Source organism: Leifsonia sp. PARNA 1/14 (assembly GCF_055720965.1).
This window is the reverse complement of record NZ_JBVQSP010000006.1, coordinates 137,956-193,656: the sequence shown is the minus strand read 5'-3', so window position 1 is coordinate 193,656 and position 55,701 is coordinate 137,956. Positions and strand designations below refer to the sequence as shown.

Annotated in this window: 56 protein-coding genes and 4 tRNA genes (1 of these 60 only partly in view); 45 read left to right on the top strand and 15 right to left on the bottom strand. The window is 68.9% G+C overall.

Translation table 11 applies throughout. The annotated features are described in order from the left end of the window. The 4 genes from AC0HS0_RS16575 to AC0HS0_RS16560 form a co-directional block, all read right to left on the bottom strand. A protein-coding gene (locus AC0HS0_RS16575) for a low affinity iron permease family protein (RefSeq protein ID WP_472965231.1) crosses the window boundary here: on the bottom strand, positions 1-243 show its 5' portion. The gene continues 129 nt to the left of window position 1, outside the view; only the first 243 of its 372 coding nucleotides appear in the window; its start codon is at positions 241-243; the stop codon falls past the left edge of the window. 62 nt (positions 244-305) lie between these two features. Next, a tRNA-Phe gene (locus AC0HS0_RS16570) sits at positions 306-381 on the bottom strand. Positions 382-443: 62 nt separating this feature from the next. Continuing rightward, a tRNA-Asp gene (locus AC0HS0_RS16565) sits at positions 444-520 on the bottom strand. Positions 521-557: 37 nt separating this feature from the next. Further along, positions 558-630, bottom strand: a tRNA-Glu gene (locus AC0HS0_RS16560). Between the two features lie 346 nt (positions 631-976). Here AC0HS0_RS16560 and AC0HS0_RS16555 point away from each other — a divergent pair. Both AC0HS0_RS16555 and AC0HS0_RS16550 read left to right on the top strand, forming a co-directional pair. Then, a complete protein-coding gene (locus AC0HS0_RS16555) occupies positions 977-2,236 on the top strand; it encodes a peptidoglycan DD-metalloendopeptidase family protein (RefSeq protein WP_472965230.1) in 1,260 nt (419 codons plus the stop codon). Next, positions 2,229-3,566 (top strand): C40 family peptidase, encoded by a 1,338-nt coding sequence (locus AC0HS0_RS16550; RefSeq protein ID WP_472965229.1) that lies wholly within the window; start codon positions 2,229-2,231, stop codon positions 3,564-3,566. The genes AC0HS0_RS16555 and AC0HS0_RS16550 overlap by 8 nt, the downstream gene beginning before the upstream one ends. 97 nt (positions 3,567-3,663) lie before the next feature. Here AC0HS0_RS16550 and ppa read toward each other — a convergent pair whose 3' ends face one another. Continuing rightward, entirely contained in the window at positions 3,664-4,155 is a 492-nt protein-coding gene (gene ppa / locus AC0HS0_RS16545) for an inorganic diphosphatase (RefSeq protein WP_472965228.1), read from the bottom strand. Between the two features lie 83 nt (positions 4,156-4,238). On the opposite strand from ppa, the gene tilS reads away from it, so the two are divergent. The 3 genes from tilS to AC0HS0_RS16530 are packed head-to-tail and all read left to right on the top strand — an operon-like array spanning position 4,239 to position 6,324. Continuing rightward, positions 4,239-5,315: a tRNA lysidine(34) synthetase TilS gene (gene tilS / locus AC0HS0_RS16540; protein ID WP_472965374.1), complete on the top strand. Its 1,077-nt coding sequence runs from the start codon at positions 4,239-4,241 to the stop codon at positions 5,313-5,315. Between the two features lie 17 nt (positions 5,316-5,332). Continuing rightward, positions 5,333-5,884, top strand: coding sequence for a hypoxanthine phosphoribosyltransferase (gene hpt / locus AC0HS0_RS16535; RefSeq protein WP_472965227.1), 552 nt, complete (start codon positions 5,333-5,335; stop codon positions 5,882-5,884). 17 nt (positions 5,885-5,901) lie between these two features. Next, the gene (locus AC0HS0_RS16530) at positions 5,902-6,324 is read left to right on the top strand and encodes a DUF1801 domain-containing protein (protein ID WP_472965226.1); all 423 of its coding nucleotides are present in this window, start codon (positions 5,902-5,904) and stop codon (positions 6,322-6,324) included. Positions 6,325-6,334: 10 nt separating this feature from the next. Here AC0HS0_RS16530 and AC0HS0_RS16525 read toward each other — a convergent pair whose 3' ends face one another. Both AC0HS0_RS16525 and AC0HS0_RS16520 read right to left on the bottom strand, forming a co-directional pair. Beyond that, on the bottom strand, positions 6,335-6,601 hold the full coding sequence (locus AC0HS0_RS16525) for a type II toxin-antitoxin system RelE family toxin (protein WP_472965225.1): 267 nt from the start codon (positions 6,599-6,601) through the stop codon (positions 6,335-6,337). Further along, the gene (locus tag AC0HS0_RS16520) at positions 6,598-6,867 is read right to left on the bottom strand and encodes a type II toxin-antitoxin system Phd/YefM family antitoxin (RefSeq protein WP_472965224.1); all 270 of its coding nucleotides are present in this window, start codon (positions 6,865-6,867) and stop codon (positions 6,598-6,600) included. The genes AC0HS0_RS16525 and AC0HS0_RS16520 overlap by 4 nt, the downstream gene beginning before the upstream one ends. Positions 6,868-6,973: 106 nt before the next feature. On the opposite strand from AC0HS0_RS16520, the gene AC0HS0_RS16515 reads away from it, so the two are divergent. The 12 genes from AC0HS0_RS16515 (at position 6,974) to lysS (ending at position 17,895) form a co-directional block, all read left to right on the top strand. Then, positions 6,974-7,324: a nuclear transport factor 2 family protein gene (locus AC0HS0_RS16515; RefSeq protein WP_472965223.1), complete on the top strand. Its 351-nt coding sequence runs from the start codon at positions 6,974-6,976 to the stop codon at positions 7,322-7,324. A gap of 82 nt (positions 7,325-7,406) precedes the next feature. Continuing rightward, a complete protein-coding gene (gene ftsH / locus AC0HS0_RS16510) occupies positions 7,407-9,410 on the top strand; it encodes an ATP-dependent zinc metalloprotease FtsH (RefSeq protein WP_472965222.1) in 2,004 nt (667 codons plus the stop codon). 12 nt (positions 9,411-9,422) lie between these two features. Continuing rightward, positions 9,423-9,998 (top strand): GTP cyclohydrolase I FolE, encoded by a 576-nt coding sequence (gene folE, locus AC0HS0_RS16505; protein WP_472965221.1) that lies wholly within the window; start codon positions 9,423-9,425, stop codon positions 9,996-9,998. 91 nt (positions 9,999-10,089) lie between these two features. Next, on the top strand, positions 10,090-10,893 hold the full coding sequence (gene folP / locus AC0HS0_RS16500) for a dihydropteroate synthase (protein WP_472965220.1): 804 nt from the start codon (positions 10,090-10,092) through the stop codon (positions 10,891-10,893). Beyond that, positions 10,886-11,284 carry a dihydroneopterin aldolase gene (gene folB, locus AC0HS0_RS16495; protein ID WP_472965219.1) on the top strand — a complete coding sequence of 133 codons (399 nt, stop codon included), beginning with the start codon at positions 10,886-10,888 and terminating at the stop codon, positions 11,282-11,284. Before folP ends, folB begins: the two co-directional genes overlap by 8 nt. Further along, entirely contained in the window at positions 11,281-11,853 is a 573-nt protein-coding gene (folK, locus tag AC0HS0_RS16490; RefSeq protein ID WP_472965218.1) for a 2-amino-4-hydroxy-6-hydroxymethyldihydropteridine diphosphokinase, read from the top strand. The genes folB and folK overlap by 4 nt, the downstream gene beginning before the upstream one ends. Further along, entirely contained in the window at positions 11,850-12,326 is a 477-nt protein-coding gene (locus AC0HS0_RS16485) for a DUF3180 domain-containing protein (protein ID WP_472965217.1), read from the top strand. The genes folK and AC0HS0_RS16485 overlap by 4 nt, the downstream gene beginning before the upstream one ends. After that, a complete protein-coding gene (locus AC0HS0_RS16480; protein ID WP_472965216.1) occupies positions 12,310-12,795 on the top strand; it encodes a PH domain-containing protein in 486 nt (161 codons plus the stop codon). The genes AC0HS0_RS16485 and AC0HS0_RS16480 overlap by 17 nt, the downstream gene beginning before the upstream one ends. Continuing rightward, a complete protein-coding gene (locus AC0HS0_RS16475; protein ID WP_472965215.1) occupies positions 12,792-14,492 on the top strand; it encodes a PH domain-containing protein in 1,701 nt (566 codons plus the stop codon). Before AC0HS0_RS16480 ends, AC0HS0_RS16475 begins: the two co-directional genes overlap by 4 nt. Beyond that, positions 14,489-15,304, top strand: a complete 816-nt coding sequence (locus AC0HS0_RS16470; RefSeq protein ID WP_472965214.1) for a Rossmann-like and DUF2520 domain-containing protein — start codon at positions 14,489-14,491, stop codon at positions 15,302-15,304. Before AC0HS0_RS16475 ends, AC0HS0_RS16470 begins: the two co-directional genes overlap by 4 nt. Positions 15,305-15,383: 79 nt before the next feature. Further along, the gene (gene panC, locus AC0HS0_RS16465) at positions 15,384-16,259 is read left to right on the top strand and encodes a pantoate--beta-alanine ligase (RefSeq protein ID WP_472965213.1); all 876 of its coding nucleotides are present in this window, start codon (positions 15,384-15,386) and stop codon (positions 16,257-16,259) included. Positions 16,260-16,353: 94 nt separating this feature from the next. After that, positions 16,354-17,895 (top strand): lysine--tRNA ligase, encoded by a 1,542-nt coding sequence (gene lysS, locus AC0HS0_RS16460; protein ID WP_472965212.1) that lies wholly within the window; start codon positions 16,354-16,356, stop codon positions 17,893-17,895. An 18-nt stretch (positions 17,896-17,913) separates the two neighbouring features. On the opposite strand, the gene AC0HS0_RS16455 is transcribed toward lysS, so the two are convergent. After that, positions 17,914-18,858: a cytochrome c oxidase assembly protein gene (locus AC0HS0_RS16455; protein WP_472965211.1), complete on the bottom strand. Its 945-nt coding sequence runs from the start codon at positions 18,856-18,858 to the stop codon at positions 17,914-17,916. A 9-nt stretch (positions 18,859-18,867) separates the two neighbouring features. Here AC0HS0_RS16455 and AC0HS0_RS16450 point away from each other — a divergent pair, with 9 nt between their 5' ends. Then, positions 18,868-19,041 (top strand): hypothetical protein, encoded by a 174-nt coding sequence (locus AC0HS0_RS16450; RefSeq protein WP_200935216.1) that lies wholly within the window; start codon positions 18,868-18,870, stop codon positions 19,039-19,041. Between the two features lie 70 nt (positions 19,042-19,111). After that, positions 19,112-20,590 (top strand): cardiolipin synthase, encoded by a 1,479-nt coding sequence (cls, locus tag AC0HS0_RS16445; protein ID WP_472965210.1) that lies wholly within the window; start codon positions 19,112-19,114, stop codon positions 20,588-20,590. A gap of 100 nt (positions 20,591-20,690) precedes the next feature. Here cls and AC0HS0_RS16440 read toward each other — a convergent pair whose 3' ends face one another. Next, the gene (locus tag AC0HS0_RS16440; protein ID WP_472965209.1) at positions 20,691-21,674 is read right to left on the bottom strand and encodes a pirin family protein; all 984 of its coding nucleotides are present in this window, start codon (positions 21,672-21,674) and stop codon (positions 20,691-20,693) included. Positions 21,675-21,747: 73 nt separating this feature from the next. Between AC0HS0_RS16440 and AC0HS0_RS16435 the strand changes: the two genes are divergently transcribed. The 6 genes from AC0HS0_RS16435 (at position 21,748) to AC0HS0_RS16410 (ending at position 28,713) form a co-directional block, all read left to right on the top strand. After that, on the top strand, positions 21,748-22,170 hold the full coding sequence (locus AC0HS0_RS16435; RefSeq protein ID WP_472965208.1) for a hypothetical protein: 423 nt from the start codon (positions 21,748-21,750) through the stop codon (positions 22,168-22,170). 127 nt (positions 22,171-22,297) lie between these two features. Next, complete coding sequence (locus AC0HS0_RS16430; protein WP_472965207.1) at positions 22,298-24,820, top strand: ATP-dependent Clp protease ATP-binding subunit; 2,523 nt, start codon at positions 22,298-22,300, stop codon at positions 24,818-24,820. A 76-nt stretch (positions 24,821-24,896) separates the two neighbouring features. Next, complete coding sequence (locus AC0HS0_RS16425; RefSeq protein ID WP_472965206.1) at positions 24,897-25,412, top strand: amino-acid N-acetyltransferase; 516 nt, start codon at positions 24,897-24,899, stop codon at positions 25,410-25,412. Positions 25,413-25,457: 45 nt separating this feature from the next. Continuing rightward, positions 25,458-26,093, top strand: coding sequence for a hypothetical protein (locus tag AC0HS0_RS16420; RefSeq protein WP_472965205.1), 636 nt, complete (start codon positions 25,458-25,460; stop codon positions 26,091-26,093). 159 nt (positions 26,094-26,252) lie between these two features. Further along, positions 26,253-27,614, top strand: a complete 1,362-nt coding sequence (radA, locus tag AC0HS0_RS16415) for a DNA repair protein RadA (protein ID WP_472965204.1) — start codon at positions 26,253-26,255, stop codon at positions 27,612-27,614. A gap of 175 nt (positions 27,615-27,789) precedes the next feature. After that, a complete protein-coding gene (locus tag AC0HS0_RS16410) occupies positions 27,790-28,713 on the top strand; it encodes an alpha/beta fold hydrolase (protein WP_472965203.1) in 924 nt (307 codons plus the stop codon). Positions 28,714-28,722: 9 nt separating this feature from the next. On the opposite strand, the gene AC0HS0_RS16405 is transcribed toward AC0HS0_RS16410, so the two are convergent. Beyond that, positions 28,723-29,496: an SGNH/GDSL hydrolase family protein gene (locus AC0HS0_RS16405; RefSeq protein ID WP_472965202.1), complete on the bottom strand. Its 774-nt coding sequence runs from the start codon at positions 29,494-29,496 to the stop codon at positions 28,723-28,725. 102 nt (positions 29,497-29,598) lie between these two features. Between AC0HS0_RS16405 and AC0HS0_RS16400 the strand changes: the two genes are divergently transcribed. Next, positions 29,599-29,688: transfer RNA gene (locus AC0HS0_RS16400), tRNA-Ser, on the top strand. Positions 29,689-30,144: 456 nt separating this feature from the next. Here AC0HS0_RS16400 and AC0HS0_RS16395 read toward each other — a convergent pair. Further along, positions 30,145-31,515, bottom strand: coding sequence for an amidohydrolase family protein (locus tag AC0HS0_RS16395; protein WP_472965201.1), 1,371 nt, complete (start codon positions 31,513-31,515; stop codon positions 30,145-30,147). A gap of 110 nt (positions 31,516-31,625) precedes the next feature. Beyond that, positions 31,626-32,672, bottom strand: a complete 1,047-nt coding sequence (locus AC0HS0_RS16390; RefSeq protein WP_472965199.1) for a LacI family DNA-binding transcriptional regulator — start codon at positions 32,670-32,672, stop codon at positions 31,626-31,628. A 187-nt stretch (positions 32,673-32,859) separates the two neighbouring features. Between AC0HS0_RS16390 and AC0HS0_RS16385 the strand changes: the two genes are divergently transcribed. The 9 genes from AC0HS0_RS16385 (at position 32,860) to AC0HS0_RS16345 (ending at position 40,884) form a co-directional block, all read left to right on the top strand. Next, positions 32,860-34,341, top strand: coding sequence for an alpha-L-arabinofuranosidase C-terminal domain-containing protein (locus AC0HS0_RS16385; RefSeq protein ID WP_472965197.1), 1,482 nt, complete (start codon positions 32,860-32,862; stop codon positions 34,339-34,341). Positions 34,342-34,394: 53 nt separating this feature from the next. Beyond that, positions 34,395-35,054, top strand: a complete 660-nt coding sequence (locus tag AC0HS0_RS16380) for a hypothetical protein (RefSeq protein WP_472965196.1) — start codon at positions 34,395-34,397, stop codon at positions 35,052-35,054. Further along, on the top strand, positions 35,051-35,899 hold the full coding sequence (locus tag AC0HS0_RS16375) for an energy-coupling factor transporter transmembrane component T (RefSeq protein WP_472965195.1): 849 nt from the start codon (positions 35,051-35,053) through the stop codon (positions 35,897-35,899). Before AC0HS0_RS16380 ends, AC0HS0_RS16375 begins: the two co-directional genes overlap by 4 nt. Beyond that, positions 35,890-36,741, top strand: a complete 852-nt coding sequence (locus AC0HS0_RS16370) for an energy-coupling factor ABC transporter ATP-binding protein (RefSeq protein ID WP_472965194.1) — start codon at positions 35,890-35,892, stop codon at positions 36,739-36,741. The genes AC0HS0_RS16375 and AC0HS0_RS16370 overlap by 10 nt, the downstream gene beginning before the upstream one ends. A 2-nt stretch (positions 36,742-36,743) precedes the next feature. Beyond that, the gene (locus tag AC0HS0_RS16365; RefSeq protein ID WP_472965192.1) at positions 36,744-37,538 is read left to right on the top strand and encodes an energy-coupling factor ABC transporter ATP-binding protein; all 795 of its coding nucleotides are present in this window, start codon (positions 36,744-36,746) and stop codon (positions 37,536-37,538) included. Between the two features lie 113 nt (positions 37,539-37,651). Then, on the top strand, positions 37,652-38,080 hold the full coding sequence (locus tag AC0HS0_RS16360) for a hypothetical protein (RefSeq protein WP_472965191.1): 429 nt from the start codon (positions 37,652-37,654) through the stop codon (positions 38,078-38,080). A gap of 121 nt (positions 38,081-38,201) precedes the next feature. Then, positions 38,202-38,450 carry a hypothetical protein gene (locus AC0HS0_RS16355; RefSeq protein ID WP_472965190.1) on the top strand — a complete coding sequence of 83 codons (249 nt, stop codon included), beginning with the start codon at positions 38,202-38,204 and terminating at the stop codon, positions 38,448-38,450. 138 nt (positions 38,451-38,588) lie between these two features. Further along, positions 38,589-39,008, top strand: coding sequence for a hypothetical protein (locus AC0HS0_RS16350; protein ID WP_472965188.1), 420 nt, complete (start codon positions 38,589-38,591; stop codon positions 39,006-39,008). A 55-nt stretch (positions 39,009-39,063) separates the two neighbouring features. Next, positions 39,064-40,884: a hypothetical protein gene (locus AC0HS0_RS16345; protein ID WP_472965186.1), complete on the top strand. Its 1,821-nt coding sequence runs from the start codon at positions 39,064-39,066 to the stop codon at positions 40,882-40,884. Here AC0HS0_RS16345 and AC0HS0_RS16340 read toward each other — a convergent pair. Then, positions 40,872-42,542: a PucR family transcriptional regulator gene (locus tag AC0HS0_RS16340; protein ID WP_472965185.1), complete on the bottom strand. Its 1,671-nt coding sequence runs from the start codon at positions 42,540-42,542 to the stop codon at positions 40,872-40,874. The genes AC0HS0_RS16345 and AC0HS0_RS16340 overlap by 13 nt on opposite strands. A gap of 166 nt (positions 42,543-42,708) precedes the next feature. On the opposite strand from AC0HS0_RS16340, the gene AC0HS0_RS16335 reads away from it, so the two are divergent. The 10 genes from AC0HS0_RS16335 (at position 42,709) to AC0HS0_RS16290 (ending at position 53,968) form a co-directional block, all read left to right on the top strand. Next, a complete protein-coding gene (locus AC0HS0_RS16335) occupies positions 42,709-43,164 on the top strand; it encodes an Hsp20/alpha crystallin family protein (RefSeq protein ID WP_472965184.1) in 456 nt (151 codons plus the stop codon). Beyond that, complete coding sequence (gene dnaK, locus AC0HS0_RS16330) at positions 43,157-45,040, top strand: molecular chaperone DnaK (protein ID WP_472965183.1); 1,884 nt, start codon at positions 43,157-43,159, stop codon at positions 45,038-45,040. The genes AC0HS0_RS16335 and dnaK overlap by 8 nt, the downstream gene beginning before the upstream one ends. Before the next feature lie 13 nt (positions 45,041-45,053). After that, the gene (locus AC0HS0_RS16325; protein WP_472965181.1) at positions 45,054-45,578 is read left to right on the top strand and encodes a nucleotide exchange factor GrpE; all 525 of its coding nucleotides are present in this window, start codon (positions 45,054-45,056) and stop codon (positions 45,576-45,578) included. A 3-nt stretch (positions 45,579-45,581) separates the two neighbouring features. Further along, a complete protein-coding gene (locus AC0HS0_RS16320) occupies positions 45,582-46,520 on the top strand; it encodes a DnaJ C-terminal domain-containing protein (protein WP_472965180.1) in 939 nt (312 codons plus the stop codon). Beyond that, complete coding sequence (locus tag AC0HS0_RS16315; RefSeq protein ID WP_472965178.1) at positions 46,517-46,834, top strand: chaperone modulator CbpM; 318 nt, start codon at positions 46,517-46,519, stop codon at positions 46,832-46,834. The genes AC0HS0_RS16320 and AC0HS0_RS16315 overlap by 4 nt, the downstream gene beginning before the upstream one ends. After that, positions 46,825-49,476 carry an ATP-dependent chaperone ClpB gene (gene clpB / locus AC0HS0_RS16310; RefSeq protein ID WP_472965176.1) on the top strand — a complete coding sequence of 884 codons (2,652 nt, stop codon included), beginning with the start codon at positions 46,825-46,827 and terminating at the stop codon, positions 49,474-49,476. Before AC0HS0_RS16315 ends, clpB begins: the two co-directional genes overlap by 10 nt. Then, positions 49,473-49,976, top strand: a complete 504-nt coding sequence (trxA, locus tag AC0HS0_RS16305; RefSeq protein WP_472965174.1) for a thioredoxin — start codon at positions 49,473-49,475, stop codon at positions 49,974-49,976. Before clpB ends, trxA begins: the two co-directional genes overlap by 4 nt. Beyond that, positions 49,963-50,226 (top strand): UBP-type zinc finger domain-containing protein, encoded by a 264-nt coding sequence (locus AC0HS0_RS16300; protein ID WP_472965173.1) that lies wholly within the window; start codon positions 49,963-49,965, stop codon positions 50,224-50,226. The genes trxA and AC0HS0_RS16300 overlap by 14 nt, the downstream gene beginning before the upstream one ends. Further along, positions 50,226-51,890 (top strand): FAD-dependent oxidoreductase, encoded by a 1,665-nt coding sequence (locus AC0HS0_RS16295; RefSeq protein WP_472965172.1) that lies wholly within the window; start codon positions 50,226-50,228, stop codon positions 51,888-51,890. The genes AC0HS0_RS16300 and AC0HS0_RS16295 overlap by 1 nt, the downstream gene beginning before the upstream one ends. 491 nt (positions 51,891-52,381) lie before the next feature. Beyond that, on the top strand, positions 52,382-53,968 hold the full coding sequence (locus AC0HS0_RS16290) for a Na+/H+ antiporter (RefSeq protein WP_472965170.1): 1,587 nt from the start codon (positions 52,382-52,384) through the stop codon (positions 53,966-53,968). Between the two features lie 57 nt (positions 53,969-54,025). Here AC0HS0_RS16290 and AC0HS0_RS16285 read toward each other — a convergent pair whose 3' ends face one another. Next, a complete protein-coding gene (locus AC0HS0_RS16285) occupies positions 54,026-54,247 on the bottom strand; it encodes a CsbD family protein (RefSeq protein ID WP_472965169.1) in 222 nt (73 codons plus the stop codon). 106 nt (positions 54,248-54,353) lie between these two features. Continuing rightward, a complete protein-coding gene (locus tag AC0HS0_RS16280) occupies positions 54,354-55,337 on the bottom strand; it encodes an AraC family transcriptional regulator (RefSeq protein WP_472965167.1) in 984 nt (327 codons plus the stop codon). Positions 55,338-55,701 lie beyond the last annotated feature (364 nt).

Below are 55,701 nucleotides of genomic sequence, written 5' to 3'. Positions count from 1 at the left end.
GATCGCCTGATCGGAGCGTTCTTGACTGTTCTGCAGCAGCGCTACCAAGAGGAACGTCACGATGGTCGTCGCCGTGTTGATGATCAACTGCCAGGTGTCGACGCTCTTCAGGATGAAGATGGACGGCGCCCAGACCACCACCAGCAGTACGCAGAAGGCGAAGAACCATGCCTTGCTGGCGAGCTTCGACGCCTTGTCAGCGAAACGATCGAACCAGCCGGACCCGTTGTGGTCGAAGACCACTTCGGCGACTTCACCCCGTCAACGAAAACCCCCGGATTCCGCTGGAATCCGGGGGTTTTCTTTGGTGGCTCCGACCGGCATCGATCCGGTGACCTTTCGATTTTCAGTCGAACGCTCTACCAACTGAGCTACAGAGCCGGAAGGCAATTGATTCTGCCCACCTAGACGGAAGCCCTTCCAATTGGAAGGGCTTGTCGCCTTGGCGACCCTGACGGGACTTGAACCCGCGACCTCCGCCGTGACAGGGCGGCACGCTAACCAACTGCGCTACAGGGCCTAACTGTGTTGCTGTTCAATTGTAGAGGATGCCATCGTGACCCCAACGGGATTCGAACCCGTGCTACCGCCGTGAAAGGGCGGCGTCCTAGGCCACTAAACGATGGGGCCGGACCGTCTCGGAAGACTTTCTTTTTCCGATGACCACCGACGCATAAGCATACGGAAGTCCCTGACAGAAAGCGAATCGGGGCTGCAGCCCGGGCGGGTCGACGTCGCCGGGTTCCCGCCACGCCCCGGCGAAATGCCCGGGAGCCCCGTCTTTCCACGGGTAGATTGCGAGCGACGGCCCCCCTGTCGTCCGTGCGACCCGCACGTGGTCCGATCGTGCACCGACGCCCTCCCGACCCGGGCGACGGCACCCCGATGTTGCTAAAGTTGCATCTGGTGATGACGAGACCCGTGTGATTCGTGTGACTGATGATGCTGACTGCGACGGGTACGAGGTGACGGACGTATGAGACGCGAGACGAGTGACGAGCTGCCCAGGCGGGGACGCTCCCGGCGAGCCCTGATCCGTCTGCTCTCCGTCGGCGCGATCGTCGCCACCGGAGTGGTCGGCTCCATCGCCGCGCCGGCCTACGCCGACTATCCCAGCTGGCAGGACGTCCAGAACGCCAAGGCGAACGAGGGTGCGGCCGCAGCGCAGGTCACGCGCATCACGACCCTCATCGCGCAGCTGAACCAAGAGGTCTCCGACACGCAGGCGGCCGCGCAGAAGCGGGGCGAGGAGCTGCAGGCGGCGGAGGCCGCCTATGACGAAGCGGACATGAGGGCGAGAGAGCTCGAGTCCCAGGCCGCGGCGAGCCAGCAGAAGGCCGACGCCGCGGGCGCACAGGCGGGCAAGCTCGCCGCCCAGCTCTACCGCACAGGCGGCCGCAACCTCACGGCCAACCTCTTCCTGAGCGGCAACGGCGCGACCGGGTCCACCCCTGAGCAGCTGCTCTCCGACCTCGGCAGCATGTCCAAGCTGACCGAGCAGTCCGACAAGATCTACACCGACGCGAAGGTCGCCCAGAACACCGCCAAGTCGCTCTCCGCGCAGGCGGAGGTCGCCAAGGCGGCACGCGAGAAGCTGCGGATCGCGGCCGAGAGCGCCCTCCAGGCCGCCGTCGCCGCCGCGAAGGCCGCGCAGGACAAGCTCGCGGAGCAGCAGAAGCAGATCGTGATCATGCAGGCGCAGCTCGCCGCACTGCGGGACGCCACGGCCAAGACGGTCTCGGGTTACGAGGCGGGCGTGGCCGCCGCCGCGGCTGCGGCCGCCGCGCGCGGGTCGGGAGGCCTCCCCGGCGGATACGTCGGCCCGCAGGGCTGGGCGGTCCCGGCGGCCGGTCCGATCACCGACGGGTTCGGCGCCCGGCCGTCGCCCGGCGGCGTGGGCAGCACCTACCACATGGGCATCGACATCGGCGCCTCGTGCAACGCCCCGATCTACGCGGCCCACAGCGGCACGGTCATCTACGCGGGGCCCGACGGCAGTTACGGCAACTTCGTCCTCATCGACAACGGCGGCGGCATCAAGACCGGCTACGCCCACATCCGCAACGGCGGCATCCTCGTCGGAATCGGCCAGGGCGTCGGCGCCGGCCAGCCGATCGCTCGCGTCGGCACCACCGGCGCGTCGACCGGCTGCCACTTGCACTTCGAAGTCCGGGTGAACGATCAGAAGATCGACGGGATCCCCTTCATGAGAGATAGGCAGGCACCCCTTGGCTAGCGACTCCTCCAAGAACTCGCGCATCCGCCCCGGGCTGGCGATCGGCGCCGGCGTCATGGGTGCGGTCACTGCCTCCATCGGCATCGTCACGCCGGCGCAGGCCGTCGACTACCCGTCGTGGAACGACGTGCAGCAGGCGAAGGCCAACGTCGCGAACCAGCAGGCGATGGTCGCCAACATCACCGCGTTGATCGGTAACCTCCAGTCCACCGTCGACGCCGCGCGGATCGCGTCCGAGAAGGCGGCGGAAGCCTACTTCCAGGCCAAGGACGCGCTGGACAAGGCGACGGCCAAGGAGAACGACCTCCAGGGCCAGGCGTCGTCGGCCGCGGCGAAGGCCAAGACGTCGCAGATGCGTGCCGGCCTCCTGGCCTCGCATCTCGCCAAGGCGGGCGGCGGCGGCGACGTCAGCACCGAGCTCCTGCTCAAGGGCGGAGGCTCGGGCGAGAGCGCCGACAAGCTGCTCTTCCAGCTCGGCACCATGAGCAAGCTGACCGAGCAGTCGAAGGCCGTCTACGAACAGGCCACCAAAGACAAGAACACTGCGGAGGCCCTGACCGCACAGGCGAAGGTCGCCACGACCGAGCGCCAGTCGCTGAAGGCCGAGGCCGACAAGGCGCTCGCCGCCGCCCAGAGCGCGCAGGCCGCAGCGCAGAGCGCGCTCGCCGAGCAGCAGACCAAGTCCACCGAGCTGGTCGCCCAGCTCGCGACGCTCAAGAACACCTCCACCCAGGTCGAGGCCGCGTATTTGCAGGGCGAGGCCGTCAAGGCCGCTCAAGAGGCCGCGCGAAAGGCGCAGGAGGAGGAGGCGCGCCGGCAGCAGGCATTGCAACAGCAACAGCAGCAGCAACAACAGCAGCAACAACAGCAGCAGCAGCAGGGCGGCGGGTCCTCCGGTGGAGGCTCGTCGAGCGGCGGCTCGTCCGGCGGCGGCTCGGTCGCACCGCCGAACGGCAACGTGGTCCAGACCGCCATCGCCTACGCCCGCGCACAGCTCGGCAAGCCGTACATCTTCGGCGGCGAGGGGCCGACCGGCTACGACTGCTCCGGTCTCACGATGAAGGCCTACGCCTACGCCGGCCTCTATATCGGCTCGCACTCCGTCAACGACCAGTACTTCACTGCGCGCGGCCGGGGGCAGATCGTCCCCTACAGCCAGCGCCAGGCCGGCGATCTGATCTTCTGGGGCTCCGGTCCCGGCAACTTCTACCACGTGGGCATCTACATCGGCGGCGGCATGATGATCGCGGCCCCGACCGAGGGCGACGTCGTCAAGATCCAGTCCGTCTGGGGCTCGCCCTGGTCGCAGGTCGCGCGGCCCTCCGCCTGACCCCGTTCGCGCCGCCGAAACGGCGCGAACTACGCGAAAAACCGCCGAGGCGGCAGATTATCTGCCGCCTCGGCGGTTCTGTTCGAGCGCGAAAAGGTCAGTGGCCCTCGGCGGCGAGCTTGGCGAAGCCCTTCTCGATGATGGCCTCGGCCTCGGCGGCGTCGCCCCAGCCCTCGATGTTGACGAACTTGCCCGGTTCGAGGTCCTTGTAGCGGGCGAAGAAGTGCTCGATCTCCTTGCGGGTCTGCTCCGGCACGTCGGTGATGTCCTGGATGTGCTGCCAGCGCGGGTCCTTGTAGGGCACCGCGATGATCTTCGCGTCGCCGCCGGCCTCGTCGGACATGTTCAGCACTCCGACCGGACGGACCTTGACGCCCACACCCGGGAAGACCGGGTACTCGAGCAGCACCAGGACGTCCAGCGGGTCGCCGTCGTCGCCCAGGGTGTTCTCGAAGAAGCCGTAGTCGGTCGGGTAGACGAAGCTGGTGAACAGCACGCGGTCGAGGTACACGCGGCCGGTCTCGTGGTCCACCTCGTATTTGTTGCGGCTCCCCTTGGGGATCTCGATGACGACGTCGTATTCGGCCATGCCGTTGCTCCTTAGCTGTCGGAAATCTGCACTAACGTTACTGGATGCACCTCAACGGCTCCTCGGGTGATGCGTCGGATGGGATGAACGGCGGGACCGACGGCGATGCTCCCCGGCGCCCCCGGTTGACCCCGCCGATCGCCGACGCCCGCCGGGCCGTGCGTGCGTCACTGGCCGCCGCGGCCGGCCTCCCCGCGACCGACCCGCATGATGACCACGGCCCCGTCCGGCCGGCTCCGCTCGCACCGGGCGCACTCGTGCTCGTCGGGCTGAGCGGGGGAGCCGATTCGCTGGCGCTCGCCGCCGCGACCGCGTTCGAGGCGCCGCGGCGGGGTTACCGCGCGGGCGCGGTCGTCGTCGACCACGGCCTCCAGGCCGGGTCGGCGGACGTCGCGGAGACCGCCGCCGAGCGGGCGCGCTCTCTCGGCCTCGATCCGGTGCTCGTCGAACGGGTGGAGGTCGGCGCGGGGGAGCGCGGACCGGAGGGCGAGGCGCGCGCGGCGAGGCACGCGGCGTTCGACCGCGCCAGGCGCGCGACGGGCGCGGAGCGCATCCTGCTCGCGCACACACTCGATGACCAGGCGGAGACGGTGTTGCTCGGGCTCGCCCGCGGTTCCGGGCCGTCGAGCCTGCAGGGCATGCGGCCCGACACCGGTGGGCTGCTGCGCCCGTTCCTCGGGCTGCGCCGAAGCGTGACGCGCGCGTTCTGCGCCGACAGCGGCCTGACCGCGTGGGACGACCCGCACAACGACGACCCCTCTTATACGCGCGTCCGGGTGCGCAACCGCCTCCTGCCCGCCCTGGAGGACGAGCTCGGTCCCGGCGTCGCCGAGGCGCTCGCCCGCACCGCCGAGCAGCTGCGGGAGGACGACGAGGCGCTCGACGGCCTCGCCCTCGAGTGGGCGCAGGAACTGGTGAGTCAGACCGACGACGGCGCCGTCGCCCTCGACGTGCGGGGCCTCGCCGCAGACCCGGCGGCGCTGCGCCAGCGCATCATCCGACTGGTCGTCTCGGCCGAGTTCGGAGTGTCCCTCAGCCGGGCGCACACGCTGGCCGTCGCGGAGCTGATCACGGCCTGGCACGGCCAGGGTCCGCTCAGCCTGCCAGGCGTTAGAGTTGTCAGGCAGAACGGCCTGCTCACGTTTCACCCCGACAGCTAAAGGACAGCGCCTCCCCCATGGAACTCACGGACGTTCACGACGACCTGACCGAGATTCTCATCACCGAGGAGCAGATCCGCTCCCGCATCGCCGAGCTCTCCCGGCAGGTGGAGGCCGACTACGCCGGCAAGGACGTCCTCCTGGTCGGCGTGCTCAAGGGCGCGGTCATGGTCATGGCCGACCTGTCCCGTGAGCTGCGCATCCCCGTGACGATGGACTGGATGGCCGTCAGCTCGTACGGCAGCGGCACGGCCTCGAGCGGCGTCGTACGCATCCTGAAAGACCTGGACACCGACCTCAGCGGCAAGACCGTGCTGATCGTCGAGGACATCATCGACTCCGGGCTCACGCTCTCGTGGCTGCTCGCGAACCTGCACAGCCGCGGCCCGGAGTCGATCGAGATCTTCACCCTGCTCCGCAAGCCGGACGCCGCCCGGGTCGAGATCGACGTCAAGTACGTCGGCTTCGAGATCCCGAACCAGTTCGTCGTCGGCTACGGCCTCGACTACGCCGAGCGCTACCGCAACCTCCGCGGCGTCGGCATCCTCGCGCCGGCCGTCTACAGCTGACGCGCGTCGCACCGCTGATGGCCGAGCAGAAGACGAAACCGACGGACGTGGACGTCCGCGGGTTCCTGGAGGCCGCCAGTCCGGCTCGCCGCAGAGAGGACGGCCTCGCGCTCGCCGAGCTCTTCCGCGAGGTGACCGGCGTGGACCCCGTGATGTGGGGGCCGTCGATCGTGGGCTACGGGAGCTACCGCTACGTCTCGCCGTCCGACCCGCGCCGTCAGGGCGACTGGCCCAAGACGGGCTTCTCGCCGCGCAAGGCGCAACTGTCGCTCTACGGGATCAAGGACCTCCCGGCCGGTGCGGCCCTGCTCCCGTCTCTCGGAACCTACACGGAGGGCGCCGGCTGCGTGTATGTGCGCACCCTCGCCGACATCGACCTCACGGTACTGCGACAGCTGATCGCGATCGCCTGGGGACGCGGGGACGACGTCGCGGGCTGAGGCTTCGCGCTCAGCCCGGCGTGCGGTAGACCTCGCGCCGGTGCGCGACCCTCAGTACCAGGACGACGAGCCGGTCGTCCTCGATGTCGTAGACGATCCGGTAGTCGCCGACCCGAACGCGCAAGGCGCCGCCGCTGTCGACGAGCGGTCTCGCCGCGGGAGGCCGCGGCACATCGGCGAGAAGTTCGATGGCCGCCTGGATGCGTCGACGCGCGGCCGGGTCGAGTTTGCGCAGCTCTCGCACGGCGGAGGGAGCGATGTCGATCCGGTAGGTCATGCCAGGCCGAGCTCCGACTTCACCTCGTCCCACGGGATCGGTTCAGCGGCGGTCTCCTGCAGTTCGCGCCGGGCGGCGATCGCAGCCTGGGCATCGTCGAGTTCTTCGAGGCGTTCGACCATGCGGTCGAAGTCGTCGGCGTCCACCAGCACGGCGACTCGGCGACCCCGCTTGCTCAGCGAGATGAGCTCATGTTGGAGGTGCGCACGGTCGACGAGTGCTCCGAGGTGCTGCTTGGCCTCGGACACGGGCATGGCGGTAGTCATGCGCACGAGTCTACCGCCGATCAAGCCAATTGGGTCTTTTGGGGCGTTTAGACCTATTCGTCCCGTTCCACTTGCGTCTGTGCCGCAGGAGTGGTCCGATGTCCGCATGCCTGACGAACCCACCGAGCTCTACCGGCGCTGGCTGGCCGCGTGGAGCGACCGGCACGCCGCGCTCGAGCCGATCATCGCGGCGGACGCCGTCGGGCACTGGCCGGAGGGCGACGTCGTCGGGCCGCGCGGGTTCGCCCGCGCGATCGCCGAGACCGTGGACCAGTTCGACAGCGTCGAGTTCGACGTCCAGGCAGGGCCGCTCGTCGGGGACGGCGTGGTTGCGGCCCGCTGGATCGCGCGCTGCCGACTCGGCGACGAGACGATGGCCTTCGCCGGGCACGACTTCGTGCGCGTGGACGACGGCATGATCGTCGAGTACTGGCCCGCCATCCTGCCCACCGGCTGAACGGCACCGCCCGGATCGTCAAGGCCGCCCAGAGCGAACACGCAGCCGACCCACAGCGGTCAGGCGGTACTGTGGTCGCACCATGAACGTCAAGAAGATCTTCCGCGGCCCGATCCTGTACGTCGTGCTCGCGATCATCGCGGTGTGGATCGGCTCCAGCCTGATCACGATGTCGGGCTTCAAGAGCGTCACGACGCAGGCGGGCCTCGACCTCCTCTCGCAGGACAAGGTGTCGAGCGCGAAGATCGTCGACGGTGAGAACCGCGTCGACCTGACGCTCAAGCAGGCGGACGGCTCGCTCGGCACGCAGGTGCAGTTCTACTACGTCACCCCGCGCGGCCAGGACGTCGTCAAGGCGATCGACGACGCCAACCTGCCCAAGGGCTACGACGACGAGGTGCCCCAGCCGAACTGGCTGGTCAACATCCTGGGCTTCCTCATCCCCGCGCTGCTCATCGGCGTGTTCTTCTGGATCATGATCTCGGGCATGCAGGGCGGCGGCAACAAGGTCATGCAGTTCGGCAAGTCGCGGGCGAAGCTCGTCACCAAGGAGACGCCGAAGGTCACCTTCGACGACGTCGCCGGGTCCGACGAGGCCATCGAGGAGCTGCAGGAGATCAAGGACTTCCTCAAGGAGCCCGCCAAGTTCCAGGCGGTCGGCGCGCGCATCCCCAAGGGCGTGCTGCTGTACGGCCCTCCCGGCACCGGCAAGACGCTGCTGGCCCGCGCCGTCGCGGGAGAGGCGGGCGTGCCCTTCTATTCGATCTCGGGTTCCGACTTCGTCGAGATGTTCGTCGGCGTCGGCGCGAGCCGCGTGCGCGACCTGTTCCAGCAGGCCAAGGAGAACTCGCCCGCGATCATCTTCATCGACGAGATCGACGCCGTCGGCCGTCACCGTGGCGCCGGCCTCGGCGGCGGGCACGACGAGCGCGAGCAGACGCTCAACCAGTTGCTCGTCGAGATGGACGGCTTCGACCCGAAGACGAACGTCATCCTGATCGCGGCGACCAACCGTCCCGACATCCTCGATCCCGCGCTGCTGCGCCCCGGCCGCTTCGACCGCCAGATCGGTGTCGACGCCCCCGACCTGCTCGGCCGCAAGAAGATCCTGGAGGTGCACGGGCGCGGCAAGCCGCTCGCGGCCTCCGTCGACCTCGAGGTGCTCGCCCGCAAGACGCCGGGCTTCACCGGAGCCGACCTCGCGAACGTCCTCAACGAGGCCGCTCTGCTCACGGCGCGGTCCAACGCGCAGCTGATCGACAACCGGGCGCTCGATGAGGCGGTCGACCGCGTCATCGCGGGTCCGCAGAAGCGCACCCGGGTCATGAAAGACCAGGAGAAGCTGATCACGGCGTACCACGAGGGCGGCCACGCCCTCGCCGCCGCGGCGATGCGCCACACCGACCCGGTGACCAAGATCACGATCCTCCCGCGCGGTCGCGCCCTCGGTTACACGATGGTGATGCCGCTGGAGGACAAGTACTCGGTCACCCGCAACGAGTTGCTCGACCAGCTCGCCTACGCCATGGGCGGCCGCGTCGCAGAGGAGATCGTGTTCCACGACCCGACCACCGGCGCCTCCAACGACATCGAGAAGGCGACCTCCATCGCCCGCAAGATGGTCACGGAATACGGCATGAGCGCCGACATCGGCTCGGTCAAGCTGGGGCAGGCGAACGGCGAGATGTTCCTCGGTCGCGACATGGGCCATCAGCGCGACTACTCGGAGCGCATCGCCGAGCGCGTCGACTCCGAGGTGCGCGCGCTCATCGAGAAGGCGCACGACGAGGCGTGGGAGGTCATCAACGACAACCGCGCAGTGCTCGACCGGCTGGCGGCGTCGCTGCTGGAGCACGAGACGCTCGATCACAACCAGATCGCCGAGATCTTCGCCGATGTCAAGAAGCTGCCGGAGCGCCCGCAGTGGCTCTCCAGCGACAAGCGGCCGATCTCTGACCTGCCGCCCATCGAGTTCCCGAAGGCGCCGATCGACGCCGGTGCGGTCGACGGTGGAGTGGACTCCGAGCCGCCGTCGTCGAAGCCCAAGCGCTCTCCCGCCATCAAGCCGCGGCCGGCGACGGCCTAGGCCGCGCGCCGCATGACCGGTTTCGATCGCGCACGCATCGAGGCGGCCGTCGCCGAGATCCTCGCCGCAATCGGCGAGGATCCGTCGCGTCCGGGGCTGGGTGAGACACCCTCCCGGGTCGCCGACGCCTACGAGGAGTTCTTCGCGGGAGTCGGCGTCGACGCGCGTTCGCAGCTCGGCGAGCCCGTGCCGCTGGAGGGCGCGAACGCCGAGACGGTGATCCTGCGCGACATCCGGTTCCGCTCGGTGTGCGAGCACCACCTGCTGCCGTTCCTCGGTGTCGCCCACGTGGCGTACCTGCCGGGGGAGACCGTTATCGGCCTGGGCCGCATCCCGCGCGTGATCGAGACCCTGTCGGCGCGACCGCAGCTGCAGGAGCGGCTCACCGAGCAGATCGCCGACACCATCGAGAGCGGCGCCGCGGCGCGCGGTGTGCTCGTCGTCCTCGATGCCTCCCACGAGTGCGTGACGACTCGCGGCGCCCGGCAGACGGCCGCCACCACCGTGACGATCGCCGCGCGCGGGGCGTTCACCGAGCCGGCCGCCCGCGCCGAGCTCATCGCCCTCATCGGCCGGGGCGTCGCATGACCACGGGATTCGTCACGAATCTCGACATTCGTGGCACGAATCGTGACATTCGTGACGAATGTGTCGCGGCGTCCGCGAGGGGTGCGCGGGCGTGACCCTCGTCATGGGTGTGCTCAATGTGACGCCCGACTCCTTCAGCGACGGAGGCCGCTGGCTCGAGCCGGACGCCGCCGTCGCGCACGCGCTCGACCTGGTCGCACAGGGCGCCGACCTGATCGACGTCGGCGGCGAGTCCACGCGCCCGGGTGCCGTGCGGGTCGACCCGGCGGAGGAGCAGGCGCGCGTCGTTCCGGTCATCCGTACCCTCGCCGGCCTCGGGGTGAACGTCAGCGTCGACACGCTCAACGCCTCCACTGCCCGGGCGGCCGCCGACGCCGGCGCCGCGATCATCAACGACGTCTCGGGAGGCCTCGGCGACCCGGGGATGCCCGACGCGGTGCTCGACACCGGCCTCCAGTACGTGGTCATGCACTGGCGCGGGCGGCTCGACGCCGCGGACTCCCGCGCGGTCTACACCGACACGGTGGCGGAGGTGCGCCACGAGCTGTCGGCCCGGGTCACCGACCTCCTCGACCGCGGCGTCGACCCGGCCAAGCTGGTGCTCGACCCCGGTCTCGGCTTCTCCAAGAACGCGTCCCACAACTGGCAGGTGCTGGCGGGCCTCCACGAGTTCGAGACCCTCGGCTACCCGGTGCTCATCGGCGCATCCCGCAAGCGGTTCCTCGGCGCGCTGCTGCCGGACGACGCTGCCGTGGAGGATCGCGACGCGCCCACTGCGGTCATCTCGGCCCTCGCCGCGCAGGCGGGCGTCTGGGCCGTTCGCGTTCACGACGTGGCGTCGACGCGGATCGCCCTGGATGTGGTTCGGGCGTGGCAAGCTGGACGCGATGACTGATTCCGATGCCATCTCGGCCCGCGTCAGGCCCCAGGACGCGATCCTCCTGAAGGGGCTCCGCGTGCGTGCGCACCACGGCGTCTACGACTTCGAGCGCGAGAACGGCCAGGACTTCGTCGTGGACGTGCAGGCCCACCTCGATCTGTCGCCGTCGGCCGCCGCCGACGACCTGGGACGCACGGTCCACTACGGCGAGCTCGCCACCGAGATCGCCGACGCTGTTCGGCGCGACCCGGTCGACCTGATCGAGACCGTCGCCGAGCGGGTCGCCGAGGTGGTGCTCGCCCACGAGCAGGTGCACTCGGTCTGGGTCACCGTCCACAAGCCCGACGCGCCCATCGAGGTCCCCTTCGACGACGTCGCCGTGCGCATCCTCCGGGGCCGGTCGTGAACGCCCCGCGCCCGGAGCGCCTCCGGGTCGGGTCGCCGGCCGTGCTGGCGTTCGGCAGCAACCTGGGCGACCGCGCCGCGACGATCCGGGAGGCCCTGCGGATGCTCGGCGAAGACGCCGGCCTCCGCATCGAGGCGGTGTCGCACCTGTACGAGACCCCCGCGCTGAAGCCCGAAGGCATCTCGGCGGAGGCGCCCGCCTACCTCAACGCGGTCGCCCGCGTACACACGATCCTCGACCCGCTGGCCCTGCTCGCCGTAGTCAACCAGGTGGAGGACGCCCTCGGCCGCGTGCGCGAGGAGCGTTGGGGCGACCGCACCATCGACATCGACATCGTGGACTACGGCGGGATCGTCGCCGACGACGACCCGCGCATCGTCCTCCCGCACCCGCGGGCGCACGAGCGGGCGTTCGTGCTGGTGCCGTGGCTCGAGGTCGATCCCGACGCGGTGCTCGCCGGGTACGGGCCGGTGGCGGCGCTCGCTGGGGCAGCGACCGATCCGGTGGTGCTCTACGACGAGGCGCCCGGCGACGACGACAGCGACGACGGCGGGAGGCCCCGCTCGTGAAGCGCACGCGTCCGACCTCCCTCATCGGGCTCGGCGTGGCCGGGGTGGTCGTCGGCTTCTTGGTCGAGCTCGCGGCCTCCGGCATCGGCATCGCCGTGTTCGTTCCGCCGCTGACGCTCCCGATCACGCTCGTGGCCATCGCGGTCATCATCGTGGCTTTCGCCATCCCGATCCGCCGGGCGGTGCGGGGGCGCAGCTCCCGCCGCATCGACCCGTTCCAGGCGATGCGCATCGTCGTGTTCGCCAAGGCGTGCAGCCTGAGCGGGGCGCTGCTGACCGGCGTGGGCATCGGCCTCCTGCTGTACCTGCTGACCAGAGACGTGCTCCCGGCCTCCAACGCGGTGCTGCTGACGGCTCTGGGGACGGCGGGCGCGATCATCCTGCTGGTCGCGGGCCTGGTCGCCGAGTTCTTCTGCACCTTGCCTCCTGATGACGACGACGACCCGGAGACCGCCCGTGCCCGCTCGCATTGACCTCTCCGTCGGGGAGTGGAACCGCGTCTCTCCGAAGTACGTCGTGGTGGTGGTCGTCAGCACCCTGCTCAGCGGGCTGGTGCTGAGCGCTGCGTCGGTGGTCCTCTGGCTCGTGGCGGGTTGGTCGTGGGCGTGGATCGCGCTGATCGTGGTCGGGGTCGTCACGCTGATCTCGTTGTTCGTCGCCAACCGCCGCACCCGGTCGATCGGCTACCTCCTGCGCGACGACGACCTGCTGTTCCGCCGCGGCATCATGTACCAGCGCTTCGTATCGGTGCCGTACGGGCGCATGCAGCTCATCGACATCACGCGCGGGCCGGTGGGGCGGATCCTGGGCCTGGCCGACCTGAAGTTCGTGACGGCGGCCGCGTCGACCAACGTCGTCGTTCCCGGCCTGCCCGAGGCCGAAGCGGCCGAGTTGCGCGACCGCCTCGTGGACCTGGCGGAGAGCCGCCGGGCGGGACTGTGAGCCTGCAGGGGCCGCCGACGGGTGGTCCGGTTCCCAGCGCCCCGCAGCCGGAGGCTCCCCTGCCCGGCGGCCCGCTGAACGCGGCCGAACGCGCCGCCGAGCACCTCACCGACGGCGAGTGGCACCGCCTCCACCCGGCCACGCCGCTGCTGCGCGGCGGCATCGTGTTCATCGCCGTGCTCGGCTTCGTGCTGTCGAACCTGCGCGAGCGGCTCGTGAGCTTCTTCGTCGGCGCCCCCGATGTCGGCGGCGACCCGATCGACGCGATCGTCAACCACGGCTGGGAGGGCTGGGCGCTGCTGGGCATCGCCGTCGTGCTGCTCGGCTGCCTCGCGGCGTTCTACGTGTCGTGGCGCATGCACAGCTTCCGGATCACCGACGACGCCGTGGAGGTGCGCAGCGGGATCCTGTTCCGCACGCAGCGCAAGGCACGGCTCGACCGCATCCAGGGCATCAACATCGTGCGACCGGTGCTGGCGCGGATCTTCGGCGCGGCGAAGCTCGACATCACGGTGGCGGGACACGACGCGAACGTGCAGCTGGCGTACCTCGGCTCGGTGCTGGCCGATGGTCTGCGGTCGGACGTGCTGCGGCTCGCCTCCGGTGTGCGGGCCGCGGAGGCGGCAGAGGCGGCGGGCACGGCCTCCCCCGCCCAGGCGCCCACGCCCTCCCGCACCGCTCAGGTCGGCGACTTCATCGGCCAGCGCGTCAACGACTTCCTCGCCCCCGAGCTCGACCCGAACGCGGCCCCGCCCGAGTCGGTCGTCAAGATCCCGCCGTTGCGGCTCGCGGGCTCGCTGGTGCTGAGCGGCTTCTCGATCTTCGTGGTCGTCGTGATCGTGCTGCTGGTGATCGGCTCGGCGGGAGGGGCGCCGTGGCTGCTCATCGTCGTGCTCCCCGGCTTGATCGGCTCCGCCAGCTTCTACATCAACCGCTTCACCAAGTCGCTGCGCTACTCGATCGCCGGCACACCTGACGGCGTCCGCGTCGGCTTCGGCCTCCTGAGCACGAGCAACGAGACCCTCCCTCCCGGCCGTGTGCACGCAGTGGAGGTGCAGCAGCCGCTGCTGTGGCGGCCGTTCGGCTGGTGGCAGATCCGCATCGACACCGCAGGGCACTCGCGCGAGAAGGGCGCGGCCGGGCAGCCGAACACGACTATGCTGCCGGTCGGCGACCAGGCCGACGTGGCGCGCGTGCTCGCGCTCGTGCTGCCGACGTTCACCGCCGAGCACAGCGACGCGATCCTGCAGGGGATGACCTCCCGCGGTCACGACGCCTTCACCGGCAGCCCGCGCCGTGCCGTGTGGCTGCGGCCGCTGTCGTGGCAGCGCACCGGGTTCCGGATGGTCGACGGTGTCGTGCTGCTGCGGCGAGGGTTCGTCTGGCGCAGCCTGGCGATCGTGCCGCTGGCCCGGCTGCAGAGCCTCGAGCTGCAGCAGGGGCCGATCGACCGCGTGCTGGGGCTGGCCGAGACGCGGTTCCACACCGTCTCGGGGCCGGTGCGCCCGCGGCTCGGCGCAATGGACTCCGTCACCGGCGTCGAGCTGTTCGAGACCGTCGCCGCACGGGCGGTGGAGGCCGCGGCCGGCGACCGCAGCCACCGCTGGGGGGTGCACCGGCCGGTCGCACCCGCGCCGGCCGCCGACCAGCGCACGCGGCCCGCTCCGCGAGACGACACCCCTGAGGAGGACGCATGAACGCCGCAGCACGCTCGGGGCGCCTGGGCCTCGGCATCGTCGGAGCCGGGAGGGTCGGGCCCGTGCTCGGCGCCGCCCTGGCCGGCGCGGGCCACGCGATCGTCGGGATCTCGGCGGTGTCGGCCGAGAGCCGCGAGCGCGCGCAGGCCATGCTGCCGCAGGCGCCGATCCTGGAGGTGCCGACGCTGGTCGAGCGCAGCGAGCTGGTGATCCTCGCCGTGCCCGACCGCGAGCTCCCCGGGCTGGTCGCCGGGCTCGCCGCGACCGGCACCTGGCAGCCCGGCCAGCTCGTCCTCCACACCGCCCCCGGTCACGGCGTCGGCGTGCTGCGCCCGGCGGCGGAGGCCGGTGCCATCCCGCTGGCCGTACATCCCGCCCTCGAGTTCACGGGCACGAGCCTCGACCTGTCCCGCCTGGGGGAGAGCTGGTTCGCCGTCACCGCTCCGGCTCCGGTGCTGCCGATCGCGCAGGCCCTCGTGGTCGAGATGGGCGGCGAGCCCGTGGTGATCGCCGAGCAGGACCGGCCCGCGTACGCGGAGGCCATCGCGACCGCGACGGCCTTCTCGCGCTCGATCGTGGAGCAGTCCACCGGCATCCTCGCCGGGATCGGCGTGGAGAACCCCGGCTCGTTCCTCAGCTCGCTGCTGCGCTCCGCCGTCGACAACGCGTTGACGCGGGCGGGTGCGCCGAGCTCGCTCGAGGCGCGACTGCTCGACGAGCTCGGCGGCAGTGCAGGCGGCGTCGGCGGCGCGCGGCCCGGCGACGGCCCGGCCGAAGACGACGGGCGCGGCTGGTTCCTGCGCGGCGAGTAGCCTGGATGCGGCCTCCCGATACCGAGGCCCCGCGAACGCACCACCCAGGATCTGCGACACACCCAGAGGAGACCCGTTCATGCCGGACGTCGTGACCACCATCGCCGAACTGCGCGAGCGCGTCGCGAGCGCCCGGCGGGAGGCCGCCCTCGACGGACCTGCCGACGCGCCGGTCGGCCGTGTGGTCCTCGTACCCACGATGGGTGCTCTGCACCGCGGCCACCTGCGGCTCGTGAGCCGCGCGCGCGACCTCGGCGGCCTGGTCGTCGTCTCGATCTTCGTCAACCCGCTGCAGTTCGGGCCGGGTGAGGACCTCGACCGCTACCCGCGGACGCTCGACGCCGACGTGGAGGCCCTCGACGGCCTCGCCGACCTGGTGTTCGCACCGACCGCCGCCGAGATGTACCCGCAGGGGCCGACCTCCACCCGGGTGACCGCCGGCGACGTCGGGACGATGTTCGAGGGCGCTTCGCGGCCAGGGCATTTCGACGGCATGCTCACGGTGGTCGCCAAGCTGCTCAACATCGTGCAGCCCGACGTCGCCGTGTTCGGACAGAAGGACGCCCAGCAGGTGCACCTGGTGGGCCGCATGGTCGACGAGCTCGACCTCCCCGTCACGATCGCCGTGGTCGACACCGTGCGCGAAGACGACGGGCTCGCCCTCTCGAGCCGCAACCGTTACCTCGACGACGACCAGCGCCGCGCGGCCGTCGCGCTGTCCCAGGCGCTCGCCGCGGGCGCCGAGGCAGCGCCGGGCGGAGTGGAGGCCGCGCTCGCCGCTGCGACCGCGCGCGTGGAGGCCGAGCCGGTCGTTAAACTGGACTATCTCGCGATCGTCGATCAGGATACGTTCCTCGAGGCGGGCGCCGGCCTCCACGGCCCGGCGCTGCTGCTGATCGCCGCGCGCGTCGGCTCCACCCGCCTGATCGACAACGCCAGGATCACGCTCGGCTGAGCCCGGCCTCCCGAACCAGACCGCACGACACCGCACGCTCCACCCGCCACAGCAGACCACAGCCAGCACCGAACCGCCGGAACGGAAAGACACGATGACCGAAGCGCCCGCAACCGCCAGCACCCCCGACGGCGAACTCAGCGACGGCGAACTCACCGCCGATGAGATCTCGGAGCAGAAGTCGGTCCGGCTGGCGAAGCGCGAGCGCCTGATCGCCGAGGCCGGCGACGCGGGCGGCGGCGCGTACCCGGTGCAGGTGCCGGTGACGACCACCATCCCCGAAGTGCGTGCCGCGTGGGGGCACCTGGAGGCCGACCAGGCCTCCGGCGAGACCGTCGGCCTCGCGGGCCGCGTCGTGCATCAGCGCAACACCGGCAAGCTGTGCTTCGCCGTGCTGCAGTCGGGCGACGGCTCCCGCATCCAGGCGATGATCTCGCTCGCCGAGGTGGGCGACGAGTCGCTCGCACGCTGGAAGGAGCTCGTCGACCTGGGCGACCACGTCTTCGTCTCGGGCGAGGTGATCTCCAGCCGCCGTGGCGAGCTGTCGATCATGGTCCGCGGCTGGGAGATCGCGTCGAAGGCGATCCTGCCCCTGCCGAACCTCCACAACGAGCTCAGCGAGGAGACGCGCGTGCGCTCGCGCTACCTCGACCTGATCGCCCGCGACCAGGCGCGCCGCAACGTGCTCGACCGTGCGGCGGCCGTCGCGAGCCTGCGCAGCACCTTCGCCGGGCAGGGCTTCGTGGAGGTCGAGACGCCGATGCTCCAGGTGATGCACGGCGGCGCCTCCGCCCGCCCGTTCGTCACGCACTCCAACGCGTTCGACACCGACCTCTTCCTGCGCATCGCCCCCGAGCTGTACCTGAAGCGCGCCGTCGTCGGCGGCATCGACCGGGTCTTCGAGATCAACCGCAACTTCCGCAACGAGGGCGCCGACTCGACGCACTCGCCCGAGTTCGCGATGCTGGAGGCCTACCAGGCCTACGGCGACTACAACTCCATCGCCGACCTCACGCAGCAGCTCATCCAAGACGCCGCCGTCGCGATCTCCGGCTCGCACGTCGTCACCTGGGCCGACGGCACCGAGTACGACCTCGGCGGCCAGTGGGACCGCATCCGCATGTACGACAGCCTCTCGGAGGCCATCGGTGAAGAGATCACGCCCGAGACGCCGATGTCGCGCCTCCGCGAGCTCGCCGCTGACGCCGAGATCGAGGTGCCGCACCCGCTGCCCGGCAAGTACGTCGAGGAACTGTGGGAGCACCACGTGAAGTCCGGGCTCGTACGCCCGACGTTCGTGATGGACTTCCCGGTCGACACCAGCCCGCTGGTGCGCGCGCATCGGTCGCGCGACGGCGTCGTCGAGAAGTGGGACCTCTACACCCGCGGCTTCGAGCTGGCGACCGGCTACTCCGAGCTGGTCGACCCCGTCGTGCAGCGCGAGCGCTTCATCGAGCAGGCCCGCTTGGCGGCGGCCGGTGACGACGAGGCGATGCGTCTCGACGAGGAGTTCCTGCGCGCCCTCGAATTCGGCATGCCCCCGACGGGCGGAATGGGCATGGGCATCGACCGCCTCCTGATGGCCCTGACCGGACTCGGCATCCGCGAGACCATCCTCTTCCCGCTCGTGAAGTAACTCTTCGGGCGACTCCGCTCAGCCGTGCTGGCGGAGGTGAGCCTGGGTGAGCGCCTCCATCTCGTCGTCGCTCAGCTCGTCGAGCTTCTTGCCCTCGCGGCGGTCGAGCCGCATCCAGCGCACGAACAGCAGCACCAGCACCGGCACGTCCGCGACTTCCGCGATGAACCACAGGAAGTCGCCGGACAGGTGCTGGTCGTGCAGCGCGTTCGGGAACCAGAACGGCACGTTTCCCGCGACCGCGGGCGCGTGATCGAGCACGGCGTCGTTCAGCCGAAGCAGGAGGCCGGGGATCGCGTCGAGGATCATCGCGACGAACGCGAGCAGGAACTCCACCGTGATGAAGAAGCTCGTGCGCAGCACGGAGTGTGCCGCGATCGGCAGCACCATCAGCAGTCCGGCGAGCGGGACGAGCACCGAGATCGTCCACTCCGACCAGGGGTTGTCGCGCAGCACGGCCGCGATCGGCGTCAGGAAGATCATGAACGCCACGCAGGCGAACACCGTCGCGAAGATCGCGTTGCCGAACAGGCGCACCGGGCGCGACCGGAGGAAGCGGTCGGTGCGGCCCTGCCCCTGCGCGCCGAGGGCGGCGCGGGCGAGCGCGATCGGCCTCCCGAGGCTGACGAGCCCCGGGACGACGAAGAGCAGCAGAGCGATCCGGGTCGTGAACGCCCAGCGCAGCTCGTGACTCTCGGCCCCGAGGAACCCGAACGAGATCACGGTGTACGAACCGAGGCCGAGCAGGAAGTACATCGCCGTCAGGCGGGCGGGCCAGTGGTGGCCGCGGCGGCGCAGCGACCTCACTCCGCCGAGATAGAGCACGGCCGCCGCGACGAGCACGAGAGCGGCCGCCGGGTCGAACGACCAGGTGGTGAAGAAGACGAGGAGGGGAGGCGTGATGCAACTCCGGGGAGGGTCGGCCAGGGGCGGGGCAGAACGTACATGTACGCGAGTTACCATTATCCCGCTATGGGAGACATCATCGGTGGAATCGTCTGGGCGCTCGCCCCGACCGTGCTCGTCGGCCTGCTGTTCTGGCTGATCATGCGCGCGATCGTGCGCGCCGACCGCACCGAGCGCAAGGTCTACTCCCGCATGGAGGCCGAAGAGCGCGCCCGGCGCGGTCTCGCTCCGAAGAGCTAGCGCCCGCTACGGTAGGCGAGAGAGGGCACTCATCCCGGTCCTCGACGCGCGAACGCCGGAGGGGGCCTGAATGGACGCGGGTTTCCTGACCACGACGATCGTGGTGCTGCTGCTGCTGGTCGACTTCGTCATCCGCGTCATCGCGATCATCGTCGTCCCGCGCAACCGCAAGCCGACGTCGGCGACCGCCTGGCTGCTCGCGATCTTCCTCATTCCGTACATCGGCGTGCTGTTCTTCCTGCTGATCGGCAGCTACAAACTTCCGAAGAGGCGGCGCGAGAAGCAGGACGAGATCAACCGCTTCATCATCGACAGCACCGAGGGCATCGAGCGGGTGCGCCGCGACCACCCGTGGCCTCCGTGGCTGGAGTCGGTGGTCGAGCTCAACCGCAACCTGGGCGCCATGCCGCTGGTCGGCGGCAACCGGGCCCGGCTCAACGGCCACTACGAGGAGTCGCTCGCGGCGATGACGGCTGCCATCGACAACGCGAAGCGCTACGTGCATGTCGAGTTCTACATCCTCACGCTCGACAAGACCACCACCCCGTTCTTCGAGGCGATGGAGGCCGCGGTGAAGCGCGGCGTCGTCGTGCGCGTGCTGCTCGACCACATCGCGTCGCGGCGCACGCCCGACTACAAGGCCACCATCGAACGGCTCACGGCCATGGGCGCCAAGTGGCACCTGATGCTGCCGGTGCAGCCGTTCAAGGGGCGCTATCAGCGCCCCGACCTGCGCAACCACCGCAAGCTGCTCATCGTGGACGGCCGGGTGGGGTTCATGGGGTCGCAGAACGTCATCGACCGCAGCTACAACAAGAAGTCGAACATCAAGCGCGGCCTCAAGTGGAAAGAGCTGATTGTGCGGCTCGAGGGCCCGATCGTCGCCGGTCTCAACGCGATCTTCATCACCGACTGGTACAGCGAGACCGACGAGCTGCTCCGCCGCGAGACCGAGCCGATCACCGAGGAAGACGTGCGGAACGCCGAGGAGCGGGACGAGCTGGACGCCCAGGTGGTGCCCTCCGGTCCCGGGTTCGCAGGCGAGAACAACCTCCGGCTGTTCCTCGCGCTGCTGTACTACGCGCAGGAGCGCATCGTCATCACGTCGCCCTACTTCGTGCCGGACGAGGCGATGCTCACGGCCATCACGACAGCGACGCAGCGCGGCATCGCGGTCGAGCTGTTCGTCTCCGAGATCGGCGACCAGGCGCTCGTCTACCACGCGCAGCGCTCCTACTACGAGGCGCTGCTGCGTGCCGGCGTGCGCATCTGGATGTACAAGGCCCCGTACATCCTCCACGCCAAGCACTTCACGATCGACGACGACGTCGCGGTGATCGGGTCGAGCAACATGGACATGCGCTCGTTCCTGCTCAACATGGAGGTCTCGTTGATGGTGCGCGGCCGCTCGTTCGTCGACGAGATGCGCAAAGTCGAGGACGGTTACCGCCGCGACAGCCGCGAGCTCACCCTCGAGGAGTGGATGCGGCAACCGCTGCGCTCGACCGTGCTCGACAACCTGGCCCGGCTGACGTCGGCGCTGCAGTAGGGGACGGCAACGGAGGAGATGCGCGCCGCGGCGGACCCGAAATCCTCCGATGGCTGCGGCTGGGTGGCGTGTCGGAACGGATCTCCTCCGTTGGCGGCAGTCAGCCGCGCGGCTTCAGCCGCACCGTCGGGAGCGCCGGCGCCGGCAGGGCGCCGCCGTCGAAGCCCCGCACGGTGCCGAAGCGGCCGTCCGGGTCCTCTCCGTCGATCACGTCGCGCTGCCATTCGGCGCGCGCCGCGACGACGTCCTCGTGGCTGCGGCCGATGAAGTTCCACCACATCACGATCTCCTCGCCCAGCGGCTCGCCGCCGAGAAGCAGGAGGCGCGCCGCGCCGTCCGGGCCGGCCGACACCTCCACTGCTGTGCGGCCGGGGCACAGGTAGGCGAGGTGCGCGAGCGGCACCGGCGAACCGTCGACCGTCACGTCCCCGGCGTCGACGAGCACGCCGTGCTCGAACGACGGGTCGAGCGGCACCATGACACGCGCCCCAGCCGGCACGACCAGCTCGGCGCCCACCAGCGGCGAGAACACGGTCGCGGCCGTGCCGCTGCCGGCGAGCGCCCCCACGAAAGTCCGCACCGACGCCTCGCCGAGCGTCGACGGCACCGGCACATGGTGCTCGAAGAAGGGCTCCACGTCGCGGGAGGCGCTCGGCAGCGCCACCCAGAGCTGCACGCCGTGCAGGCGCCGCGTCTCGGGCGTCGACACCTCGGAGTGGCTGATCCCGCGCCCGGCCGTCATCAGGTTGAGCTCGCCCGGCCGCACGAGCGCGTGGCTGCCGACGCTGTCACGGTGGTCGATCTCGCCCTCGAACAGCCAGCTCACGGTCTGGAGGCCGGTGTGCGGGTGCGGCGGCACCTGCATCCCACCGGTCGCCGCCACGTCGTCGGGCCCGTAATGGTCGACGAAGCACCAGCCGCCGATCAGCGAGCGGCGGCGTTGGGGGAGGGTGCGCCGAACGGTCATCGCGCGCGGGCCGCCGAGGGGCACCTCCCTCGGCTCGAGGATCTCGACCCGGGCGTCGTCGACCACCGCGTCGTCGCCGACCAGGACCTCCACCGGGTCGCGTTCGAGGTTGCTCATAGCGGCATCCTAGGCTCCCGCGCGCCCGGGCTCGCCCCCGAGAAACACAGCCGGCCGCCCCTAGAATGAGCGCGTGAACCGAGCAGCACGCCCTCTGACCTCTTTCGTCGCCGTCGCCGCTGCAGCGCTGTTGCTCGCGGGCTGCTCGACCACGCAGGTGAAGCCGGTCAGTGACTACGCGGGTGAACCGAAGGGCGTCGAAGCGCCGGCCAGCAGCGCGGGAGGCGCCTCCTGGGCGGCCTGGATGCAGAGCGGCAAACAGTTCGGGATCGTGCTCTACGGCAGCTCCACGTGCCCGCCTACCGTGCAGTCCGTCAAGGTGGTCGCCTCCAATCAATTGGAGGCCACGCTCTCGCCCGCGTCGGGCGGCGTCTGCACGCACGACCTGGTGCCGCACACCACCGTGTTCACGACGCCGAGCGGCGTCACCACGACCTCCGACGTGACGGTCAAGCTGCCCGACACCACCCTCACCATTCCGGCGCTGCGCGGCTGACAGGGAGGCCCGCATTCTGCACGGCGCGGACGTGCGCCTCCAGCGAACATGCCTCCGCAGCCCGGTGACCCGCGGCTACTCTCGATGTATCGACACCGACCCTGCAACGGTGGCGAGAGGAGTAGAGATGTTCGAGAGATTCACCGACCGCGCTCGTCGCGTCGTCGTCCTGGCCCAAGAAGAGGCCAAGATGCTCAACCACAACTACATCGGGACGGAGCACATCCTGCTCGGCCTGATCCACGAGGGTGAGGGCGTTGCCGCCAAGGCGCTGGAGTCGCTCGGGATCTCGCTGGACGCGGTCCGCGAGCAGGTCCAGGACATCATCGGTCAGGGCCAGCAGCAGCCGACCGGCCACATCCCGTTCACGCCGCGCGCCAAGAAGGTCCTCGAGCTCAGCCTGCGCGAGGCCCTGCAGCTCGGCCACAACTACATCGGCACCGAGCACATCCTCCTCGGCCTGATCCGCGAGGGCGAGGGCGTCGCCGCCCAGGTGCTCGTCAAGCTGGGCGCCGACCTCAACCGCGTGCGCCAGCAGGTCATCCAGCTCCTCTCCGGCTACCAGGGCAAGGAGCAGGTCCAGGTCGGAGGCAACGATCAGACCACCGCGCAGGCCGGTAGCCAGATCCTCGACCAGTTCGGCCGCAACCTGACGCAGGCCGCGCGCGACAACAAGCTCGACCCGGTCATCGGGCGCGAGAAGGAGATCGAGCGCGTCATGCAGATCCTGTCGCGCCGCTCCAAGAACAACCCCGTGCTGATCGGCGAGCCCGGCGTCGGCAAGACCGCCGTCGTGGAGGGCCTCGCCCAGGCGATCGTGCGCGGCGACGTCCCGGAGACACTGAAGGACAAGCAGCTCTACACGCTCGACCTCGGCTCCCTGATCGCGGGCTCCCGCTATCGCGGTGACTTCGAGGAGCGCCTCAAGAAGGTCACCAAGGAGATCCGCACCCGCGGCGACATCATCACCTTCATCGACGAGATCCACACCCTCGTCGGCGCGGGCGCCGCAGAGGGCGCGATCGACGCCGCCAGCATCCTGAAGCCGTTGCTCGCCCGCGGCGAACTGCAGACCATCGGCGCCACGACGCTCGACGAGTACCGCAAGCACTTCGAGAAGGACGCCGCGCTCGAGCGCCGGTTCCAGCCGATCCAGGTCGCCGAGCCGTCGTTGCCCCACGCGATCAACATCCTGAAGGGCCTGCGCGACCGCTACGAGGCGCACCACAAGGTGTCCATCACCGACGGTGCGATCGTGGCGGCGGCCAACCTGGCTGACCGCTACATCCAAGACCGCTTCCTCCCCGACAAGGCCATCGACCTGATCGACGAGGCCGGCGCCCGTCTGCGCCTGTCGATCCTGTCGGCGCCGCCGGAGCTGCGCGAGTTCGACGACAAGATCGCCGCCGTGCGCTCCCAGAAGGAGGCCGCGATCGAAGACCAGGACTTCGAGAAGGCCGCGAGTCTGCGCGACGAGGAGAAGAACCTCCTCGGCGAGCGGCTGCGTCTCGAGAAGCAGTGGCGCTCGGGCGACGTCAAGACGACGGCCGAGGTCGACGAGGGCCTGATCGCGGAGGTGCTGGCGCAGGCCACGGGCATCCCGGTGTTCAAGCTCACCGAGGAGGAGTCGGCCCGCCTGGTCTACATGGAGAAGGCGCTGCACCAGCGCGTCATCGGTCAGGAGGAGGCTATCGCGGCCCTCTCGAAGACCATCCGTCGCACGCGCGCCGGCCTCAAGGACCCGAAGCGTCCGTCCGGCTCCTTCATCTTCGCCGGCCCCACCGGTGTCGGTAAGACCGAGCTGGCCAAGGCGCTCGCCGAGTTCCTGTTCGACGACGAGTCGGCGATGATCTCGCTCGACATGTCGGAGTACGGCGAGAAGCACACGGTCTCCCGGCTGTTCGGCGCCCCTCCCGGGTTCGTCGGCTTCGAGGAGGGCGGGCAGCTCACCGAGAAGGTGCGCCGCAAGCCGTTCAGCGTCGTGCTGTTCGACGAGATCGAGAAGGCGCATCCCGACATCTTCAACTCGCTGCTCCAGATCCTGGAGGAGGGACGTCTGACGGATGGCCAGGGCCGCGTCGTCGACTTCAAGAACACCGTGATCATCATGACCACGAACCTCGGCACGAAGGACATCTCCGGAGGCCCCGTCGGCTTCCAGATCGAGGGCGACCCGACCACCGGCTACGACCGGATGCGCGGCAAGGTCTACGAGGAGCTCAAGAAGAACTTCAAGCCGGAGTTCCTCAACCGCGTCGACGAGATCATCGTGTTCCCGCAGCTGAACAAGGCGGAGCTTCTGCAGATCGTGGATCTGTTCATCAAGCGCCTCTCCGACCGGCTGCTCGACCGCGACATGACCATCGAGCTCGCGGTGCCCGCCAAGGAGCGGCTGATCGAGGTCGGCTTCGACCCGACGCTCGGTGCCCGGCCGTTGCGCCGCGCGGTGCAGCACGAGATCGAGGACCGTCTCAGCGAGAAGATCCTCCACGGCGAGCTGAACGCCGGCGACCACGTGCACGTCGACTTCCAGAACGGCGAGTTCGTGTTCACCACGACGGTCCGTCAGGAGTCGGTCGGCGCGGGCGTGAACGCCACCGCCGCGATCGGCACCGGCCCGGCGACGCCGGACCTCGCCGCGAACGACTGACGCAGTCGACCCGGGCCGGTCTCCGCACACGCGGGGGCCGGCCCTTCGTCGTGCTCGGGGTCGGTAGGGTTGGAGGGTGAGTGGTGACGGCAGCGCGTATGTGGTTCGGAGGGCGCGTACGAGTGACGTTCCCGGCATCCAGAAGCTCGTCGAGCCGCTCGTGCAGCGACGCATCCTGCTCGGCAAGGAGGCCGTGACCTTCTACGAGTCGGTGCAGGAGTTCCGGGTCGCCGAGACCGCCGAGGGCGACCTGATCGGCTGCGGCGCCCTCCACGTGATGTGGAGCGACCTCGCCGAGGTGCGCACGCTGGCCGTCGCCGACCCGTGGCTCGGCCGCGGCGTCGGCCGCGCCCTCCTCGCCCGGCTGGAGGGCGACGCCCGCGAACTCGGGCTCGACCGGCTGTTCTGCCTGACGTTCGAGGTCGGCTTCTTCGAGCGCAACGGCTTCGAAGACATGGGCAGCGAGACCGTCGATCCGACCCTGTACGCCGAGCTCGTGCGGTCGACCGACGAGGGAGTCGCCGAGTTCCTCGACCTGGCTCGCGTGAAGCCCAACACCCTGGGAAACACGCGCATGTTGAAGCGCCTCTGAGCGCGCCTGCGTCGGCGTGTCGCACGTCGGCGCTAACCTTCGGGCATGTCGACGTTCAAGCGCCCTGTCGGCCCGCAGCCGAGCAGCGTCTACTGGCGCCGGAGGCTCATCGTCCTGATCGGCCTCGTCGCCGTCGTCGTCGTGATCGTGCTCATCGTCGTGCGGCCCGGTTCGTCGAGCGGCGAGCCCGCGAAGGCTCCCGTCAGCACCTCCTCCTCCACGCCCACGCCGGACGCCGCGACCAGCATCCCGACCTCCAGCGCGACCGCGAGCGGCCAGGAGTGCAAGCCGACCGACGTCAAGGTGGAGGCCGTCACCGACGCCGCCCAGTACGCGACCGGCCAGCTCCCGCAGCTCTCGGTCGCGCTGACCAACACCGGGTCGTCCGCGTGCGTCATCGACGCAGGCACGTCGCAGCAGGTGTTCACGATCACGAGCGGCTCCGAGGTCTACTGGAAATCGACGGATTGCCAGGCCTCCAAGGTCGACGCGCAGGTGCTGCTCCAGCCCGGCAAGACCATCTCGTCGCAGACGCCGATCACGTGGGACCGCACGCGATCCGACCCGTCGACCTGCCAGGCGCAACGGCAGCAGGTGCCGGCCGGAGGGGCGTCGTACCACCTGCAGGTGTCTGTCGCGGGGATCACGTCGCCGACGACCAAGCAGTTCATCCTGCAGTGACTGTTTTCCTCCACGGCGTCTTCTCCTCCACAGCATCTGCTCCTCCAGAGAGCGGCCGGCGCGAGCCTTCTGCACGAGTTCCGCGATCCTCCGGCGAGTGACGGTGGCCGCCCGTAGTGTGGGACGCGCCGGATCGTCCGGCCCGACCGAGGAGGTGCCGTGGCTAAAGCCGCTGTGACGTACCGCTGCACCGAGTGCGGCTGGACGACCGTCAAGTGGGTCGGGCGCTGCGGCGAGTGTCAGGAGTGGGGCACGGTGGCCGAGGCGGCGGCGCGTACGGGGGTGCTGCGCACGCTGACGCCGGTGACGGTCGGGGCCGACCGCGCGGCCCGTTCGATCACCGCGATCGGCGTCGAGTCGACGCAGCGGAGGCCGAGCGGAATCGGCGAGTTCGACCGCGTGCTGGGGGGAGGAATCGTGCCGGGTGCGGCCATCCTCCTGAGCGGAGAGCCCGGGGTCGGCAAGTCGACCCTGCTGCTCGAGGTGGCCTCCCGGGCCGCGCGCGAGGGGCGGCCGGTACTGTACGTGAGCGCGGAGGAGTCGGTCAGCCAGGTGCGCATGCGCGCCGAGCGCACGGGTGCCCTCCACGATCAACTGTTCCTCGCCTCCGAGACCGACCTGGCGACCATCGTCGGGCAGATCGACGCCGTGAAGCCGTCGCTGGTGATCGTCGACTCGGTGCAGACCGTCTCGAGCGGCTCGGCCGAGGGCATCGCCGGAGGCCCGAGCCAGGTGCGCGAGGTGGCGAGCACGCTCATCCGTGTGGCCAAGGAGCGCGACCTCCCCGTGCTGATCGTCGGACACGTCACCAAAGACGGCTCGATCGCCGGCCCGCGGCTGCTCGAGCACCTGGTCGACGTCGTGTGCCAGTTCGAGGGCGACCGGCAGACGGCGCTGCGCTTCGTGCGGGCGCTCAAGAACCGGTTCGGGCCGACTGACGAGGTGGGCTGCTTCGAGATGGCCGGCGACGGCATCGCCGAGGTACCCGATCCGAGCGGCCTCTTCCTCAGCCGCACGACCACGCCGGTCTCAGGCACGTGCGTCACCGTCGCGATGGAGGGCAGGCGCCCGCTGCCGGTGGAGGTGCAGGCCCTGGTCGTCGCGACCACCGCGCCCAACCCGCGGCGGGTGACCAACGGCGTCGACTCGTCGCGGGTCGCCATGCTGCTGGCCGTGCTGGAGCGCCGCGCCGGCATCCGCCTCGGCGACAAAGACGTCTACGTGTCGACCGTCGGCGGGGTGCGGCTCGCCGAGCCCGGCGCCGACCTCGCCATCGCCCTGGCCGTCGCGTCGGCGGCGACCGACCGCGCCATCGCGCACACGCTCGTGGCCTTCGGCGAGATCAGCCTCGCGGGCGAGATCCGTCCCGTCACCAGCGGCAAGCAGCGCGCCACCGAGGCCGCCCGCCTCGGTTTCGCCACCCGCATCGACGAGCGCAGCGCCACCGTGAGGGAGGCCCTCCGCGTCGCCTTCTCGTCGGCCGCCACCCAGCGCGAGCGGGAACTCGACGCAGCGTTCTAAGCGCCGCGGCTCGTCGCCGACGGAGGGGATACCGCGCTGAACGCGTCCGATCTCCCGCGTCCGGTCTCTTCTCGGAGCAGCCGCCACGCGGCGTGCCGCACTGGATCTCCTCCGTTGCCGACGCCACCGGGGCCCTGGGGTACTGCGTGTCGGCCCTCCGGAGCACAATGGCGGCATGGCCAACCTGACCTTCACCCTCCGTTCGGGCCGGCGCGTCGGCGTGACGACGCTCGGCGACCCCATCGCGGAGCGCGTCGTCGTGTTCTGTCATCCCGCGCCAGGATCGTCGGCGTTCGATCCCGACCCGGACGAGTCGGCGAACCGCGACGTGCACATCGTCTCGCTCGACCGTCCTGGCTACGGCTCCAGCGACCCGTGGCCGTTCGGGACGTGGCCCAGCATCGTGCGCGCAGCGGACGACATCGCCGAATACATCCGCGACATGAAGCGGTATGAGGGCCCGCTCGGCGTCAATCGCCCGCCGACGATCGGCATCGCCGGCTGGTCGGCCGGCGGCCGAGTGGCCCTTGCGTTCGCAGCGCGCCACCCCGATCTCGTCGACCGGGTCGCGGTGGTGGCAACCCCCGCGCCGAATGAGCACGTGCAGTGGATCCCGCCCGAGCTTCAGAAGCTCTCCGACGAGCTCGCCCAGCAGCCTCCGGACACCGCGTTGAGCCGGCTGTCCGGGATGATGCAGGGCCAGGCGGACGCGGTCCATGCCGCCGACGGGGAGGGATCGGTCCCGCTCGACCTGCTCGGCGCCGGGCCGGCGGATGCCGGCGCACTGCAGCGCCGCGGCCTCCATGACCGGCTCGGCCGGATGCTGATCGACGCGTTCCGCCAGGGGCCGGGCGGGGTCGCCGGCGACGTGCTCAGCTACACCGCGCAGCCCTGGGGCTTCGATCCGAAGGACGTGCAGGCCAAGACGCTCATCATCGGCGGCCAGGCCGACCCGATCGCGGGCAACGCGCACGCCGCCTGGTATCAGAAGGCGATCCCGGATGCGCGGATGGAGATGGTGCCCGGCGTGGGCCACCTGGTCATCGCACAGGCCTGGGGTCGCGTGCTGTCGCACCTCGCGCCCGGAACGAAATCCTGACAGGAGGGGTCAGGCGTCGACCGGAGGCCGCCGCGGAAACTTCGCCGTCGCCTGCTCGAGGACGGCCGGCAGGAACGCCGACGCCCAGACCCGGTAGCCGTGGTCGTTGGGGTGGAACCAGTCTTCGGCGAACTGCGTGATCGCCCCGCGGATCCCCTCCCTGCGCATGGCCTCGTGCAGCGGAACCACTGTCATCCCGCGCTCGCCGGCCTCCTCGCGGAGGATCGCGTTGGCGACGGCGACCTTCTTCTCGTTGGCGGGGAAGTAGAAGTAGGGGAGGTCGGCCACCACCGCGTCGGGGGGCACGGCATCCAGCACCCGCCGGATTCCCTCCCGGAACCGGCCGGCGTCGAAATCGGCGATGTCGTTGGCGCCGATGGACACCGTCACGAGGTCGGGTTCGTACCCGGAGAACCGCGGGAGCTGGTCAGCGACCGCCAGTGCGACCGTCGCGCCGGACACCGACAGGTTGACGACGCGCACGCTACGCCCGGTCGCGGAGCGGATGTGGTCGGCGATGATGCCGACGTAGCTGTTCCGCGGCACGGACGCGCCGATGCCCTGCGCCGCACTGTCGCCGATCGCGACGTAGACGATCTCGCCTTCGGTCTGCGCATGCTCCCGCCACCACGCCGAATGGACCGGAAGCGTCTGATTGATGCGCTCCCGCCCGGCCGCGAGCCGTGCCTGATGCTGGGCGAGCCCAGCCCTGACGGCCGCCGTCGTCGCCGTCGTGATCGCGAGGGCGCCGCCCACCCACAACGCCGGTTTCAGGAACCCCATCCCCGCAGCGTACCCTGCGGTTTCACGGCCCGGCTGCGGATCACCCAGGAGCGCCACCCGGTCGATTCGCGGCCGCGCCGCACTTCCAGTAAACTCGTCGGCGGTACCGTGTCCGAGCGGCCGAAGGTGCAACTCTCGAAAAGTTGTGTGGGTGAAAGCCCACCGTGGGTTCAAATCCCACCGGTACCGCCACGGAAAACCCCCGCGATCCCAGTGTTTACAAGGGATCCGGGGGTTTTCGCTTTCCCAGAAAAGGCGATTTACCCACAATTTGCCCACACTTGAACCGCTGCATCGCGCGACTCAGCCATTCGGCCGCGCGTCCCACGACACGCGATTGGGTACCAATACGCTTAACACGTGGGTGTGGGTCGGACTCTGGCGCCGCTGATTGTCGGCTTGACGCTGGTCGGCTTCGCCGCGGGGGTCGCGGCTGTGTGGGCAGCGGTGAAAGGCCGTGGTCGCATGATGGATTGGGCGAGACATCGAGATGAACGCCCATATCCGCCATGGGAGCTCGTTGTCACCGGGCTGGGTTCGGGTTTCGCGATCGCTCTTATCGCTGTGGCAATTTCCATGACTGTCTGGGTCTTGCAGGGGCAGCCGGCCTAGCCGAAGCCACTTCAGAGCGCGGCGCGTCCTACGCGTTCAGGCGGCAGCCTCAACCCTCGCCCGTAGCCCCGCGACCTCGAAGTCGATCTCAGCAACGAGCTCTGCCTCGTGCACTCCTGTCGTGAATGTACCGTCACGGTAGACGACCTTCCCGTCGACAATCGTTGCGGCGACGTTCTCCGGCGACGAGGAGTAGACGATGGTCGCGGCGATATCGTGCACGGGAGTCGATTTGAGGTGCCGCGTGTCGAAGATGAACGCGTCGGCCTTCTTCCCGATCTCCAATGTGCCGAGCCGGTTGCTCATTCCGAGAGCTGTTGCACCGCCGAGCGTCGCAAGCTCGAGCGTCGTCGAGGCGCTCAGAGCGGCGGCCTTGCGATTGAATCCCTTCTGGATCAGGGCGCCGAACTTGAGGCATTCGAGCATATCGGTGGCGTTGTTGCTGGCGGCTCCGTCGGTTCCGAGGGAGACCGTGACACCGGCCTCCAGCAACGCGGGCACGGGTGCAACGCCGGAGCCGAGGTACATGTTGGAGACGGGGTTGTAGCTGACGGCGACCGAGTTATCGCGGAAGGCTCGAATCTCGTCTGCAGTGAGGTTCACGCAGTGGACCGCGAGCATCTTGTCCGTGAGAAAGCCGAGCTGCTCCAGCATCGGGATGACGGCCGACCCGTAGTTGGCTCTCGTCATCTCGTTGTCGACGAGGGTCTCGTCGATGTGAGTCGCGTAGCGGACGTCCTCGCTGAGGCAGTACTCGAGCATCGTCCGGTAACCGTCCCGAGAAGTCGACCACGTCACGTCGGGGCCGGTCCAGATCGACAGCATGTCGCCGCGATGCCCGTAGTCGCGGCGCAGTCGGGTGACCTCCTCCATCGCCTGGTCGGCCGGCTGGATGAAGGAGGTCGGCATCCCGTACTCCTGGCCGCAGTCCTGGAACGTGCGGATGAAGACGCTGCGGATGCCGGTGCTCTCGAGGCCCCGGATGCAGCCATCGGCCAGGGCAGGATCCTGCGCGGTGTAGAAGAACTCGGTGAGTGTGGTGCAACCGCTCTTCAACGCCTCCATCGCCGTGAGGCGTGCGGAGAGCTCCTGGTGCCGCGGGGTCATCAGCTCGCCGTAGGGGAGCGCACCGAGCGCCAGCCATTCGACCAGCTCGTGGTCGGCGCCCAGCCCCTTCGCGAAGGACTGGAATGCGTGCGTGTGCGTGTTGATCAGGCCGGGGAGGAGCCACTGGCCCTCGGCGTCCAGGGTTTCAGCGGCGACGTGCTCGCCGAGGTCGGCCATCGCGCCGATCTCGGCGATGACTCCACCCCGTGCGGCCAGGTAAGCGTTCGGGAGGGGACTCTCCGCGCTCCAGGCGGACGTGAGGATGGTGGCGTTGACGATGACGAGATCGAAGTGCTTCACAGGTGCCTTCCGCAGTGCCGATGTCGGCGTTCCGAGTGAGTCGGCCGGGCGGCCTCCTCACCTTGTTCTGGTGGGAAGGAGAACAAGGAAGACTTGTGGCAGAGATCGGGTCAGGTGCTCAGCATCCGCTCGGCGAGCAGAGCGCCGGTCGTCTCCCGGACGACCAGGTGCCCCTCCACGACCGTGTGCGAGACGATGCGGGAGTCGGCCGACATCGATGCGAGCCGTTGCACCGCGACCGGGCCCAGGTCGCCCGAGGCCGTGTCGAACGTGGTCAGGGCGGGCGAGTGGACGGCGCTCGATGCGATGTTGTCGGTGCCGACCACCGAGATGTCGACGCCCGCACGGAGGCCGCGCTCCGCGATGGCCTCGAGCGCTCCCATCGCGCTGCGGTCGCTCACGGCGTAGATCGCGGTGGGCGGCTCGTCGAGGGACAGAAGATGGTGGGCCTGCTCGTATCCCTTGTGCGGACTGTGCGGCTGCTGCGGGACGATCAGCTCCGGGTCGGGCGAGACGCCCGCCTCGTTCATCGCCAGTAGGTAGCCGCGGAAGCGGTCGGTGAGCGAGATGTAGCGATCCGAACCTTGGATCACCGCGATCCGCCGGTGGCCCAGGTCGAGCAGGTGCCGGGTTGCGGTGAGGCCGGCGGTGATGTTGTCTGAGCTCACCGAGGAGATCGGGCGGTCGACCCGGTTCTCCACCAGCACGAGCGGGATCCCGCTCGCGGCCATCTGGTCGATGACCTCGAGGGTCATGTCGCCGCCATTGGCGACGATCAGGCCGTTCAACGGGCGGGAGGCCAGGTCGCGCAACTCCTCCAGCGGATCGACACCGGGGTGGAAGAGGCCGAGCGCGATCTGCGCACCCACGTCGCGGGCTCCTCGGAAGACGCCGGAGATCAGGCTGTCGACGAAACCCTCCGCGCGGGCCTCCGCCGAGACCTCCTCCATCACGAGACCGTAGAGGAGTCGCTTCGAACGGTTGCTGCGGTCGTAGCCGAGCTCTTCGGCGGCCTGCAGAACGGCCGCCCGCCGCTGGGCGGAGACACCCGGCTTGTCACCGAGGGCGAGTGCCACTGCGGACAGCGGCACCCCGGCGGCCTGCGCGACGTCGCGCATGGTCGCGGGCTTCGAGCTCGCGCGATCGCTGGAACTCATGGGGTCTCCCGCCTGCTCACGTTGTTCTCCCATCCTAGACAAGAACATGTTCATGAACAAGCTCGGATTCTGTTCTTGCAATTGCGTGAACAGCTGAGGTACCGTGCTTCTAGTTCGAGGTCGCACACTCCCGCTCCGGCCTCGGCGTCCCCGTCGAAGCAGCCAGGAGTTAGGTAGCGAAATCCAAATGTCCGACCACGTCGCCACGATCGAGATCAGCCTCAATGGATCCCGCCATGAGTACAGCCGGAACATCTTCGGCCACTTCATCGAGCACTTCCACCGGCAGGTCTACGGCGGCATCTTCGAGCCCGGCTCTCCGCTCTCGGACGAGTCCGGCTTCCGGCTCGACGTCCTCGAGGCGCTGCGTGAACTGAAGGTGCCCGTCGTCCGCTGGCCTGGCGGCTCGTTCGTCTCGGCCTATCACTGGCTCGACGCGGTCGGCGAACACCGGGTGCCCGTCTACGACCGCGCATGGCGGGTGACCGACCCGAACACGTTCGGCACCGACGAGTTCCTGCGCTGGTGCGAGCTCCTCGGCGCCGAGCCGTACCTCGTCACGAACGCCGGCACCGGGAGCATCGAGGAGATGGCCGACTGGGTCGAGTACACCAACCGGCCGGCCGGGTCCAAGTGGGCCGACCTCCGCGTGGCCAACGGGCGCACCGAGCCGTACAACGTGAAGTTCTGGAGCATCGGCAACGAGAACTACGCCAAGTGGGAGCTCGCACGGAAGTCCAGTGAGGAGTGGCCCGCCTTCGTGAAGGAGGCGGCCAAGATCATCCTCCGCACCGACGAGAGCGTTTCGCTGCTCGCCGCGGCCATCGAGCGCATCGACTGGGTCGGCCCCATGATGGAGGCCGCCGGCGCCCAGCTCGGCTACATGTCCATCCACGGCTACTGGGACGACCTGGCTCAGGAGAACGCGCCCTCGACCTACCTCCAGGTGATGGCGCGCACGATGGACCCCGAGAAGCGGATCGTCCTGGCGCGCTCGCTGCTGGAGGCGACCGGCCAGAAGCACATCAAGATCGCGTTCGACGAGTGGAACCTCCGCGGCTGGCACCATCCCGAAGGTACTTCGGAGGCTGCGATTGCAGCGCGCGACCTCAACGACGACAACAGCACGTACACGATGGCCGACGCCGTGTTCTCGGCATCGTTCCTCAACAGCTGCCTGCGCAACTCCGATGTCGTCGGCATGGCGAACATCTCCCCCAGCGTCAACGCCCGCGGCCCGCTCTTCACCCACTCGGGCGGCATCGTCAAGCGGACCACCTTCCACGTGATGAGCATGTACGCCAACCTCCTCGGGTCCCGGGTCGCCAACACCCGCGTGACCTCCGAAGACCTGGTCACGGGCGCGGGGAACGTGCCTGTCGTCGACGCGGTCTCCACCGTCCACGACGACGGCGAGCTCGCCATCGTGCTGGTCAACAAGAGCGAGACCCGAGAGGTCGCGGTGAACGTCGACGTCGCAGGCTCCGCGATCCACGGCCGCTACCCGGGGGTCGTCCTTACCGGCGAATACGCCAACTCATACAACGACGTCGAGCACCCCGACGCCGTCGTGCCGGTGGAGCTCGAGGTCGCCTTCGACGGCGGCACCGTCCTCGTGCCGCCCCACACCGTCATGGTCGTGACCATCCCTCCGGTGTCCGCGAGCTGACGCTCGCGCACCGGGGCCCGCCCCCGCCCCCAACCCCAACAAAGGAGAGACCAGTGGCCACAGAAAGCCGCTTCGTTCGCTGGATCAAATGGTACGGACGCCTCACCATCTTCATGATCCCGATCGGTGTCGCCATCAACTTCGTCGGCGGACAGATCGCCATCCTCCTCAAGCTGCCGATCTATCTCGACAGCATCGGCACCATCCTCGTCGCCGCGACCTGCGGCGCGTGGCCGGGCTCGATCGTCGGCGCGATCTCGATCACGCTCAACTCGATCACCTCGCCGACCAACCTGCCGTACGGCATCCTCAACATCATGTTCGCCATCCTCGCGGCGTGGCTCTCGCGACGCGGGGTGTTCACCCGCCTTTGGACGACGATGCTCAGCGCCCCCCTGTTCTCCATCATCGGAGGGTTCGGAGGCGCGATCATCACCCTCGCGCTCTACGGCGGCTTCTCGGGTTACGGCTCGGACTTCGTCACCGCCGGCCTGGTCGCGGCGGGCCTTCCCGTGAACGCCGCGGTCTTCATTGCGTCGTTCCCGCTCGACCTGCTCGACAAGATCCCCCAGCTGCTGATCGTCTACCTCGTTCTCAACCGCATCCCGAAGCGGCTCTATACCAAGCTGCCCCTCGGCTACGTCTACCTCGAGGCGCGAGCGAAGAAGGCTAAAGCCAAGGCCGCCCGAACAACACAGGAAAGCCCCGCATGACGACAATTGCAGTGAACGAGCGAAAGCAGGCAGGTGGTCCGACGATGGATGCGTCCAAGACAGCCTTCGTCGAGTCGCTTCGCGCTCCGATCAGCTATGGCAACTGGGTCCGGGACCTGCACCCGGCGACACTGGCATTGGTCCTGCTCGCGGTGGTCGTCGTCGGGCTGTCCCGATCGGGCCTGCTGTGGCCGGCGAGCATGTGCGTCGCGTACGTGGTCATCGCGTTCATCGCCGGCGTCGGCCGGACGTTCCTGCTCACCTACGGCCGACTGGCCTTGATCGCCGGAACGATCCTCTTCGTGGCTCGCGCCGCGGTCCTGCCCGGCGAGACCGTCCTCTTCCGGTTCGGCGGCCTCAAGATCAGCACGGAGAGCCTGCTGGCCGCAGGCCAGTTCACGCTGAACGTCCTGACGATCTGCGGAGCGGTCATCCTGCTCTTCACCATTGCGCCGATGAAGAAGATCATGCTGAGCCTCGAGCAGGCCGGCGTCACTCCGAAGGCGACGTTCATCATGCTCTCCTCCACCCAGTCCATCGTGAACCTCGGCAAGCACACACGCGCCGTCTCCGACGCACAGGAGTCCCGCGGCATTGAGCTGAAGGGCTCGTTCGGCAAGCGGATCAAGGCGTTCTTCGCGATCATCTCGCCTGTGTTCCTCACCGGTCTGAACGAGGTGGAGGAGCGCGCACTGGCCCTGGACGCCCGGGCCTTCAACTCACGCAGTCACCACACGCAGTTGGTAAGGGTCCGTCCCCTCCGGTCCATCGAGATCGTCGTCTTCGTCGCAGCGCTCGCCATCGCGGCGCTCTCGGTGATGGGAGCAGTCACATCGTGGTTCTAGCAACGTTCGAAGGCTTCGGCTTCACGTACGAGTACAGCGAAGGGGCCGCACTTCGCGACATCACCCTGCAGATCGAGGAGGGGCAGTTGTACGGGATCGTCGGCCTCAACGCTAGTGGCAAGACGACCCTGTGCTCGGTGCTGCGGGGAATCTGCCCGCACTTCCACAAGGGCGAGCTCACCGGCAGGGTCGACGTGCTGGGCGCGCCGCTCCTGGAGTGGGAACCCGCCGAGCTGGCGATCCGCATCGGCTACGTGTTCCAGAATCCCTTCACCCAGATCAGTGGGATCAAGGGCACCGTGTTCGAGGAGATCGCCTTCGGGCTCGAGAACCTCGGCATGAACCGCAGCGACATCTTTGCGCGCGTCAGCGAGGTCGTGGGACAGCTCGGCCTATGGTCCATCGTCGAGAAGAACCCCAACGAGCTCTCCGGAGGCCAGAGTCAGAAGGTCGCCTTCGCCTCCATCATCGCGATGGACCCGAACGTGCTCATCTTCGATGAACCGACGTCGCAGCTCGACCCGGAGTCGTCGGAGGAGGTCGTCAGCATCATCAGGCAGCTGAAGGATGCGGGCAAGTCCATCGTCCTCGTCGAACACAAGATCGACCTCCTCGCCGAGTACGCCGACAGGTTGATCGTGATGCACGACGGCGGCGTGGCGTTGGAGGGCGACACCCGTCAGGTGCTCACCTCCCCGACGCTCCGCGACGCGTCCGTGCGCCCGCCGGACGTCACCGAACTCGCGTTGCTCCTGCAGGAGCAGGGGAGGGGGCTGCCTAAACTCCCGACGACCCGCCTCGAGGCTGAGCCGTTGCTCGCCGCCCGACTCGGAGGGATCTGACCATGCCCATCATCCTCGATGACGTGTCGTTCACGTACCCGGATGGATCGTCCGCCGTGCAGTCGGTCTCCCTGAGGATCGACGACGGCGAAAGAGTGGCCATCCTCGGCCAGAACGGCGCCGGCAAGACCACCACCGTCAAGATGATGAACGGCCTCCTGAAACCGACCAGTGGAGTCGTCACCGTCGATGGCGTGAGTACCGCCGGCCGCACCACCGCCACCGTGGCGAAGGACGTCGGCTACGTCTTCCAGAACCCCGACGATCAGATCGTCGCCAGTACGGTCGCCGACGAGCTCGAGTTCATGCCGCGTTACTACAAGTGGGACGACGCCGAGACGGCGAGACGGACCAGACGTGCTGCGGAGTTGACCGGCATCACGGAGTACCTGGAGACGAACCCGAACGACCTGCCCTTCGCGGTGAAGAAGTTCGTAGCGATCGCGTCGCTGCTCGTCGGGCACTGCCGGTACGTCATTCTCGACGAGCCGACAGCCGGCCTCGACCATCGAGGGATCACCCTCCTCAACGGCCTGATCGATGTGCTGCAAAGCGAAGGTGTCGCCGTCGTCACGATCAGCCACGACATGCGGTTCGTCGTCGAATCATTCGACCGAATCGTGGTCATGGCGAACAAGCGTCTCGTCGGGGACGGGCGGGCGAGCGACGTGTTCGCAGACGACGCGCTCCTCACGGAGGCCCGACTCAAGCGACCCGAGGCCGCTCAGCTCGCGAGAGACCTGCACATCGGTCAGGGCCCGCTCCGACTCGCCGACATAGCCCGCGCTGTTCCGTAAGGACGCCAAATCAATTTGCCCACACTTCAGGACGGGGCGACGCCGAGGCGAGCGTGCTTTCGACGCTGACGGAGTCCTCCAATGGGCACTGCCACTGGCGTACCGTGCGCCTCATGCGACAGGAGTCGTCGACAGACGGTGTGCGTGCTGCACGGTCGATGGGCGTCGCCTACTGCGTCATCGGGGTTGCGGGCGCAGCGTATGCCGCGATCTACCGGCCCGATACGACAGCGCTGGCGACGTTCCGGTGGTTGCTGCTCGCGTGCTGCCTCGGGTTCCTCGCCGTCGGCATCGTCCTGCTCGTGCTGGCGGCATTGCGTACGCCGTCAACCGGCGCCGGCATGCCGTCATGGATCCGGCCGGCGGCGATCGCGGGTGTTGTGCTCCTGTGCCTGGGGCTGCTCAGCGTGCTCTTCTCCCTGGTCTCTCACCCGGCGCTGTGGGTGGCGGTAGCGGCGATCGCGTCGATCATGCTCAGCCTGGAGCTGCTCGGCTTGGTGGCAGGGGTGTATCGCATCAAGGGCGGAGAGCGGTTCCGGTAACACCTTTCGTGCGTTCTCGTGCCCTCCATTCCCCCAGAGGTCGCGGGCCGCGAAGGCAAGCAGTAGTAATCCGGCGCTGTACGGGTACCGTCGCGCTCATCTACGAAGAAAGGGCGGCACGGTGTTGGTGCTCATCCGGGTCGACGGGATCCTCTACCGCCCGATCAAGGACCTGCCAAGCGTCAAAGCAGCGATCGTACAGGCAGTGCGGTTCGGCGGCGCGTTCATCCCGTTCCAGTCCCGCACCGGGATCACGGAAGTCTTGGTCACCGCCAGCACGGCAATCCGCATTGAGAGCGTCGAGGACGAATCGGAGGGCGCGCCATCGTCGATCGAGGAAGACAGCTCGTTCAACATCGACGACCTGTGATCGAGCGTGCGAGAAGGCGCTGCACCTGCTCCCGCAGATGAAGCAGACAGACATCTTTGGGCCCGACAGGACATAGCCCGGGTGGGGAACCTCGCGTAGCGTGCCGCGATACCACCCACACCGATCGAAGGAGCCATCATGGCCCGAGAAAGAGATGAGGAGGACCGGACGCCCACCCAGGACGACTTCGTCCTCGCGATCGAGAGCGGTCCGCTCGCCGAGGTCGACATCGTCGAGACCGACGACGGCTCGCATGTCGACATCGCAGTCAGCGCGGTCGCTGTCGACCCGGACACGGGGGAGGCCGTGCCGGTGAGCATCGCTCTGAACGAGGACGATTCCGCCTATGTCGTCATGGTCGCCGATGAGGAGTTCGTCGTGCCGCTCGCGGAGACGAGCGAGGAGTCGAGCCACCGGCAGGCGAGTGCCATCCGACCATTGCGCAGACTCCAGCAACTGGCGCAGCAAGTGGAAGCGGAGACGAAGGGCATGGCCAAGCGGCTGGCGGAGAAATTCAAGCGCGGGCGACGCGACGGCGGGCCGAGCCAGCGTGGCTGAGCCACGCATCCTCTCGTCCGCGACGTGGCGGGCGACATGTGAGTAGTGTCGCGTTATGCGCGACAAGCGTGGAGTGGCGGATTCGCGTGGTGGCGCGTGGTGGCGCGAGGTCACGATCGTCGCCTGCGCGCTGCTCGTCAGCGTGGTGCTCCTTGTCGTCTTCCACGCCGCCGGCGATCCCGCCTGGGTGCACCGGTACCTGTCGCCTGTCCCGGGCTCCGACAGTGCGATCTGGCAGGTGCAGACGACATTCCTGTCCGTGGGTTTCGCCGGGCTGACGATCGCGGCTCAGCTGTTCGCCGAGGCTCCCCTCGCGATCGGCACGTCCCGCAAGCGCGTGCTGGCGTACATCGGCGCGAGCTGGTTCGTGACCGTGGGGCTTGCCGGGAACGCGGTCATGGCTCTCGAATCCATCTGGCTGCCGAGCGCGACGGGTGTGCTGATCGCGTTCGCGTGGCTCGCGGCGACCGCCGTCCTGCTGATGGTGTCGACGTCCAGGCTCACGCACCTCTTCGGGCACCCGTCGCGCCTGGACGAAGTCGTGCGGTCCTCACTGATCGAGACCCTGTCCGATCGCTTCGACCGGGTGGCGCGCCGGTATTCCGACGCGAGGAACGGACTGGAAGAACTCCTGAGATCCGACTCGTCGCGCACTTCTACTCGCTCTGTCTCGACCTTGTACGTCCCGGTGCCTCAAGCCGGGCGGGTCGTTCGGGCCATCGATCCCGAGGGTGTCCGCCAGGCGATCGCGTCGCTCGGATCGTCGGCGACCGACGGCGGTCCATCGGATCCCGCCCCCTCGGATGTGGATGACGAGCCTCGGATCGTGCTCGATATCCGCCCAGGGGACCGCACCCGTCTCGGGGCCACGGCGTTCCGGATCGTCACGCCGACCCGGCTCGACGATGACGCGGCCGGCCGGATGGTTCAGCTCCTCCAGTCGAGCATCGAGCTGGAGCCACCGGAGGCGGTCACCGCGTACGAGGAGACCGAGCACGAGATCGCCACACTCATGGACGCCATCGGCACCAGCCTCCGGTCCGGTGCTCTGGCGACCGCTGAACGGGCGCTGGAACTTCTCGGACAGATCGTGCAAGGCGTGTGGATGGCCGGGCTCGACCGGTCGGACGCGGCTGTAGGGGCATCCCTGACACGGGGGAGCGGACTTCTCCAGAGCATCGTCGAGGTGGAGCAGGACGTCCTGCTCTCGCCGCAGGTGGCGGAGGTCTTCGTCACCGCCACGACGAGCCGAACCCTCGAAGCCGCGGCGACGGGCTCCGGCGAATACATCGATGAATGCCTCCGGAGCTTCATGCGGCAGTGGTCGGACATCCTGAACCGGGGCGGCCCCGAGTTCGACGCCCTCCCCGATCGCATCATCGCGTGCGTTCAGAACCTGGCCCTGTACTCGGATCCCTCCGCGAGCGAGCCTCACGCCTTGCGGTCGCGCGGCACCTGGGCGATGGTCGAGCTGGTCAAGCTCGCTCTCGACGCCCAGAGGCCGGAGACCGCGAGACTCGCAGCGGAAGCGCTCCGGCGGCTCTTCGAGCTGGACCCGGACGGCGCTGCCCGCTCCGAAGTCCGGGCCGGGCTCCTGGTCCTCTCCGGATGGCTCGCGTACCTGGCCGATGCGGGCGATCAGCGTTACGCACCTGACCCGGACCTGGCGGCCGCGCTGGTCTCGGACGGATCGAGGGACGACATCCTGGCGGCACGCGAGGTCGTGGAGGGGGGAACGCCGTTCAGCCGGTGGGACAGATGGGAGACGAGCAGCACGCCCGTCGGTCGTGTTCAGAGCTCGGTGGTCTCCGGTTTCATCGATCGAGCGCAAGACGCCGCGCTCGCCGGCTCGTCGGGCGACGGTCAGCCGAAGTAGTCCGTCAGCGAGGCGCGTGCCCGTATGGCGATGTGCAGGTTCAAGCGGGACTCCGGGTCGTTCAGGTCGAGACCGCAGACTTCGCGGATCCGGCCGAGCCGGTAACGCAGCGTGCTCCGGTGGATGACCAGTGCGGCCGACGTGCGGTCGTAGTTCCCGCCGGAGTCGAGGTATGCCGCGAGTGTTCGTACGAGTTCGGTGGCATGCAGCCGGTCATGGTCGACGAGGGCTCCCAGCCATTCGGTGATGTACCGCTGCAGCATGGCCCCCTCGTCCGAAGTGTCGAGGATGCGGAGGAGGCCGAGATCGTCGTGATTTGAGATGCCGAGCGGCTGTCGCGATTCGGCTCGGATGCGCAGTGCTCGGCTCGCCTCGGCGAACGACCGCGGAAGCTCCTGGGTGGTGCCCCGTCCACCGATGCCGATCCTGCCTCGCACGCTGGTCACGGCAGCGGACACCTTGTCGTACAGTCTGGAGAGGTCGCGGCCGTCCGCGACGACCGCGAGCGTCGCCTCCGGCCGTCGGGAGACCAGCGCAGGTACGTGCATGGCCGCAAGCTGATTGCGGACGGCGGCACCGATGTCGATTCCGTTCGGGGTGGGCGACTCCCAGTCGACGAGCACCACGCGATGGAAGCCACTGAGGTCGAAGTGGAGCGCCTCTGCGCGAGCCAGACCGTCCACGACCTCCCCTCCTGCGACGAGGTCGTCTGCCAGCTCGCGACCGAGGCGGAGTTCGACTTCGGCGACATTCCGTCGGTGGGCGAGCTCCACCGCTATGGTCGCGCACGCGTACTCGACCGCGAACCGGTCGTCTTCGCTCCGATTGTCGTCGGGATCGAAGATCCCGAGGACGCCGAGCATCTCACCGGCGGACCGGATGGCCGTCGACCGCCAGCTGGTGCTCGACCGGCCCCCCGTCGAGAGGTTTTCGACGGGCGTCGTCCCGGAGGGCGCGGTGGCGCTCGCGGTGGAGACACGGGCGAGCTCGTTTCCGAAAGAGTCTTGAAGCACGACGGAGCGCCCGGTGAGGACGCTCACTGTCTTGACGATCTGCGCTTCTCCGTTCCCCGAGCGGGCCGACGCCACGACCGAGTCGCGGATGCGCTGTTGCGCGTTCAGCTTCACGATCGTGGCGGCCATCGAGCGGTTCGAGGCCACTTGCGCTTCGCCGAGGCGGCGGAGTTCGCGCGCCTGGCGTCGCTCGCGGGCGATGAGTTCGGCTGCAGCCAGAGCCGCTCCGGTCGGCTCGGTGAGCGCGAGCAGCAAGAAGATCTGCGCACTCGACGGCTCCTGTGCTGCCCGGAGCGCGAAGGCCCCTTTCAGTTTTCCGCCGCCGCGGAAGCAGAGGGCGTACCGCCACTGCCCATCGCTCTCGAGGACGCCGCTGGTTCCGCCGCGCGCCTCCATGAGCAGGTCGAGCCGACGGTCCGCTTTGCCCGAATGGTGGACGAGACGTCCACCCGAGGCGACGTAGACGGCTGCGACCGCGCACCCGGCGATTGCCGTGACGGACTCTTCCGCGAGCCGCAATGTCTCCCGGGTGGAGGGGTGCTCGAACATTCGGGAGCCGACCCTGAAGATGTCGTACAGACCCGGCGGACCTTCCGGGCCGGGGGCGGGCTGTGCGATGGATTCCGGATACTTCGGTACGCTCATCGGTCGTCTCCCGTGGGGTCACGGTAGCCCTTGTCGGTTCGACTCGTCAGTGCAACGTGCGGATCTTCTTTCGTCCTGCGGGGTCGAAGCGGCGCGCCCGACTCAGGGCGGACACTCGGCGTCGAGTGGGTCGCGAGCGATCGAGGAGGTGGCCCTGATGGCTCTGATGCGGTTCGACACCCTTCGCGATGTGGATCGAGCGGTCGAGCAGGCGCTCGGCGTCAACCGCCGCACCTACGCCGTTCCGCTGGAGGCCTATCGGCGGGGCGGTCAGTACATCGTGATCGCGGATACGCCGGGAGTGGACATCCGCGACATCGATGTGCGCGTGGAACGCAACGTCGTCACCATCACTGTCCAGCGCCGCGCGAAGTTCGCGCAAGGCGACCACGTCCTCATCGACGAGCGCCCTCGCGGCGAATTCGTCCGTCAACTCTTCCTCGGTGACACCCTCGACCAATCGAGGCTGACGGCGCATCTGGGCAACGGGGTGCTGACTTTGCTCGTCCCTGTCGACGAATCCAGCGAATCGTGGCAGGTGGACATCACGCCGACGGAGGGCGCGGAGGATCGCGCGATAGACCCGACAGATCATCACGAAGGAGGAGCATCCCATGGCTAAGGCAGTCGGAATCGACCTCGGCACCACGAACTCGGTGATCGCGGTGTGGGAGGGCGGTGAGGCGAGAGTCATCCCGAACAGCGAAGGCGCCCGTACCACTCCGTCCGTCGTCGCGTTCACCGACACCGGCGAGCGGCTCGTGGGTCAGCTCGCCCGGCGCCAGGCGATCCTGAACCCGAAGGGGACGATCTCTTCGGCCAAACGGTTCATCGGGCGCTCCTTCGACGAGATCGGAGAGGAGGCGAAGGCTGTCGGCTTCGACGTCGTTGCCGGCCCGAACGGCGAAGCCCGGTTCGATGTCCGGGGCAAGCTGTACGCACCGGAGGAGATCAGCGCCCTCGTGCTGCGGAAACTGGCCGACGACGCGGCCAAGTTCCTCGGCGAGAAGGTCACAGAGGCGGTCATCACCGTTCCGGCGTACTTCAACGACGCCCAGCGCACGGCGACGAGAGACGCCGGCCGGATCGCGGGCCTCGAGGTGCTCCGCATCATCAACGAGCCGACCGCGGCGGCCCTGGCATACGGGCTGGACAAGAAGGAGCACGAGACCGTTCTGGTGTTCGACCTCGGCGGCGGCACCTTCGACGTCAGCCTGCTCGACGTCGGGGACGGCGTCGTGGAGGTGCGTTCGACCGCAGGGGACACGCACCTCGGCGGAGACGACTTCGACCGTCGCATCGTGGACTATCTCGCGGACGAGTTCCAGAAGGAGAACGGCATCGACCTCCGCAACGATCCCCAGGCCCTCCAGCGGCTGTTCGAGGCGGCGGAGAAGGCGAAGGTCGAGCTCAGCTCGGTGAGCCAGACTCAAGTGAGCCTGCCGTTCATCACCGCGGACGCCGCAGGCCCGAAGCACCTGACGACCACGCTCAAGCGCGCCACCTTCGAGAACATCACCGCTGATCTGGTCGAGCGCTGCCTCGGCCCGGTGCGTCGGGCGATGGAGGACGCGAAGGTCACCGAGAACGACATCGACGAGGTCATCCTCGTCGGCGGCTCGACGAGAATTCCTGCCGTGCAGGAGCTCGTGAAGCGACTCACCGGTGGCAAAGACCCGAACATGACCGTGAATCCGGATGAAGTGGTCGCCATCGGCGCGGCCATCCAGGCCGGAGTGCTGAAGGGCGAAGTCAGCGACGTCCTCCTGCTCGACGTGACTCCGCTCTCGCTGGGCGTCGAGACGCGCGGCGGCGTGATGACGCCCATCATCGAGCGCAACACGACCATCCCCGCGCGCCGGAGCGAAGTGTTCTCCACCGCGCAGGACGACCAGGACTCGGTCGAGATCGTCGTCCTCCAGGGCGAGCGCGAGCGCGCAGCCGACAACCGCGTCCTGGGCCGGTTCTCACTGACCGGGATCCGGCCGGCGCCGCGCGGAGAGCCGCAGATCGAGGTCACGTTCGACATCGACGCCAACGGGATCCTCAATGTCACCGCGCGGGACAAGGACACCGGGGCGGAGCAGGGCATCACCATCAGCGGCACCACCACCCTCGACCAGGCGGAGATCGACCGGATGGTGCGCGAGGCCGAGCAGAACCGCGCTGAAGATCAGCGGCTCCGCGAGGACATCGATGCCCGGAACGAATTGGATGCTGCCGCCTACCGGGTCGAGCGGGCGCTCGCGGAGCGCGGCGACTCGGCTCCGGCGCACGAGCGCTCGCGGGCGGAAATGCTGGTGCAGCAGGCGAGAGAGGCCGTCGACCGGCAGGTCCCCGCGTCGGAGGCCCGCGAGCTGACGAGCGAACTGCGCCAGGTGGACGCCGCCCTCTCGGTCGCCCGTCCGGCCCAAGGGGCGACCTCTGCGGAGAGCGGCGTCCAGGCGGACGACGACGCCGACGACGATGTGGTCGACGCCGACTTCGACCGGAACTGAAGGGTCCAGGGACATGGAAACCCCGGACGAGCCGGCAGCAGAGCCGGCCACAGAGCCGGCCGCAGCGTCGCCCGCGGACGCGACGACGGAGACTCCGGACGAACGGGACGCCCGGATCGCGGAACTCGACGACCGCTGGCGCCGCGCGGCCGCGGATCTCGACAACGTGCGGAAGCGGACCGCCCGCGAACTCTCCCTCGTCCGCGACGCGGAGCGCGCTCGCGCCGCGTCCGTCTTTCTTCCCGTCGTGGACGGGCTGACGGATGCCGTCGTCTATGCGAAGCAGGTGAACGACCCTCTCGGCGCGGGCATGGAGTCGATCCGCGAGCAGGCCGTAGCCGCCCTCGAGCGCCTCGACTACCCGCGCATCGACGCGGTGGGCGTGCCGTTCGATCCGCGCATCCACGAGGTCGTGCAGGTCGTCGCGAGCGACGACCTGCCGCCCCAGACCGTCGTGGCGGTCCCCAGGTTGGGCTTCGGGACCCCCGAGCGGCTGCTGCGGCCTGCGAGCGTCGTCGTCACCCCGGCGCGGGAGTGAGCTGTGGCAGACGACTACTACCAGCTGCTGGGCGTCCCGCGTTCGGCCGACTCCAACGAGATCCAGCGGGCGTACCGCGCTCTCGCCCGGAAGTACCACCCGGATGTCAACAAGCAGCCCGGCGCGGAGGACACCTTCAAGAAGATCAGCGAGGCGTACCACGTGCTCAACGACCCCGAGTCGCGCGCACAGTACGACCGGTTCGGGCCCGAGTTCCGTCGCTACGCAGAGGCCGAACGCGAGTACGCCTCGCAGTCGGCCGGTGATGCACGCGCGGGAGGTCGCCCCCGCGCCCGGCCGGGACGGTCCGGGTTCACCTGGTCGAGCGCGCAGGGGGGAGCGGGACCGGGCGGTGCGTCGGTCGACTGGGATGACCTCTTCGGCGACGTCTTCGGTTCACGGCGCGGGATGGACTCCGAGGCCGAGCTCGAACTGACGGTCGAGGAAGCCTTCCGCGGCGGCGCCCGGACGGTCGTCCTCGCCGGTCCCGACGGCGACCGTCAGACGTTCGAGTTGCAGATACCGCCCGGCGCCCTCGACGGGCAGCGCATCCGCGTCTCCGGCGGAGGACGACCCGGACGGCAGGATGGCGGGGCGGGTGACCTCGTCGTCACGCTCCGGGTCAAGCCGGACCGCCGCCTCCGTCTCGACGGCAAGAACATCGAGATGGACCTGCCGATCTCGCCGTGGGAGGCCGCTCTCGGCGCGAGCGTCTCGACGCGCGCTCCCGGCGGATCCATCACCGTGCGAGTCCCTCCCGGCTCGTCGAGCGGACGCCGGCTGCGGCTGAAGGGCCAGGGGATGCCGCAGCCCGGAGGGAAGCCGGGCGACTTGTTCGCGAAGGTGAAGATCATGGTCCCGCCGCACCCCACCAAGCGCGAACGCGAGCTCTTCGAGCAGTTGCAGCGCGAATCCTCCTTCGATCCGAGGTCGTCGTCATGAGTTCCCCTCTGCTTCCGGTGGTGCCGCCTCGCCTTGATCTCGGAATGGTCGCAGTCGCCGCGGGCGTGCATCCCGAACTGGTGCGCCGGTTCGTCGAACTCGGGATCGTCCCCGTCACGATCGACGCGTCGGGCCGGCCGTGGTTCACTCCCGACGCCCCCGAGCTCGTCCGGCGGATCGTGCGGCTGCACGCCGACCTGTCCCTCAACTACGCCGCTGTCGCACTCGTCATCGACCTTCTCGCCCGAATCGATGTCCTCGAAGCGAGGCGGTCGGTCATCCGCTCCGGAAGGGAGACTCCGCCATGGAGATGAACAAGCTGACCCAGAAGTCCCAGGAGGCCCTGCAGGAGGCCCAGAGCATCGCGAGCCGGAACGGTCAGACGGAGACCGAGAACGAGCACCTCCTCCTCGCCCTGCTCAGCCAGGAGGGGGGCCTGATCCCTCGGCTGCTCGAAGCGGCGGGGGTCGACGTGGGCGGCCTCCTCGCCGAGGTTCAGCAGGCGATCGAACGGAAGCCGCGGACGACCGGCCCGGGAGCGACTCCCGGTCAGGTGTTCCTCTCGAGAACTCTTTCGACGACCCTCGATCGTGCCGAGCGGGAGGCCAACCGGCTGAAGGACTCCTATGTCTCGGTCGAGCATCTCCTCCTCGCGCTCGCCGACGATCCCACCGGCGGCCAGGCCGCACGTCTGCTGCAGAGCAACGGGGTGACGCGGGAGAGCTTCCTCAGCGCGCTGACCGCCGTTCGTGGCAACCAGCACGTCAACTCGGCGACGCCCGAGCAGACCTACGAGGCGCTCGAGAAGTACGGCCGCGATCTGGTCGCGGACGCGCGTGCCGGTCGTCTCGACCCGGTCATCGGTCGCGACACCGAGATCAGGCGGGTCATCCAGATCCTGTCGCGCAAATCGAAGAACAACCCGGTGCTGATCGGCGAGCCGGGTGTCGGCAAGACGGCGATCGTGGAGGGGCTGGCCCAGCGGATCGTGAATACCGACGTCCCTGAAGGGCTCCGCGACAAGACGGTCTTCCAGCTCGACCTCGCGGCACTCGTCGCCGGTGCGAAGTACCGTGGCGAGTTCGAAGAGCGGATGAAAGCCGTCCTCGCAGAGGTCGTGGCCGCCGAGGGACGCATCCTGCTGTTCATCGACGAACTCCACACACTCGTCGGAGCCGGAGCCACAGAAGGCGCGATGGACGCGGGGAACATGCTGAAGCCGATGCTCGCCCGCGGGGAGCTGCACCTGATCGGCGCGACCACGCTGGACGAGTACCGGCAGCACATCGAGAAGGATGCCGCCCTCGAACGGCGCTTCCAGACGGTCCTGGTGGATGAGCCGAACGTCGAAGACGCGATCTCGATCCTCCGCGGGCTGCGCGAGCGGCTCGAGGTCTTCCACGGGGTGCGCATCCAGGACAACGCCCTCGTCGCGGCCGTGACGCTCTCGCATCGCTACATCACCGACCGGTTCCTGCCGGACAAGGCCATCGACCTGGTCGATGAGGCCTGCGCCCGGCTGCGGACGGAGATCGACTCGATGCCGGCGGATCTCGACGAGCTCACGCGACGCGTCACCAGGCTCGAGATCGAGGAGGCCGCGCTAGAGAAGGAGAAGGACAAGCCCAGCCGCCTCCGCCTCGACGAGCTGCGGCGCGAACTCGCCGACCTCCAGGCGGAGGCGAACGCGAAACGTGCCCAATGGGAGGCGGAGCGCCAGGCCATCCGGAAGGTCCAGGAACTCCGGAGCGAACTCGAGCAGGTGCGACGCGAGGCCGAAGACGCCGAGCGCAGGTACGACCTCAACCGCGCCGCGGAGCTGCGCTACGGCAGGCTCGCCGAACTCGAGCGCCAACTCTCCGCGGAGGAGCAGCGGTTGCAGGAGAAGCAGGGCCGGCAGCGGCTCCTCCGCGAGGTGGTGACCGAGGAGGAGATCGCCGAGATCGTCGCAGCCTGGACGGGCATCCCCGTCGCGCGGCTGCAGGAGGGCGAGCGCGCGAAGGTGCTCAAGCTCGACGAGGTCCTGCACGAGCGCGTGGTCGGGCAGGAGGAGGCGGTGCGGCTGGTCAGCGACGCGATCATCCGGGCGCGGTCCGGTATCCGCGACCCGCGGCGGCCGATCGGTTCGTTCATCTTCCTGGGGCCGACCGGCGTCGGCAAGACGGAGCTCGCGAAGGCCCTGGCGAGTGCGCTGTTCGACAGCGAGTCCGCGATGATCCGGCTCGACATGAGCGAATACCAGGAGCGGCACACCGTCAGCCGGCTGGTGGGAGCTCCTCCCGGCTACGTCGGATACGACGAGGGCGGCCAGCTGACCGAAGCCGTGCGCCGCCGGCCATACTGCGTCGTCCTCTTCGACGAGATCGAGAAGGCGCACCCGGATGTGTTCAACACGCTGCTGCAGGTGCTCGACGACGGACGGATCACGGACAGCCAGGGTCGCACCGTCGACTTCCGCAACACCATCGTGATCATGACCTCCAACATCGGGGCGGAGCATCTGCTCACCGGTGCCCGCGACACCGCCGGGGGCATCCCGCAAGACGTCAAGGATCTGGTGCTGGCCGAACTGCGGGACCGCTTCCGGCCGGAGTTCCTCAACCGAGTCGACGACATCATCGTCTTCGCGCCGCTGGGCCTGGCGCAGATCGAGTCGATCGTCGACCTGCTGATGGGCGACCTGGCGCGCCGCCTCGCGGAACGCCAGATCGAGCTCGAGGTCACGCCGGAGGCCCGGCGCCTGATCGCCGAGCGCGGCTACGACCCGCTCTACGGCGCCAGGCCGCTGCGCCGGTACATCTCGCACGACATCGAGACCCGCTTGGGCCGGGCGCTGCTCTCGGGAGCGGTCCGGGATGGCTCGACAGTGCGTATCGACGTCCGGGACGGCGACATCGTCGTCGATGCGGTCGGGGCGCCGGCGGAGCCCGACGCCGAAGCGCGGGCGACGGCATGAGCACCGTCGACCCGACCAGGGTCATCCGGTGCCCGAACTGCGGGCGCAAGAACCGCGTGCCCGCCGCGGCCAGCGGACGTCCGCGCTGCGGGAACTGCCACAAGCCCCTCCCGTGGATCGCCGACGCTCTCGACGACACGTTCGCGGAGATCGCCGAGAAGGCGGACCTGCCCGTGATCGTCGACATGTGGGCGACCTGGTGCGGCCCGTGCCGGATGGTCAGCCCGGTGCTGGAGGAACTGGCCGCCGAGCGGGCAGGCGAGGTCAAGCTCGTGAAGGTGGATGTCGACCGGGCGCCCCGGCTCTCGTCCCGCTTCGCTGTGCAGGCCGTGCCGACCCTGATGATCCTCGACCACGGGGACGTCATCGCCCGCCAGGCCGGGGCAGCGCCCGTGGCCGTTCTGCGCCGCTGGTTCGACGACGCGATGGTGCAGAAGCGGCACGCTCGGAAGAGCGCGGGCGACGGCGAGGAAGGAGGGTCACCCCGTGACCGTCCGTAGGGATCCTCATGTCGTCTACATCCGCTCGGTGACTCCGCGCACGCCGGGTGCGTGCGAGGACTGCCTCGCGCTCGGCACGCCGTGGGTGCATCTGCGGTTGTGCCTCACCTGCGGCAAGGTGGGCTGCTGCGACGCCTCACCGATGAGGCATGCGCGGGCGCATGCGGCGCACGAAGGGCATCCCATCGTCCGCTCGCACGAGCCCGGTGAGAGCTGGCGGTGGTGCTATATCGACGAGGACTACGTCTGATGACCGGTAGCCGCCCGGAGGTGGCGGCGGCGGAGACCGCGGACGCGTTCGGTGCCTACCCGCGGCTCACGCCGCCGCAGCTGCAGTCGTTGAGCAAGCACGGCACCACCGAACCCGTCTCGGAGGGCCAGGTGCTTGCACGGGCGGGGGAGCCGATCGGCTCGTTCTTCGCGGTTGTCGAGGGCCGGGTCGTCGTCGAGGACACGAGTACGGACGGACAGGGAGCGCGAACCGAGGTGCATGGGCCCGGCCGGTTCGTCGGCGACATCGGGCTGTTGGAGGCGCAGCCCTCGTTCGCCGTGGTGACCGCACTCGAGGCCGGCACGGTGCTCGCCGTTCCGATACCGGCCCTGGAGCGGATCGTCACCAGCGACCCGGTGCTCGGCGACATCATCCTGCGGGCCTATCTCATCCGCCGGTCGATGGCCATCGGGTCGGGGGCCGGGCTTCGTATCGTGGGTTCGCGTTTCTCACCGGACACCCGCCGCTTGCTCGACTTCGCCGCGCGCAACCGGATGCCGCACCGGCTCCTCGACCTCGACGACGATCAGGCAGCCGAGATGATCGTCCGGCGGCTGCGCCTGGACGTCGCCGACCTCCCCGTCGTCATCGTCGCCGGCGCGCGGATCATGCGCAATCCCTCCATCGCGGACATCGCGGAGGCGCTCGGCATCCGGAGGACGCGGCCGCTGCCGACGTGCGATCTGCTGGTCGTGGGCGCTGGACCGGCGGGTCTGGCAGCGACGGTGTACGCAGCCTCCGACGGGCTGTCGGTCGTTCTCTGCGACTCCGTCGCGACCGGCGGTCAGGCCGCGCAATCCGCCCGGATCGAGAACTATCTCGGATTCCCTGCGGGGATATCCGGCGGCGAGTTCGCCGAGCGCGCTCGTCTCCAGGCCGGCAAGTTCGGAGCCACCGTCTTCGCCCCGGCCGGCGCGGAGGGGCTCGACTTCGCCGGCGCGACGCTGACCGTGCGCTTCTCCGACGGGACGACCGTGACTCCTGGCACCGTCGTCGTCGCGTCCGGGATGGAGTACCGCCGCCTGGAGGTGAGGAACCTCGAACTCTTCGAGTACACCAGCGTCTATTACGCGGCGACGGTCAACGAAGCGCGTGAGTGCGGCACCGACCCTGTCGTGGTGGTGGGCGGCGGCAATTCGGCCGGACAGGCGGCGGTCTTCCTCGCCCGAACGGCGTCCCACGTCCACCTGATCGTGCGTGCGGCCGACCTCGCTCGTGACATGTCGCGGTACCTGATCGTCCAGATCCTGGATCATCCGCGGATCACCGTCCATACTCGATCCGAGGTGGTGGAGGCCAGGGGACGCGCACGTCTCGAATCCGTCACCATCGTGCACCGGTCCTCCGGTGAACGCGAGGAGGTCGAAACCGCCCACCTCTTCGTCTTCATCGGGGCGGTCCCCGCGACGGCATGGCTCGGTCAAGACATCCACCGGGACGAGCGCGGCTTCCTTCTCACGGGACCGCGGTCGGGCGAGGCCGACTCGCGCGCCCAGCCGTTCGAGACCTCGATACCCGGCGTGTTCGCCGTGGGCGACGTGCGCAGCGGATCGGTCAAACGGATGTCCGCCGCTGTGGGCGAAGGAGCGAGCGTCGTGAAGATGGTCCACGACTACCTCGCAACCGGAGGGTCCCGGCTCTGACGCCCGCGACGCTAGAAGAAGTCGACAGGGATCTTGAGGTCCTCGTCCCGGTCCTTGCCGCACTTGGCGCAGCGCACGTAGCGGTCACCGTCAGGGGTGCTTTCCACATGCCAATGGTGTTTGAGGTTGAGTCGGCACAGCAGCGGCTTGCGTGGAGCGATTGTTGAGTTGCGTGTGGGCATCGTCCTGCCCCTTTCACCCTGTTTCTGTATAAACTCTCATTTTCGTCGATGGGGGATGATTTGGCTACGGCGGGAAGGTGCGGACAGGACCTCTACGGATTCAGCTGATCGGTGATCGCGTTTCGGAAGGCTCGGAGCGCCACCGGGTTGCCCTCGTAGACCTTGCCTTGATCGCTCCAGGTGATCACCAGCGTGCCGATCGCGGTGTCTCCGGAAAGTTCAGCTCCTTGATACCGGTCGTGGGAGATGTAGTCGTCGTGGTGGCCCTTCGTGGGGTGCTCGAGGCCGTCTCGGGGCTAGCGTTACGCCATGGAAGTGCTGGTGGTCGCCGTCGTCCTGGGCTTCGCCGTTCTCGCCGGAGACCTGGTCGAGAAGTATCTGCGCGTCCCCTCGCCGTGCGCCTGGATCCTCATCGGCTCCGGCCTGAGCTTCGTTCCGTGGCTGCAGGATGCCTCATTGCCGCCGGACCTCGTCCTCTTCGTCTTCCTCCCGGCCCTGCTGTACTGGGAGTGCCTGAACACGTCGCCTCGGCTGATCCGCTACGACCTGCGCGTCATCATCCTCCTCAGTGTCGGGCTGGTGTTCACGACTGCTGCGGCCGTGACCGGCATCGGCGTGCTGCTGGGTCTCACCCCGGCTGTCGCCCTCGTCCTGGGATCCGTGCTCTCGCCGACGGACGCGACCGCGACCACCGCGCTGGCGCCCGGGCTCAGCAGGCGGATCGCCGCGATCGTGCGCGGCGAGAGCCTCGTGAACGATGGCAGCGCGCTCGCGCTCTACTCGGTCGCTGTCGCAGCCGTCGTCGCCGGGAGGAGCGTGCAGGTCGCCGAGATCGGTGTGCGGTTCCTGTACGCGGTGGTGGTCGGCGCCGCTTTCGGCCTGCTGGTCGCGGTGGTCATCCGTGAGCTGCGGAGGTTCTCGCGGCGGCCGGGCATCGACGACACGATCTCGATGCTCACACCCTTCGCGCTGTTCCTCCCCGCGCAGGCGCTCGGCGCGTCCGGTGTCGTCGCGGTGGTCTGCGGCGGGCTCTTCCTGTCCCGCACGCTGCCGCGCGTCGTGCAGGCGTCGTCGCGGTCCGAGACGTACTCGTTCTGGCGGGCGGCGACGCATGTCATCAACGGAGTCCTGTTCGTGCTGATCGGGCTGCAAGCACGGTCGGTGGTGATGACCTTCGTCACGGGCGGATGGCTGAGGCTGACGCTGCTGTGCGTCCTCGCCTACCTCGTGGTGATCCTGGTGCGGCTGGCCTGGGTGCCGGCCATCGCCCAGTTGATCAGGCTGTTCGACCGCCGGCCGCAACAGCGCTCGCGCAGGGTGCCCTTCCGGGTGCACCTGGTGATCGCGTGGAGCGGGTTCCGTGGTGCTGTGTCGCTCGCGGCCGCGCTGGCGATCCCGCGGTTCATCGCCGACGGATCCGGCTTCCCCGACCGCGACGACATCGTCGCTGTCACATTCGTGGTGATCCTCCTGACCGTGTTCCTTCAGGGATTGACCTTCCCCGCCATCGTGCGCAGTGCACACCTCGAGCACGACCCGCAGGAGGGGAAGGAGCGGGATCTGGCCCGGGCAGAGCCGCTCCGGTTCGCGCTCAGTCACCTGGACGAGGACGCCCGCGCCCTGGACACTCCGGCCGACGTTCGGGACCGGATCCGGGACGAGCTGAACGGCGAGCTCGAGAGCGCTACTCGCAGCGGCGGTGAGGGAGCGCGCTATCGGAAGGCGGAGTCGCAGCTCCGGCTGAAGGTGCTCCGCCGCCGCCGTCAGTGCCTGTCGGAGCTACGCGACACCGGGCAGATCGACGACACCGTTCTGATGACGATGCAGGACCGCCTCGACCTCGAAGAGGTGCGGCTGGAACGCCAGGCGCCGGGAACTCGCCTCGGCCCGACGTGAGCGGATTTCAGCCAGAGGCCGTCTGGCGAGCGCTGGCCCAGGACGAACGTGGTCCGATCAGAGCCTGTCCGCGTCGTCCCGGCGGTCATCGTGCGACTTGTCGGCGCTGTCCTTCAGGTGCGCTTTCACGTCGGCGACCGTGTCCTTGATGCTGCCCTCGGCCTGCTCCGCCTTGCCTTTCACCACACGCGACTCGTCGTCGGTGAGCTTGCCGACGGCCTCGTCGACCTTGCCCTTCAGCTTGTCGCCCTTCGCGTCGAACTTGTCGTCGATGCCCATGATGTCCTCCTCGTCGATCAGTGCGGTTCCTCGATCGCCGGCAACGGTACGCGGAAATCGGACGGACATTAAGGCACCGGCCTTGCTGAGTCGGTTCCGGAACGGGCTACCGCCGCAAGGTGATCGACGGGCGCTCACCGAAAGCGCGCGAGTAGGCCGCCGAGAACCGGCCGAGGTGCACGAACCCCCACCGGGTCGCGACCTCCGTCACGCTGACCGCTCCCGGCTCTGCCGTGGACAGTTCGTGGTGCACCTTCTCGAGCCTGAGCTGACGCAGATACGCCATCGGCGTGGTGTCCAGCGACCTGCGGAAGCCTTCTTGCAGGCTGCGCACGCTGAGCGACACGCCTGCGGCCAGCTCGGTGACGGTCCAGGGATGACCGGGATCGCTGCGCAGCAGTTCCACCGCTCTGGTGACAGGCCGCGTGCCGGCGGAGGGTGACGGCAAGGTCAGCATGTCGGAGTAATTGTGCGGCTGCGCGAACAACAGGCTCTGGATCAGGATCTGCTCAAGCCGTTGCTCCGCCAGGACATGGGTGAGCGGACCGTCCTGCTGCGCCGCCGCGGTGTCGATCATCCGCAGGGTGTGAACGATCGACTGTCCTCCGATCCCGGCGAGGTTCAGCTCGGCTTCGAATTCGAGCGGGCACGTGGGGCGCTCGCCGAGCAGGTTCTCCAGCTCGAGCAGCAGTTCGTCGCGGGGGATCATCAGAGCGACCTGAGAGAAGCGCTCGCTGCAGTCGAGCTCGACCGGCCTCCCCGGCATGAACACCCCCGCTGTCTTCGTGGTTCCAAGCACCGGGCTGCCGAGTGCGGCCTGCATCGCTGCCGCGCCGCTGGTCGGGATGTCGATGTGGAAGTTCTCCGCTTCGGCGGTGTCGATCCGCACGGCGTCGCCGAACCGCATGAATCCGCAGACGATCCTGCCCACGCGCACGGCGTTCAACGTCAGGTCGATCGCACTCTTCGACTTGACGGAGGGGAAGTCGACCGGCAGGAACACGTCGGACAGCACCTCGCGGGCGTGCTCGACACCGCGTCCGGATGCGATGCGGCGGCTCCCGAACATCTCGATTGCCTTGGACCGCATGCAGCGATTGTAAGTGCACTAACTAAAAGCCGACTGACCTCGGCGAGCAGCCGCAGGACACCCGTCGACGGTCGCGCATTTCGGACAGTGAGCCGCGCTGGACGGATTTCAGCCGCACCACTCGGTTCATAGCGTTGAGGAGTCGTCGTGACCCCCGTTCGGCGACCCGGTGGCCCTCCTCTTCGGGTGGGGAGGGCCACCGCACCTTGCCGGATCACCCTGAGACGGCAAGTGCGGAGCACGTCAGGCAGGAGCGCATGAAGCACAGAAGCGCGGTCGGCGTCTGATGACCGGCTCGGACTTCCGGACGCGGCCGAGGTCGTGTCCTCGCTGCGGTGCTCGCGCGCGGGTCGTCGGCAACCCC

Excerpts from the sequence above, each read along its gene's own strand:
- AC0HS0_RS16555 (WP_472965230.1), top strand. The coding sequence starts at position 977 with ATGAGACGCGAGACGAGTGACGAGCTGCCCAGGCGGGGACGCTCCCGG.
- ppa (WP_472965228.1), bottom strand. The coding sequence starts at position 4,155 with ATGGCCGAATACGACGTCGTCATCGAGATCCCCAAGGGGAGCCGCAAC.
- tilS (WP_472965374.1), top strand. The coding sequence starts at position 4,239 with ATGAACGGCGGGACCGACGGCGATGCTCCCCGGCGCCCCCGGTTGACC.
- hpt (WP_472965227.1), top strand. The coding sequence starts at position 5,333 with ATGGAACTCACGGACGTTCACGACGACCTGACCGAGATTCTCATCACC.
- AC0HS0_RS16530 (WP_472965226.1), top strand. The coding sequence starts at position 5,902 with ATGGCCGAGCAGAAGACGAAACCGACGGACGTGGACGTCCGCGGGTTC.
- AC0HS0_RS16525 (WP_472965225.1), bottom strand. The coding sequence starts at position 6,601 with ATGACCTACCGGATCGACATCGCTCCCTCCGCCGTGCGAGAGCTGCGC.
- AC0HS0_RS16520 (WP_472965224.1), bottom strand. The coding sequence starts at position 6,867 with ATGACTACCGCCATGCCCGTGTCCGAGGCCAAGCAGCACCTCGGAGCA.
- AC0HS0_RS16515 (WP_472965223.1), top strand. The coding sequence starts at position 6,974 with ATGCCTGACGAACCCACCGAGCTCTACCGGCGCTGGCTGGCCGCGTGG.
- ftsH (WP_472965222.1), top strand. The coding sequence starts at position 7,407 with ATGAACGTCAAGAAGATCTTCCGCGGCCCGATCCTGTACGTCGTGCTC.
- folE (WP_472965221.1), top strand. The coding sequence starts at position 9,423 with ATGACCGGTTTCGATCGCGCACGCATCGAGGCGGCCGTCGCCGAGATC.
- folB (WP_472965219.1), top strand. The coding sequence starts at position 10,886 with ATGACTGATTCCGATGCCATCTCGGCCCGCGTCAGGCCCCAGGACGCG.
- AC0HS0_RS16470 (WP_472965214.1), top strand. The coding sequence starts at position 14,489 with ATGAACGCCGCAGCACGCTCGGGGCGCCTGGGCCTCGGCATCGTCGGA.
- panC (WP_472965213.1), top strand. The coding sequence starts at position 15,384 with ATGCCGGACGTCGTGACCACCATCGCCGAACTGCGCGAGCGCGTCGCG.
- lysS (WP_472965212.1), top strand. The coding sequence starts at position 16,354 with ATGACCGAAGCGCCCGCAACCGCCAGCACCCCCGACGGCGAACTCAGC.
- AC0HS0_RS16455 (WP_472965211.1), bottom strand. The coding sequence starts at position 18,858 with ATGGTAACTCGCGTACATGTACGTTCTGCCCCGCCCCTGGCCGACCCT.
- AC0HS0_RS16450 (WP_200935216.1), top strand. The coding sequence starts at position 18,868 with ATGGGAGACATCATCGGTGGAATCGTCTGGGCGCTCGCCCCGACCGTG.
- cls (WP_472965210.1), top strand. The coding sequence starts at position 19,112 with ATGGACGCGGGTTTCCTGACCACGACGATCGTGGTGCTGCTGCTGCTG.
- AC0HS0_RS16440 (WP_472965209.1), bottom strand. The coding sequence starts at position 21,674 with ATGAGCAACCTCGAACGCGACCCGGTGGAGGTCCTGGTCGGCGACGAC.
- AC0HS0_RS16430 (WP_472965207.1), top strand. The coding sequence starts at position 22,298 with ATGTTCGAGAGATTCACCGACCGCGCTCGTCGCGTCGTCGTCCTGGCC.
- AC0HS0_RS16420 (WP_472965205.1), top strand. The coding sequence starts at position 25,458 with ATGTCGACGTTCAAGCGCCCTGTCGGCCCGCAGCCGAGCAGCGTCTAC.
- AC0HS0_RS16410 (WP_472965203.1), top strand. The coding sequence starts at position 27,790 with ATGGCCAACCTGACCTTCACCCTCCGTTCGGGCCGGCGCGTCGGCGTG.
- AC0HS0_RS16405 (WP_472965202.1), bottom strand. The coding sequence starts at position 29,496 with ATGGGGTTCCTGAAACCGGCGTTGTGGGTGGGCGGCGCCCTCGCGATC.
- AC0HS0_RS16390 (WP_472965199.1), bottom strand. The coding sequence starts at position 32,672 with ATGAGTTCCAGCGATCGCGCGAGCTCGAAGCCCGCGACCATGCGCGAC.
- AC0HS0_RS16385 (WP_472965197.1), top strand. The coding sequence starts at position 32,860 with ATGTCCGACCACGTCGCCACGATCGAGATCAGCCTCAATGGATCCCGC.
- AC0HS0_RS16375 (WP_472965195.1), top strand. The coding sequence starts at position 35,051 with ATGACGACAATTGCAGTGAACGAGCGAAAGCAGGCAGGTGGTCCGACG.
- AC0HS0_RS16365 (WP_472965192.1), top strand. The coding sequence starts at position 36,744 with ATGCCCATCATCCTCGATGACGTGTCGTTCACGTACCCGGATGGATCG.
- AC0HS0_RS16360 (WP_472965191.1), top strand. The coding sequence starts at position 37,652 with ATGCGACAGGAGTCGTCGACAGACGGTGTGCGTGCTGCACGGTCGATG.
- AC0HS0_RS16350 (WP_472965188.1), top strand. The coding sequence starts at position 38,589 with ATGGCCCGAGAAAGAGATGAGGAGGACCGGACGCCCACCCAGGACGAC.
- AC0HS0_RS16345 (WP_472965186.1), top strand. The coding sequence starts at position 39,064 with ATGCGCGACAAGCGTGGAGTGGCGGATTCGCGTGGTGGCGCGTGGTGG.
- AC0HS0_RS16340 (WP_472965185.1), bottom strand. The coding sequence starts at position 42,542 with ATGAGCGTACCGAAGTATCCGGAATCCATCGCACAGCCCGCCCCCGGC.
- AC0HS0_RS16335 (WP_472965184.1), top strand. The coding sequence starts at position 42,709 with ATGCGGTTCGACACCCTTCGCGATGTGGATCGAGCGGTCGAGCAGGCG.
- dnaK (WP_472965183.1), top strand. The coding sequence starts at position 43,157 with ATGGCTAAGGCAGTCGGAATCGACCTCGGCACCACGAACTCGGTGATC.
- AC0HS0_RS16325 (WP_472965181.1), top strand. The coding sequence starts at position 45,054 with ATGGAAACCCCGGACGAGCCGGCAGCAGAGCCGGCCACAGAGCCGGCC.
- AC0HS0_RS16315 (WP_472965178.1), top strand. The coding sequence starts at position 46,517 with ATGAGTTCCCCTCTGCTTCCGGTGGTGCCGCCTCGCCTTGATCTCGGA.
- clpB (WP_472965176.1), top strand. The coding sequence starts at position 46,825 with ATGGAGATGAACAAGCTGACCCAGAAGTCCCAGGAGGCCCTGCAGGAG.
- trxA (WP_472965174.1), top strand. The coding sequence starts at position 49,473 with ATGAGCACCGTCGACCCGACCAGGGTCATCCGGTGCCCGAACTGCGGG.
- AC0HS0_RS16295 (WP_472965172.1), top strand. The coding sequence starts at position 50,226 with ATGACCGGTAGCCGCCCGGAGGTGGCGGCGGCGGAGACCGCGGACGCG.
- AC0HS0_RS16290 (WP_472965170.1), top strand. The coding sequence starts at position 52,382 with ATGGAAGTGCTGGTGGTCGCCGTCGTCCTGGGCTTCGCCGTTCTCGCC.
- AC0HS0_RS16285 (WP_472965169.1), bottom strand. The coding sequence starts at position 54,247 with ATGGGCATCGACGACAAGTTCGACGCGAAGGGCGACAAGCTGAAGGGC.
- AC0HS0_RS16280 (WP_472965167.1), bottom strand. The coding sequence starts at position 55,337 with ATGCGGTCCAAGGCAATCGAGATGTTCGGGAGCCGCCGCATCGCATCC.